Genomic DNA, 57,671 nt, shown 5'->3' on the forward strand with positions numbered 1-57,671 from the left:
CGTCCTAAGAAAGCTTAATTTTAGTTTTTAACTAAATTAGACTTTTNGTGTTTTAAAGAGAATAAATAATAGCACTTTCTCGGTCATAGCGGATTTTTATCGTGTAATAAGCTCTAATCCGTTCTAACTAATATTAACCATTAACAAATCTCTGCTCCTTTTAAATGCAATAAGCGCGATATATCGGCATCCCCCAAAGTTGTTTTTTAATCGGTACATACCTTTACTAAATGGTGAACAACGTCAATTATTATTGTATTAAACACAAGTAGCATCTGTTCGTGCGTCTCGTGCAATAGCTACTAGACTATCCGTGAAGACGATGTTTAAGGTTGTTATATGCTTACAAAGTTAAAGTTAGGTCAGCAATTATCGGTTTCATTTGGAATTATGATTGCTTTAATGATAATGCTCTCAGGCGTAGCTTACATAGGGCTAAATGGTGGCTTTAGTAATTTTGTAGAATATCGGAGCTTAGCCAGGGCAAGCAACCTTGCAAGTAGTCTGGAAGCAAACTTGTTGTCAACCAGAGTCAATGTTTTAAATTTTCTCAAACAGCAGTCCCAAGAAGATGTACGTCAATTTGAACAAAAGACAGAGCAATTACATAGAGATTTTCTTGAAGCTAGAAAGATCCTAGCTACGCCTGAGTTGGTGGCGCTAGTAGAAAAAAGCGAAGAGGCTTTAACCGAATATGAAGCAACCTTTAAACAGATCCTAACGCTTTACCATCGCAGAGATTCATTAGTTAACGATACGTTGGATCAAATAGGTCCTAAAATGCGCAAAAATGTTACTCAGTTAATGGATTTAAGTGTCGAACGCAATGATTTTCAAGGGCTAAATGTTGCTGCTCATATGCAAGAAAAACTGTTACTAGGGCGATTATTTGTTAGTAAATTCTTAGTGAGTAACCTGCCAGAAGATTATGAAAGAGCAATGAAAGAGCTTAAGCAAGAGAAGGACTTACTAAACCAATCTAAGTCGGAGTTTACGGAAGACACAGCCAAGCAACTTATTGCAAATACAGAGTCACTTGGGGAGCGTTACTCAGAAGGGGTAAACGAAGTTCAGCGAATTATCACTGAGAGGAACCAGTTAATAGCCGGCTCACTTAACAAAAATGGTCAAAGTATTGCGGGCTATTTAGCACGTATTAAAGCGTCGATAAAAGATAAACAAGACGAATTAGGGCCAGTTGCTCAAGCGCAAAGTGAAAACACAGTGAATACCATTATTGTTGTTGCATGTATTGTGATCCTGCTAGGCTGTTTTTTAAGCTGGTATATTACGCGTTTAATCAAAACCCCTATTGGTGGAGAGCCAAAAGAAATCGCGGAAGTGGCATCAAAGATTGCCAGTGGTGACCTCTCTATACAATTTGACAGGGGGGAATCGGTCAGCGGTATTTATTTGGCAATGCGTGATATGGCTGACAAACTAAAAGCCATCATTGCAGAAATTCAAAGCTCCACGCATGCATTATCTTCCTCGTCGGAAACACTTAGTGCTATCACTGCCCAGTCTAAACAGGGGGCGGACAACCAAATGGAGCAACTCAGTCATAGTGCTGTTTCGATGAATGAAATGGCTGCCACGATTGCTGAAATAACCCAAAGTGCTCAACTCGCAGCGGATGCTGCGACCGATGCGGATTCTCAATCTAATTCAGGTGTTCAAGTTGTTGTTGCAACACAGCAAGCAATGGAAGGTCTAGTTGGTAAAATAGAAAATGTTAGCAAAACCATTGAGAATCTTGAACAAGAAACAGAATCGGTTGGTTCTATTTTGGATGTTATCAGGGGGATAGCGGAGCAAACTAATTTGTTGGCGCTCAACGCAGCGATTGAAGCCGCAAGGGCTGGTGAACAAGGGCGAGGTTTTGCCGTAGTGGCTGGGGGGGGGGGNTCGTACCCAGAAGAGTACAGATGAAATTCAAGAGATGATCTCTAAATTGCAAAATGAAGCGAAGCGCTCCGTTGGCATGATGCGAGATAACGTTAAAGATGCTAAAGATACAGCAGACAAGTCAGCGAAAACGGATGAAGTGTTACAAGCGATTTCTTCATCTGTGAGTACGATTAAAGATATGAATCTACAAATAGCCAGTGCTTCTGAGGAGCAAAACACGGTTACACAGCAGCTTTCGCAAAGTGTGACAGAAATCAGCGAAACCGCGCAAGAGACAGCAACCGGAGCCGAGCGAGCATCAGATGAAGCATTGTCGCTGCTGTCTTTATCTCGTGTATTGGATAAGTCGGTGAGCAGTTTTAGATTATAAGTGATGATATTAAGCACTGAGGGATAGCACTAAAGTGCGCTGTCTTTTTACAGTACAGCCGTTATGCTAGAGCAAACAATAAAAAATCATCACAGTTATGTTTTCTATCGGGCTGATCAGTCTTATTGCGCTGCTTTATTTAGCGCTGTTATTTACCATTGCATGGGGCGCAGATAGGGCGAGTACGAAATTTAGATCTTATCGTGCCAAGCAAGTTACCTATGCCTTGTCACTAGGGGTGTATTGCACCTCTTGGGCGTTTTTTGGTACTACCGCGCAAGCTGCAAATAATGGCTGGTGGCTTGCTCCAACTTATGTTGGCACGATTTTACTGTTTATATTTGGTTGGCAAATCTACACACGAATTGCTGAAATATGTCGCCAGCAGCAGCTCACTTCCATGGCGGACTTTATTGCTACTCGTTACGGTAATTCTTCTAGTCTGTCTGGGCTCATTTCTCTGATCTCAGTCATTGCAGTTGTGCCCTATATTGCCCTTCAGCTTAATGCCACCAGCGCCAGTATCGGTATGCTAACAAGCGACACCCAGCGGGTGAGTGTCACGTTTTGGCAGGATAGTACTTTTTATATCACCTTGCTGTTAGCCCTGTTTGCCATTTTGTTTGGCACACGTAGGCTGAGACCGAGTGAGCATAACCCAGGGTTGATGACTGCAATCGCCTTTGAGTCATTAGTTAAGTTGCTGGCGTTTATTGCTGTCGGTGTGTATGTCTGTTTTGTGCTCTTTGAATCGCCCACTCACTTATTTAACCAGGCGGAGCAGCAGGGTATTACCAAGCAAATCGAGGCAACCGCTAGCCCAACCTATGTTTATCTAGTTCATGTTCTTTTAGGGGTATTAGCAACGCTGTGTTTGCCGAGGCAGTTTCATACCTCTTTTATTGAATATGATGAACAAAACCAATTTAAGACCGCACGCTGGTTGTTTCCAGTTTATTTGTTGCTGATTAATTTATTTATTTTGCCAATCGCCTATGCCGGGCTGGTGTATTTTAATGGTCAAGATGTTGGCTACGATACGTTTGTGCTTGCCTTACCACTGGGATCTGATGCACCTGTAGTCGCTTTGATAGCCTTTTTAGGAGGGTTCTCTGCGGCGACGAGCATGGTGATAGTCTCAGCCATCGTGCTATCTATTATGATCACCAATGACTTTATCAATCAATTTTTGTTGCGCCGCTCGCAGTTAAATTCGAGCCATCGGGGCTTATCTAAGTTTAATCTGCTCAATGCTCGACGGATGGTCATTGTTGGCATTTTATTACTGAGTTATGCCAGTCATCGCGTGCTGGCTGAGGGCAACACGTTGGCCAATATGGGGCTCATGTCATTTGCCTTGGTTGCGCAGTTTGCGCCCGCTATGGTGGTTGGTTTATGGTGGCGTGGGGCTTCATGCTTAGGCGCGCAATTGGGGATTGTGACGGGGTTTGCTATTTGGTTTTACACGCTGTTGTTACCGAGCCTCATTAGTGGCTTTAACTTCGAAAGTCACTGGTTGAGCGCGGGGCCTTTGAATATCACATGGTTAGCACCTTTAGACTTTTTGGGTCTGGGGTTAGACAGTACGAGCCAGTCCGTCCTTATCTCTTTAAGTGCAAATTTGTTGGTTTATTTGCTGGTGCCGTTTATTTCATCAGCACGTCTTGCTGAGCGCTTACAAAGCAATAAATTTGTAATGCCGTCCAAATCTGCACAGTCCGCTAACACGGTATTGAGTTACCAAGACTTGGCAACATTACTGCAGCGCTTTAGCGAGCAAGCGCGTGCGCAGCAGCTTGTTGAGCTTCATTTTCCTAAAGAACCTGCAAACTGGAAACTGCCAGCGCCATTGCAAGTTGAAAATATGATCGAACGGGAGATGTCGACGCTCGTTGGCGGGGCATCTGCGAAACTGATTTTAGATGTCGCCAAAGATGAAAAGCGCCAGCCTTTAGAGCAAGTTGCAGAATTTGTCGATGAAGCGTCACAGGTGCTACGTTTTAATCGCGACTTACTGCAGTCGACGATAGAAAACGTCAGTCAGGGGATAAGTGTAGTAGATAGCCAACTGCAATTGGTCGCTTGGAACCAGCGCTACGCAGAAATGTTTAATTATCCAGACAATGCGTTGTTTATCGGGCGTCCTGTGGCTGAGCTTATTCGTTACAATGCGCAGCGTGGGCTATTTGGTGATGCTGATGTCGAGCAGCAAGTAGAGAAGCGTCTATCACATTTACGACGAGGCAATGCATATCGCTACCGCCGCGAGCACCACGATGGCCGAGTGTTTGAAATGCAAGGTAATCCCCTACCTGGCGGTGGATTTGTAACGACCTATACGGATATCACTGAGTTTGTAAAACAACAATCCTTACTAGAGCAAGTTAATGTGAACCTAGAAGAAACTGTCGCGGCAAGGACTAAAGAGTTGATAGATGCCAACCGAGCTTTATCTTCTGCTAAACGCCAAGCAGAGCATGCAACGGAGAGTAAAACCCGCTTTTTCGCCGCAGCAAGTCATGATCTGTTACAGCCATTTAACGCAGCGAGCCTGTTTTGCTCATTGATGAGTGAAAAGGCCCAAGGAACCGACTTAGCTGAGCTTTCGCAAAGCATCAAAAGTTCATTGGCAAGTGCTGAAGAACTGTTATCGAGCATTCTTGAGCTCACAAAGTTAGAGGCTGGGGCGTTTAAGGTTAATCGCTCGCGCTTTGCATTGTCGTCACTGCTGGAACCATTGGAAAATGAATATGGGGCGGTTGCGAAAGACAAAGGATTAGCGTTTGCAGTGCGGGTTTGTGATGTCATGCTCTACACCGATAAAGCACTGCTAAAAAGGGTATTGGGAAACTTACTGAGTAACGCTATTCGTTACACTGAGTCTGGTACGGTGAGGCTTATCGCTGAATGTCAGGGGGAGAGCGTTTCTATCATTGTTGAAGACACAGGTGTGGGCATTGCAAAGCAAGATCAGGACGCCATATTTCAAGAGTTCAAACAGCTTCATAGTAAAGAGCTAGCGCAGGGGTTAGGACTCGGGCTTGCGATCAGCAAACGAATTTGCGAAGTGTTGGAAATTCCCATCACCCTTGGCTCACAACTTAATAAAGGCACACAATTTACCTTAACACTGCCAAGTTTTGGAATGCAGACGGATCAAAAGACCGAAGTAACCGCTGACAAACCCAGCGGTGATACACAATTATCGGGGCTATCTATTTGGTTGCTAGATAATGATGCCAACGCGCTTAATGCACTATCTCAAGTATTACTAAGTTGGGGGTGCCAGGTGGCCGTAGCGCGAGATGAAGCAGAGCTTAGCACCTTGCAAGCAATGAGTCGGGCAGATATGCTGATCGCGGATTATCAGCTTGATCATGGTGTCACTGGGCTTGAGATGATAGCTGCGCTTAAGCTTGATGATATGCCAATCATTATCAACACGGCTAACCATGACGAAGCCATCCGAGAGCGAGTGAGTGATGCAGGGATCCCATTACTGTATAAACCGCTTAAAACACCAGCCCTAAAGCGCATGATTAAGCGACTAATCTAGTTAGTTAAGCACTCGCTTCATCGTCGAGGTGTACATCTGTAGCCAGCTGATTAAAGAGGATCCCAGCTTGGGTGCGGTTATACACATTGAGCTTTTTTAAAATAGCTGAAACATGCTGTTTGATGGTGGTCTCTTGAATCGACATTGCATACGCAATCTGCTTATTCAAAAGGCCGTCGGCAATCATGGTTAATACTCGATATTGCTGGGGAGTTAGCTTTTCTAAATTACGCGCAAATTGCGCTTGTTCGCTGTCATTTTCAGGCGCGATATCCACGATTTCGGGTAACCAAGTTTCTCCTTCAATAACGAGCTTGATGGCATCACTGATCACCTCTAGTGAGGAAGACTTGGGAATATAAGCGCTTGCCCCGAGGGCAATGCATTGGCTAATAATGGCTGCCGATTCGTTGGCTGAAACCATGATCACTAATATGTCTGGATACTGATTTCTTAACCGGGCAAGACCTTCGAGACCTTTCGCGCCAGGAATAGATAAGTCCAAAAATACTAGCTCTGTTTCAGGATGCGCGAGCAACATCTCGAATAAGCTGTCTAAAGTACTGGCTTCTTTGATAGGGTCATGACCAATCGCTTGTGCAGCGGCTTGTTTGAGTGCGCTGCGAAATAATGGGTGGTCATCAGCGATAATTGCTTGCACCTGAGGCATCCTTAACTAACTCCTAGTATCCGTTGTTATAGGGTATTTCCAAAACTACATCAAGTGATTGAGATAGCGAGGCTCCCTTGCAGCCTCGCTTTCGGTGCTAAAAACGATAACCCACGGTAAGCGAAACGGTTCTTGGGTCGCCAAAGTAGCCTATCAAAGTATTATCACCACCAAGCCCCGGCGTGTACTTACTCACATTACTCGGATCGCTCGGGTCTGGTGTCACGAACTGATAGCCTCCTATCATATATTCTTTATCGGTCAGGTTTTTCCCATGAAGACCAACACGCCAATTGCCATCTGTGCTGTACCAATTAATACTCAGGTTGACTAAACCATAGCTATCCTGCGTCAGTAGGCTATCTTCCTCAAATAAGACATAATCACCACGATGGTAGTAGCTGGCATTGAATACCCAATCGCCAATATCACTGTAGAGTTTATATGTTGTCCCAAGGTTAAAAGTTAAATCAGGGGTGTTAGAAATACTAAAGCGGTCTGATTTGTCAAATGTCGCGCCCGTGTCTGGGTTAGTATCGAGTACCTCTTCGAAGTCGCTGTCTATATATCCTATTGCGGCGTCAAAACTCAGTGCCTCTGTAGCGACATAGCTCAGCTCTGCTTCTATACCGTTTGCTGTAGACTTACCGATGTTGCCAAGTCGTTGGTTTAGATCGGCAGAAGTTGCACCGGGCAATACGGAAATATATTGGCGGTCTTTGTGATCTAAGGTGAATAGCGTGATATTGGCTCTTAGATTGTCGTTCCATTCGCTTTTCATACCGATTTCGAATGAATCTACGATTTCAGGGTCTGCAGCAGGCTCCGCGGTGCTGGCTCTGGGGTTGAAGGTGCCGGATTTAAATCCTTGAGCATAGCTGGCAAAGAACATAATATCGCGGTTGTATTGATATTCCACTCCCACTCTTGGTGTAAACCGTGACCAATCTTCTTCATCATCAAGCACTGACGGTACGAGTTCACCAGCAGGGCGTGTATAACCTGGGATCCAATTTGATTCGGGATACACGACATCAAAGACCAAACCATTGCTGACTTGTGCCTCTTTGCTGTCTTTAGTATAACGAGCGCCCAATGTGAGCGACCACTGCTCTGCTAAATCAATGGTGCCTTGAATGTACGCGGCTTTACTATTTGAGTTGTTACAACCACTGACTTCTCGCGTAAGACCGGGAGCGCCTAAGCTTTGTCCTAACACTTCCAAAATTGCTTGGAATTGACCGCATGATTCGCCATCGTAATAATATAGACCTGAGACAAATTTATAGCCGCTGCCTGCATGGCTTAGCTGTATCTCATGCGTGGTTTGCTCGTCATCATAAATGGCGGGTACATCAAAGATCCGTAATGGCGTATTATCAAAGTCGATATTGGTCGGGGAGTAACTATCTCGGCTAGCACCGATGTATTTTATCGTGGTGGCGTCAGAAAGATCCCAGCGAGCGGTCAAACTATATCCCTCAAGCTCGACTTTATTCCAAGTTGGCATACTGGTGTAAGAATCAAATACGCTGTCGGGCACGGGGGCGTCAGTCAGTAAGCTCGGCAACAAGCGATAACCCCCTTTAGAGTTGGAGTCATCGTCGGTTTTATCCCATGCTAAACGGAAGAACAAATCATCGCTTGGACGATATTCTAAGGTTAACCGCGCAGCTTGAATTTCTTTATTGTAGTTTTCCTTGTCTTGGCCGGGTAGCGTTGAAACCTTGAACTCACCAAAGCCATCTCGATTCAAAGTGGCAAAGCCATAACCTAGATAGAGCGTGTCGTCCACGAGCGGCAGTTGACCTGTGATCTTAAGATCGCGTTGATTATAACTACCAACAGTCCCTTCCACGTTAAATGTCGCATCGCCAGACATTTCCTTAGTGACATATTTTATTGCGCCACCAATGGTATTTTTGCCATATAGCGTCCCTTGCGGTCCACGTAGTACTTCAATCTGTTGTACATCAAGGAGGTCGAGTACGGCCCCTTGTGGCCTTGCCAAATAAATGTCATCGACGTAAATGCCGACACCAGGTTCATAACCCCATAATGGGTCTTGTTGCCCGACACCACGAATAAAGGCAGTGAGGGTAGAGTTAGTGCCTCGGCTAGCTTGAAGTGTGGTATTGGGTGAAAACTGCTGGACTTCAGAGAGTACCGAAATGCCATTTTCGAGTAGATCGGTTTCACCGATAGAAGTCACTGCAACCGGAACGGTTTGAAGGTTTTCTACCGTCTTACGCGCCGTGACTTCAATGCGTTCTAGCTTGCCTTCTGATTGTGTTGCTTGTTCTGCTGCCGCTGGGCTGACTTGAGTTGCGAGTGTAATAGCCAACGCGATAGCTGAATATCTAGGTTGGTAACTGTTCATCCTGTGGTCCCTATTATTGTCATTTTGGGTGCTTGTTGTCACATCAAAGCATAGGGGAGTTGTAAAGTTTTTCTATTAGTACCTTAGTACTAATGCCTTGATACGCTAGGATTAACACGGGGTGTAGGGCTTCTATAACCTTAGTACTATGGTTTTTATTGTGCCTGCACGCCACACTGATATTCATCAACAGTATGCCCAACACATCAATTTATAACGGGCATTAATAACAATAAAAGGAAGCCCTTATGCTCAGTATGCTTGGATTGGCAGGAGGACTTGGCCTGCTTATTTGGCTAACTCTCCGTGGCGTAAACTTGTTTATCGCAGCTCCTCTGTGCGCTTTATTGGTCGCATTAACGAGTGGCGTTGCGCTATTTCCCACAGAAGCTGTAGAAAGCAGCTTTCTTACACTTTATATGGATGGCTTTGCTGGCTTTTTGAGTGCTTGGTTTTTCATGTTTTTGCTTGGCTCTTTGTTCGGTAAGTTCATGGAAGACAGCGGTGCTGCCGACAGCGTGGCACGTTATATTGTCGACAAGTTAGGTATGAAACATGCGGTATTAGCGGTGGTGATTGCCTGTGCGGTACTAACGTATGGCGGCGTCAGCGTTTTTATTGTGGCTTTCTCTGTCTACCCTATGGCGCTCAGCTTATTTAAAGATGCCAATTTACCAAGGCGCTTTATTCCCGCAACTTTGGCTTTCGGCTCAGTCACCTTCACCATGACTTCGGCAGGCTCCCCTGAAATTCAAAACTGGATCCCAATAAAATATTTAGGTACGTCGCCTTATGCGGCTTGGGAAGTCAGTCTAGTGGTTGCCACGTTTATGGCTATTACGGGCTATTGGTGGTTGAAAAAGATGATAGCCAAAGCGGTAGCAAATGGAGAGCACTTTGAGGCGAAAGAAGACGACCCTGAAATCCATGAACGTAACTACCCTCATCCAATCACTGGCGTACTACCTCTAATCGTGGTGTTGATCTTATCTTTTACACTTCATGATGTGTTGCAGCAAAGTGCACTCATTGTAGCTCTACTTGGTGGTGTACTCAGTATTGTCGCGATTAACTTTAAGCATTTTCACAACATGGGTGCTGCGATTAACTTAGGTACAACAGGTGCGCTAGTTGCTATCGGTAATACTAGTGCAGTGGTTGGTTTTGGTGCGGTAGCAAAAAACACCGAGGCATTTCAATTAGCGGTCGAGTTGATGACACAGATGCCCGGTAATGAGCTACTTGGCGCCGCTGTGGCGGTAAGTGTAATAGCCGGTTTAACCGGCTCTGCATCCGGTGGGCAAGCTATTGCGTTACCTTTAGTGGCACCGCACTACATTGATGCGGGTGTCAATCCAGAACAATTACATCGTGTTGTCGCTATTAGCTCAGGCGCTTTGGATACCTTACCGCACAACGGTTATGTGGTCACAACCATTCGCGCCATCTGTAAAGAAACACATCAACGAGCATATTGGTCCATGGCTGCGTTGACTGCGGTCGTGCCGCTGGTGGGCGTTGCCCTCGCATTAACCCTATTCATCTTATTTTAACGGAGTGATACAGCAATGAAGCGGATTTTCCTGTTACTTTTGTTCGTTGCCAGCAATATTGTCTATGGCAGTGAGACAAACAAATCTATGCTGGTTGAAAAGCGGGAATTTACACTCGCGCATTTTACTACGGAGTCTGGAGCCAGTATTCCTGACGTTAAGGTCGGCTGGGAAAGCTATGGCAAGTTAAATGCCGACAAAAGCAATGCAATTTTGATCACGCATTTCTTTTCTGGCACATCTCACGCTGCGGGTAAGTATCGAGAGTCTGACGTATTGGCGGGTTACTGGGATGCCATTATCGGCCCGGGTAAAGCGATAGATACTAACAAGTACTTTGTGATAAGCGCAGATACTTTGGTCAATGCAAACTGGCATAGTAAAGATGTTATCACGACGGGCCCAGCGTCTATTAATCCGAAAACGGGCAAACCTTACGGCTTGGATTTTCCCGTGGTGACCATCGGTGACTTTGTTGAAGTGCAAAAGCAACTATTGGATAGCTTAGGTATCGACAAACTACATGCGGTGATGGGCGCGTCTATGGGGTCTTTCCAAGCGTTAGAATGGTCGGTGCGCTACCCCGAAAAAGTGTCACGTTTAATTCATGTGATTGGCGCGGCAAAGATGGATGCTTGGACTGTTGCAGCGCTAGAGAAATGGGCTTTACCTATTCGACTTGATCCAAATTGGCAGGGCGGGGACTACTACGACGGGGAAAGGCCGCTTGCTGGACTCACGGCCACGATGCTTAATATTACTCAAGATGCGATGCACCCCGCTATTTACAACGCCAGTTTTCCAGACTTTATTGTGCTTGATCCCAAAGCAAAACAAGATATTCGTCAGCTTCCTAAACTCAGCCAAACGCTAGCCACGCGCGCACGAGCGAGGGCCGAAACGCAAGACGCGAATTCAATCTTGTACTTAGTCCGCGCCTCGCAACTATACACCGCAGGCATGCAAGGTAATTTTGATAGCGCTATTGATAAAATCACAGCAAAGGTTTTGTTGATGCCTGCAAGCAATGACTTGTTATTAAGGCCTGAGCCCATTCGTAAGTTAGCAGAAACCCTAAAAGCCAAGAATAAAGACGTGCAGATCACAGAGATAGAAGGCGTTTGGGGGCATTTAGACGGTATTTTTTCAATTCAATCACAGGCTGACACTATTGCTCAGTTCTTAGCAAAATAATCAAGGAGTGACGATGAAGACGGCGTTGATCACAGGGGCTGCAAGTGGCATTGGTCGCTATATCGCGATGGCCTTGAGCAAACAAGGTTACAGTTTATTGCTCGTAGATTTGAACTTAGCGCAAGCACAGACGGTGGCTGAGTCTATCGTCAGTGACGGAGGAAATGCTCAAGCGTTTGCGCTCAATATTGCTAGTAAGCAAGACATCGCTGACTTTGTCCGTCAGCACGATAACATTGATGTGCTTATCAATAACGCAGGTGTGCAACATGTTGAAGCACTGGAGCATTATCCAGAAGATAAATGGCAATTGCTGCAAGACGTGATGCTAACAGGCCCCGCCATGTTGTGTAAGGCAGTATTGCCGCATATGCGCAGAGGCGGCTTTGGCCGCATCGTCAATATTGGTTCTATCCACGCTCTAGTCGCTTCTAAGTATAAGTCTGCTTATGTCGCTGCAAAACATGGGTTGATGGGGTTTGGCAAAGTATTGGCGCTGGAAACCGCGGACTGCGATATCACCGTGAACACCATTTGCCCCGCTTATGTAAAAACCCCATTAGTAGAACAGCAAATTGCCGCGCAAGCGAAACAGCATGGGATCAGCGAAGATGAAGTGATAAACAATATTATGTTGGCACCAATGCCGAAAAAGGCCTTTATAGGGTTGGATGAGATTGCTCATGCTGTCAATTTTTTACTCGCAAATGAGTCACGCAACATTACTGGCCAAGCCATTGTGCTGGACGGCGGCTGGACAGTGCAATAGGAGGAATGATGGCTGGATTTGATAAGGTAGTCGTAAGCTACGAAGAAGCAATGACAGGACTGTGTGATGGCATGACCGTGATTGCGGGGGGCTTTGGTTTATGCGGGATCCCAGAAGGTTTGATAAGCCAAATACGCCACATGGGCACAAAGGACTTAACCGTGGTTTCTAATAACTGCGGAGTAGACGGGTTTGGTTTAGGGATTTTGCTTGAGGATAACCAGATCCGCAAAATGGTGGCTTCCTATGTGGGAGAAAACGCCTTGTTTGAGCAGCAGTTATTGAGCGGTGGATTGGAAGTTGAATTAACTCCACAAGGGACACTTGCAGAAAAGATGCGCGCAGGTGGAGCTGGGATCCCCGCTTTTTATACCGCAACAGGCGTTGGTACACCTGTCGCTGAGGGCAAAGAGGTAAAAACGTTTGGTAATAGAGAATATATTTTAGAGCCGAGTATTACGGGAGACTTTGCCATTGTAAAAGCGTGGAAAGCAGACCGTTTTGGCAACTGTATTTATCGCCACACCGCCATGAACTTTAACCCAATGGCCGCAACAGCTGGAAAAATTACCGTCGTTGAAGTGGAAGAAATAGTTGAGCCCGGCGAAATCGAACCGAGCCAAATTCATACCCCCGGAATTTATATCGACAGAGTGATTCTAGGACAGTTCGAAAAACGCATCGAAAAACGTACTGTGAAGGAGCAAGCATAATGGCATTAACCAGAGAGCAAATGGCCATGCGAGTGGCACAGGAATTAAGAGGTGGGTTTTATGTCAACCTTGGCATTGGGATCCCCACGCTGGTGGCCAATTATGTGCCGCAGGGTATGGATGTGATGCTGCAATCGGAAAACGGTTTATTAGGCATGGGCGCTTATCCAACTGAACAGAAAGTGGATGCGGATATGATCAATGCGGGTAAGGAAACCGTTACGGCCCGTACGGGAGCTGCCATTTTTAGTTCGGCAGAAAGCTTTGCAATGATCCGTGGCGGTCATGTGGACCTGACGGTGCTTGGCGCTTTTGAAGTAGATCAGCAAGGTAATCTTGCCAGCTGGATGATCCCAGGTAAGCTTATCAAGGGCATGGGTGGCGCGATGGACCTGGTCGCTGGGGCTAAAAATATAATTTGCACCATGACGCATGCGAATAAACAAGGCGAGTCCAAGCTGCTACAGCACTGCAGTTTACCGCTCACCGGCGTAAACTGTATCAATAAGATAGTAACCGATCTTGCGCTGCTTGAAGTCAAAGGTGGTGCGTTTCATTTACTTGAGCGAGCTCCAGGTGTTAGCGTCGCGGAAATTCAAGCGAAAACCGCAGGCATATTGATTTGCCCTGATGACGTACCGGAGATGGTATTTAGCTAGGGTTGAACTAAAGCTGAGTTTCCATGCTATGCACGCAGCTGGCTTTAACGCGAGCTGCGCTACATTTGTTATTCTGCGCCGCTTTCACAAAGTGGCTTGTAATCAACATACCTTCTCAGTTATCTAAAAGTCCTATTTTTCCCTTAATTATCCTTCCCCTGCTATAGCTTCTCATCGCAGTCATAAAATTGTAAAAAATAGTAAACACTTACCTATAAAGCCTCCCATATAAACCTGAAATTGGTACAATTGTTTATTACAATTTGCAAAGGACATTCAATGCAAGCTTCTTTTAGCGCACCAAAGGTGGGGCGGTGGTACCTTTTTATTACTGAGAGTTGGAAGATACTTTTATTATGGCTGAGTGGGGTATTTCTACTTATGTCATTTAGGCTATTTTATCTATTTCATTTCAGCGAGAACATTTCGTTAAATATCACGGCTAAGCAAATATTTGATGCCTTAGCCACTGGTTTTAAATTTGACTCCTCCGCTGCTGGAGTTTGTCTCGCTATTCCTTTTTTGCTGAATTGTTTCCTACAACCTTTGCGATTAGATAATTGGGTTAGACGAGTACGCAATATAATAGGGCTAATTTATCTGAGTGTTTTTGTATTATTAGGAATCTGCGGGATAACTTATATCAGTGAGTATGGAACTCAATACAATTATTTTATGCTGGAAGGGTTATATGATGATCAGCAGGCTATACTGAGCACGGTCATTCAGCAGTATAAGCCTTGGGGTAGTTTGTTGAGCATAGGTATACTGCTATCTTGCGTAGTCGTATGGACTCGTTTTGTGGATAAGAGAAGTTATCGCTTACTGATAAACATTTGTCCGAAGAGCAGAATCAAGCAAGCAATTATTTCGATATTGGTGTTCGTTATGTTTGTTTGCGCCGCTAGAGGCTCATTTGACTCTCGTCCTGCATCAAGAAAGTGGTCGGCCGTCACTACAGATCCATTTGTAAACAACTTAGTTATTAACCCGTTCCGTAGTTTTTTTTACGCGATACAAGACTATGGTGAATTAAATCAGCTCACCACGTTAAGTACTAATCCTTATTTGGCCGATAAGCATGAGATCGATGATGCGCTGCTAAATAATGAAACCCGTAGTATGGGGCCCTTAATTCAAAAACCTTCGCGCATTTTTTACATTGTAATGGAAAGCTTTGATTCTTGGCCTCTGCAGGATAAATATAGGGATTTAGCGCTAACAGAAAATTTTCATCGACTAAAAGCAAAGGGTATTTATGTTGAACAAGCGTTGCCTGCTGCTTCAAGTACAATGAACTCATTGTCCAGTCTAGTTTCAGGGATTCCATTTAGTGGTATTAACATGAGCCGTCTCACGAGTAAGGCTCAAACATACTCGTTAATCCATTTGATGGAGGGGCAAGGTTATATATCACAATTTTTTTATGGCGGCTTATTGTCTTGGCAAACAGTAGGTGATTTTATGAGTAGGCATGGCGTCGATCATATTTATTCGGCGGCAAATGCAGGAGGTAAGGGAAGTGCCGGTGTATGGGGGGTTGATGATGGGCAGCTATTTGATCTCGTTAGCCAGTCAGTGCCAGAAAATAGCTTTAATTTGATTATGACGACTAGCTATCACGGCCCATTTAATTTAGATTTTTCAGCTAGCGATTACCCTTGGAAAAATGGTGACTACCCAGCTCAGTTTCAGCGGATGGGTGATGAGGTGTTATCTGCTAACACTCTTGGACACTTATGGTATTCCGATCAAATGATGGGACAGTTTGTAGATAATATGCAACACAAATATCCTGACGCGCTATTTATCATTACGGGAGATCACTACAGCCGCCGCTATTTTCATGCTAAGCCTAACTTGTACGAACTCACCCATGTCCCAATCCTTATACTGGGGCAAGGGGTTTCACCTAAATTGAGTAACCGAACAATTGCTTCACATATGGATATCACAGCAACGATTATGGACTTGATAGCAAGGTCCAACACATCGTTTTCTAGTTTTTGCTATTCACTTGTTGGTTCTGAAGCTCCAGAAAATGTTTTTGGTTATAAAACAATTCGAGATACGGAGCGAGTTTGGAAACAAGGTGATGGTGAGCAGTTTTATAGCTATCAGGTTAACCCCAAACAGGGTGATAAAGGTGTTGAGCAGCCAGCACCAACCCTTGAATATCAAACTTATATGGCTGCTGCATGGCAATTACTAATGGGGAGTCCTACACCTCATTAAACTGCGACGTGGGCCAATATAGACTGTTAAACCCGAGGGCCATACTAATCTTTTGATTAGCATGGCCTGTAATCGTATTCTTATAAGTGCAAATCACTATAGCAGTGAGGTATGCTTTTTGGATGATACTATTTAGTCTTATTTATTAACTGTTAATGACTAAGATACTCACGCGCTACGTGCATTCATCTCAGCAATAAACTTGTTCGAATCTTCAATAGAGCGGTTCATATCAGCGATTAGGGCGCTAATATCACGCTTTAACCCCGTAAACTCACCTTTAATAGCGCTTACCGCTTGTGCATTTAGGTTATGTTTAAGATACAGCACATTATCTTGTAGCGAGTCGAGCACGGGCTGCATTTTGGCTTCACTGCTGCGCATTGAGCGAAGTAAGCGTTCAAATTGGCGCTGTGTTTGGCTTAATTGCTTAGCACTCTCGCGTTTTAGGTTTGCACTTGAATATTGCTCAAGTTCATCTTGCCACTCGTCAAATAGCGCATTGGCTACGTCTTCCACTTTGTCTATATTGCTACTTACTTCAGCTGCAGCGGCAAGGGATGACTGGTAGTCATCGTTAAGCAGGTTATAGGCTTCTTGTAATTCACCACCATCAAAGTTAATTAACGTGGTGAGTCTTTCCAACGCTGATTGAAACTCTTTTTGTGATTCCTCTTGGGACTCCTTTGTTTCTTCGACACGATCAACCAATATCTCGCGTTTATGCACACCAAACTTTTCCATAGTGGCGTAATAGGCACTCTGGCAGCCAGTAACGAGTAAAAGTAACACTGCGCTTAAGGTGAGTTTCTTCATTTGCACTCCCGGGCTCTAGAAGGTCAATAATTAGTAAGTGGCCACGTGACCGTCGTTATATATTACTATTTAGCGTTATAAATTATGGCGGGGATTGTTATGATGTGTAAAGTGATCCATGAATATTAACTTGATTATGATGCAAAGAATAACCGAAATAAAGGTCGTAGCACTGCGATTCTTACATTCTCAGCCTAGCTGGTGGCGCCGCTATAGTAAGCGTTGTATTGAGGACCAGATCACGGTCAACGCGGGCTATTTAGCGTATGTCACACTACTTTCGTTAGTCCCCTTAGTTGCGGTGGGTGTGGCAATTTTTTCGGCGTTTCCTGGATTTGAAGATACGCGTTTTGCTATTGAAAACTTTGTGTTCAATAACTTTGTGCCAACATCTACGGACACCATTAAAGAGCACATTAGTGCGTTTACTGGCAATGCGAATAAGATGACAGCTGTGGGGGTGAGCTTTTTGGCCGTTGTGGCTTTGTTACTTATTCGCAATGTTGACACCACACTCAACCGAATTTGGCGAGTGAAGCAGAAACGCCCGTTGATGATTTCGTTTGCGATTTATTGGATGGTGCTCACGCTTGGCCCTGTGCTATTGGGCGCGAGTATTGGTATGACATCTTATATCGTTTCTTTAGTGACATTTGCCGATCAAGGGATCCCTGGGTTTAGTGGTGCACTAATTAAGATGTTGCCCTATTTAATTTCTATGGTTGGCTTCATCATGCTCTATACTTTAGTACCAAATACCAGTGTGTCATTTCGAGCCGCGGTTCCGGGTGCTTTGTTTGCAGCTTTGTTATTCGAGCTAACGAAAAAAGGCTTTGCATTATACATTAGCCATTTTCCCTCATACGAAGTTATCTATGGAGCACTCGCAACAGTACCTATTCTTTTTGTTTGGGTATATTTATCTTGGATAGTGGTGTTGTTAGGTGCTGAGTTTACCGTGTGCTTAACCCAAGATATGGAAGCTGCAGGACTAGATGCAAGCTCGGAGTTTGACCCACCAGACGCGCAGGGACTTTAGCTTTTACCGATAACGGTTAGCTTAAGCCCCCAAGGGGGAGTTATGAGCTTATTGTATCAACATGGCGATGCATTGCGTCGCTTTCATCTCGCGGTAGGTGAAGGACATCAATTGGGCATAGAGGAATATGGCTGCAGTGATGGCACACCACTTATCATGCTGCATGGTGGCCCAGGTCAGGGCCATTCTCGTAATGTGCTCGGTTATTTCAATCCGCAAAAATACCGCATCATCCTGTTTAGTCAGCGAGGCTGTGGCAACTCAACGCCTGCTGACTTTGGTAATATAAATACCGCGAACCTGCTGAAAGATATTCACTCCATTCGTGCGCATTTGGGGCTGCAAAAGGTTGTACTCGCCGGGGAGTCTTTCGGTGCCATGCTGGCACTTCTTTATGCTGAGCAACATCGTGAAGATGTCTTGGGGATGGTGTTGTGGTCGAGTTTTTTGGGCAATGAGGCGGACCTTCATTGGCTTTATGGCAGCCAAGGTGCCCCCGCGCAAATTTATCCAGAGCAGTACCTTGCCTTTGCACAAGGTGCACAAACTGTGGAATCCTTGCTAGACCATTATCATTCGGCACTCTTTGGCGAGGATGAATTACTCAAAAGAAAAGCGGCGCAGCGATGGTGTGAGTGGGATAACCTGATCACAACGGATAGTGATACGCAAGGTATTAGGCTTTGCAAAGCAGACAAACAGCTCAGTAAAGCACAGCATATGGTACATTTTTTTAGTCACCAGTGCTTTATCAAAACACAGCAAATTACGGCGGATGCACATCAGCTCAATCACTTACCTATCTGGTTTATTCACAGTCGGCATGATTTAATGTGTCGATACGCACCGGTTCATCAGTTAGCACAAAGTATTAAGGCGCAGTTGCTGATTTTGAATGGGGTTGGGCATTGTTGTGCTAACCCCGTTTATGCAGAAGCAATAAGGCGGGCGGCTGATCTATTACTGTGCAAAATTCAGCATCATTAGCAGTCACAAGAGGTAGGTAGTGCAAGGACTAATTCAAAGGGTCAGAGAAGCAAAGGTAGAAGTAGAAGGTGAGATTGTAGGTCAAATCGATCAGGGGATATTGTTACTATTAGGCGTTGAAAAGTCGGATACCGAGCAAACGGCGGATAAGTTACTGCACAAGGTAAGTAACTACCGTATTTTTACTGACGACAAGGGAAAAATGAATTTAAGTTTAAAAGACATTGAAGGCGAACTATTGGTTGTATCGCAATTCACCTTGGCGGCAGACACTAAAAAAGGCATGAGGCCAAGTTTTTCGAGCGCAGGAACACCTGAGCAAGCGAATACACTCTACGAATACTTTGTGGCTCAAGCTAAGGTAGCAGGGTTGAAAGTCGCGACGGGACAATTTGCTGCGGATATGAAGGTAAGTTTACTGAATGACGGCCCTGTGACTTTTAATTTTAGTGTTGAATAGTGATTTGACTTAAAAACTAGGGCCAGCCAGTGTTAGCGTTTAACCTCGATAATTATATTGGCGTAGTCCGGCACCTTTTCGACAAAGGGCTTTTTACCAAAGTTGGTAATTAATAAGTGTTGAAGTTGCTTGAGCTGCGACTCATGTTCAGTTAAAAAGTTGATATACAGTCGGCCCCCATCATTAATAGCAGCTCTGAGTAGGCGATAAAACTGGTGCTGAAACAAGAAAATGGGAGGCTCGAGTTCGCTAAATAAATCGAGCACAATCCAATCGTAGCGTTTGCCTTGTTGCAACGCTTTAAATACATCAACACAATTAACATCGCACAAAGGGTCGCCACCAAAGTAGCGTTTGTAACAATGGATCACATCTGGGTTGTTATCTATGGTGGTAATGTGACAATTTGGATAAGTGGTATTGAGGTAATCACGGATTGCACCCGCGCCAAGACCCAGCTCTAGTACGCTGGTTGGCGGGGTGACTTGCTGCCAACGACTCGCGAATGCTTTTAAATGAGGAAATAACAAGTGTTCCGGGTGGTTTAACTCCACAACGGATTGTAATGTGTTGTTTATCAGAAGCCATCTTAACGATTTATCTTGCCGCACTTGGATGCTATTTCTGCCTTGTTTATGCCAATATAGCAAGTGTCCTAGCTGATGGCTCTGGTCCACAAAATCGTTGCTGATAGTGCCTGAATGCGTAATAAATTCTCCCATGATAACATCATCATAGACGAGGATTTTGTGAATGCCAGCTTGTCCATCAGTTTTTACACTAAAGGATAAGTGTTTTGGCGCATTTTATTCCCTACACTGAGCTTATCTTGTAGGGTGTATCCGTACTAGATTCAAAGTCGTTTAACAGGCTAATAACAAAACAGGAGTCAGTGATGTTTGAGGTAACTTCACCACAAAGCAGCGAAGATTGGCAAGCCTATTACCAGTTACGCTGGCAGGTGTTAAGAGCGCCATGGGATCAACCTCGTGGCAGCGAACAGGATGATTTAGAACAAGAAGCCGAGCATCGCTATATTAAGAATAATGATGGTGAAGTGCTAGGCGTAGCTAGACTCCATTTTAACAATCATAAGCAAGCTCAAGTACGTTATATGGCCGTTGCGGAAGGGCATCGAGGTCATCATTTAGGCAGCCGTTTGTTACACGAGCTTGAGGTTATTGCTTGGACGCAAAAAGCAGAAGAGCTGGTTTTGTATGCTCGCGAGCGCGCGTTGTCATTTTATGAACGCCATGGCTATGAAGTGATTGAAAAGGCACACTTAGCCTATGGCGATGTGCAGCACTGGAAAATGGTAAAACAACGTCCTACGGAACCGGGTTGGTTTAGGCAACCAAATTGGACTCATGTATTACAAAATACTTGGCGCGAGTCTATTCCAATCAGTGATGCGATGGGGATTAAAGTTGAAAGTTATACCGACTGGCAGTTTTCCACTAAGGCAGACTTAAAAGCGAACCTCAACTTACATAACTCGATGTTTGCTGGCTCTATATATAGTATGGCGACGCTAACGGGATGGGGGGCAACGTATTTAGCACTTAAGGAACTCGGGTTAGAGGGAGATATTGTGCTAGCTGACGCCAATATTAAATATTTAAAGCCTCTGACCACGGCACCAGCGGCAACGGTTATCATTGCGGACTGCGAAGGTGAATTGCAAGCGCTAGAGACGGCTGGCAAAGCAAAATATGTGGTGCCAGTGAATGTTTACGATGGCGACATGCTGGTTGCCAAATTTGAGGGGCAGTTTGTGGTGATTAAACCGCAATAAGCAGAGAATTATTTTCAGCTTACCAAGCGAAAAAGCTCTGAGTGTTCAGAGCTTTTTTTGTATTCGAATGTGCTTAAAGAATATCAGTGAGCAGCACACCGATGCCGAGTCTTTGGGTATGTGTGTTGTAGTCTATTAAGCTTTCGCCGTAGCCATTAAAGTATTGTGTATAACCACGCAGCCTTCCCCAAATCGGGAATGACCAATCTAGCTGAATTGCACCGCGATTATCGCTGCTTAAATTATTGCGCCACATAAAGCCAAATTCATGCTCCTCGTGACGATATACCCCACTAAACTCGAAGTGACCTAAGTACTCGTCGATGTCTGGGTTGTCGTCTCCGCGTGGATCCAAAGCATTCTCTTTGCCATCTTCAGGTAAGCGATACCAAGGCTTAAAGCTGAATACAAAGCCTCGGTTTTCCCAGATGAAATTTGCGTAGATACGATTCCAAGAGCGGGAGTTTGGTTGACTGCGTCCGTTAGATTGGTGGGAAATCCCAAGTACAAAGGCCATCTCATCGCCCCACAGAACATTATCATCATCTAAAAAGTTAACCCAAAAGATTTCTGGTTCATAGTTGGTTTCACGAAATGGCGAAGACACATCTTTGTTATACAGCTGCCAATACGATTGCAGCGTAAAAGCAAAATAGATTGCCTGATCTTTATCTGAAAAGTTTTTATAAATAGGTGCTTTTAACGAGATTTGGTATTTGGCTTCAAAGTTGTCGATAGGCTCGCCGTCTTCATCGTCAATGGCTTTTAGACCGTCGAATGGTCTGCTGTTGACGTTGGTCATATAGGACACCGGCAAAATATAATTGCGCTTATGTGGTGTCAATACGTTACGGTTTTTTTCCGTTACACGTTCACGTGCCATGCGTTTATCTAATTGGCTTAAGGTTTTATCAGCATCAGCCTCGGCACATTCGGTACGGACCTGCTCTATGGTTTTGTCTTTTTCTCCAGTTAATACCGCGTTTAGCACGCACTGTTTGACTAAATCGATTTCATCTTCCCGTTGGGCTTCTTGAGCGTAAAGTGGCAAGGTAAGGAAGGCCAAAGCTGGTATTGATAAGTGTGTAAGATTCATTCTATGTGCGCCGAGAGTTAAGTACAATTGATTACATTATTAACCAATGATAATGAAAGGGAAATGAATCTCGAAGGTCAAAAATGTCAGAAAGCGAAATACGTACGAATAAGAAAAAGGTGGCGGCTATCGCCGCCATACCTTAGTAAGCGTTAAGCTAAACAAGCTGAGCTTATTTGCTTTGACTTACTCTCACGCAATCAAAGTACTCAAGTTAAAGCGTTTCAACTTGAGTAAAAAACTTATAAAGCTCAGTGCCTTGGTTCACACTTGCAGAGGCAAAGTGCAAAATAGCAATGGCATCTTCGTCTAACTTGATCTCATTTAAGGGCGTTTCTGATAAATAGCGCTCCATTCTGAGAATTTTAGCAATGGTTTGACCCGCTTTAATATGCTCTCCAAGCTTTGCCGTATATTCCACCATACCACCCATTGGGGCATAAAAGGCGCGATAATTTTCTAGTCGACAGACGTAACGGGTGATGTCTTGCGGCATAAAGTGTGCATCTTGAAAGGCCTGTTTATGGTTCAGGTAGCTCAAAATGCTATTAGCGTCATTCAATGCTTCCGCTAAATCAATTTTTTCTTGAGAGCCAAGCTCAACCGTAAACGCTTCGGTTAATACTGGGATCTCTCGGCCTATAGCCTGATAGGCTTGCTGCAAGTTCCACCATGGACAAAAACTTGCTTCATCCATTGCTCCATCAAAGTCACTTGGAATAAGTAACACATGTGGAATATCAAAATATCGAGCGCTGTCTTTTGCATACTCAGGACAATACAGGTGTTTTGCTGAAATTGGTCCCGTATGAAGGTCCAAAACAATCTCAGCCTCATGAGCTAGACGCTGTAAATTCAAGGCGATGCGCTTACCTGTCGTCAACCTATCTAAGGGCCCATCAAGTAGTGCTTGGGTGCGCTCAACTAATCGTTGGCGAAATTGCTGAGCGATTTCTGTTATTGATAGCGTCGGGTTTTGCTCCACAAACTCGGCAACTAACGCGGAGTGGTTGATGTACATTCGATTCCAATTCGTGCCCGTAATTGGATCGAAACGTCCTAAGGTAAACTCACCAGATTTCTGATTACAACCAATCGGGTTTGCGTAAGGCACTAAGGTGATGTCCGCTTTTAATGACAACTGCTTCAACTGTTCCAGCAGTTGATAAATCACTGCATTACCTTGCACTTCAGCGCCATGCATATTCGCTTGAATATACACCTTAGGCCCACTGCCATCGCCTTTGATGCGATAGACTGGAATAGTCAAAGGCAGACCATTGGCAATTTCACCAACCTGAATATGTTGTTGTGTAATGGTATTCATGTTTACCTCAAATAACTTGAAGCGGGCTCTGCTTCACGGACACAGCTGATTTCTCCAGCTGAGATGATGTACTCTGCTGGGAGCTCATGACATAAAAAGAACGGCATACTTTCGGTGTAGCCGTAGGCGCCACATTGACTGAAAACAAGCCAATCGCCCTCGCTACTGTCGCTTGGTAAGGCTAGGGTTCCTAATTTATCCAATGCTGTACAAAGTGGGCCATGAATATGAAAGTCTGTGACCTCAGCTTGAGACTGGCGTAACAATTCAGCTGGGAACGCTTGTCTGGTAACGGCTGGACGCAGCAGGTGATTGACACCGCCAGCGACAATCAGTTGTTGTTCACCGTAGTTTTGCTTTTGTTCCACCACAGGGTTGAGATAAAAACCACATTCGCCAACCGCATAGCGGCCTAATTCCATCCATAATTCTTCCACTTGCGTGGCGGATTTTATTAATGCGAGCGCGCCTAATAATTTTCGCCAATCGAGGGAAGGGCTTTGCCTATCATAGGGAATGCCAAGGCCGCCACCTAAGTCGAGTACCTGTAGAGTAATCCCTAAATCAGCAGCGAGCTGAACTAAAGGTGCAACCATAGCCTGCCAAAGTTCAGCGAGTGTATCGCTGCAGAGCATATTGCCCCACTGGAAAATATGCAGTCCGACAAAGTCTAGGTGGGTGTAGTCACTTAAAGTTAGGGCTTGCCACTGCTCTGTGCCAAGACCAAAAGGAGTTAGCGTATTGCCACCAAGTGGATTGTGTTCTGCTTTATCAAAGCGTAACTGCACCCGCAGTAAAACTTCAAATTGAAGCTCAAACTCTTCGGCCACTTGATTTAACCAGCGTACTTGATTGTGACTTTCAGCCACGAAAATACGTACGCCTTGTGTGGCAAAATGACGGATCTGCTTTAGCGATTTGGCAGGACCTGTGTTGAGCACGCGTTCAGGTGCGATCCCTTGAGATAACACCTGATCAAGCTCGCCGCTAGATGCCACATCAAAGTTAAACCCAGCGTTATCTAGGGTTTGAATGATATGTGATAACGGATTCGCTTTTACGGCATACCAAAGCTTAACGATTTGCTGATCAACTAAGGGCTTAACATGCGCACTTAGCTTATCTAAATCGTAGCAAAAGAGAGGCGTGTCCTGTTGCTGGATCAATGCCTCAGCTGCGGTTCGCTGTGACGTGCTCAACCAAGTCATTAGCGTAGAACCTCTTCCAGCGCCAGTGATGCATCACTTTGTTCATCACGGTATTTTATGATAAGTGCGCATGACATACTTAGTCCTTGCTCTCGTGCCCACTCACTTGAGGCTGGACGGGAGCCTGGGATCACTATCGCGTTTTCAGGGATGGCTTCACCTTTGTCAAGCAAGCGCTCGTTTACGCAGTCATAGACAGGAATACTTGCTGAAAGGCGCACACCCGGTGCTAATACGGCACCGCGTTTAACAACAACCCCTTCAACCAATACACAGCCTGCACCAATAAAGGCATCGTCTTCAACAACAACAGGGCTTGCTCCAACTGGTTCTAATACGCCACCTACTTGCACCGCTGCGCTAAGGTGGACATTTTTACCAATTTGCGCGCAAGAACCAACCAACGCATGACTATCTACCATAGTACCTGAATCAATATAGGCACCAATGTTGACATAAGCCGGTGGCATAATGATTGTGCCCGCTGCAACGTAAGCGCCACGTCTTACACTGCTTCCGCCAGGAACCATACGAACACCATTTTGTGCAGCAAATCCGCGTGGTGCTAAGTTATCCTTATCAACAAATCCACCTGGGAATTCCGTATTTACGCCATTTCTAAATGCCTCAAGGATCCCTTGTTTTACTTCTACGTTAGCATGCCAATGGCCTTGCTCATCCTGTGTTGCAGCACGTACTGTGCCATTTTCTAAATCGTTTAGTAGGGTTAACCAGCTCATATTTACTGCCTTAGTTCCAAGATAAAATCGTTTCGTTCGCGCGAGTGATCGCATCGGTATGGGTGAGTTCCAAATGTGTCAGTGGCGGGCGCAAGTTAGGACTTGTGAGCTTGCCCTGTAAATGCATTAATATTTTGACCGGAATAGGGTTTGCCACTGCAAATAAGCTATTTGCAGCTTCTGACCAGATGGTAAATAAATTAGGAGAAGTGCCGTTTAACGAGCGCCTTACAAATTCCGCGGTTTGCTGCGGCCATGCGTTTGCTGCGACAGACACCAGACCCGTTGCACCTGCTTGTGCAAAGTAGGGCATTAAGCCATCGTCGCCGCTATAGATTGCGACATCAGGCGCTGCCTGACGAAATGCTTCAAAGGTGGCAATATCACCACTGGCTTCTTTTAGTGCCCACAGATTAGGGTGGCAAGCTAGCTCGCCGAGTAGTTCAGGAGCGATAGCAACGGCACTGCGACCAGGTACATTGTAGAGCATGCAAGGGTTGTGGCTCTCATCGAGTAGTGTACTAAACCAATGCGCCAGACCAACTTTGCCGGGCTTTGCGTAGATTGGTGAGCCAAGTAAGAGCGCATGAATGGGCTGCGTATTACAAAAGCGCACCCATTGCGATTGCTGCTCAAGATTACTGCCGCCAACGGCAATCATAAGTGGTACGCTTGGCGCGAGCTGACAAACAAACTCAACGATTTGTTGCTGCTCTTGATCGCGTACAAGTGCCGTTAATGCGTCAAAATCAACCTGATTTTCAGCATCAAAAGGTGTTACTAAGGCCGTCCACAATGGATAGTCAGATAAGTTGAATTGTGATTTCATCTCTACCGAACTTAAATCATGTTCGGAGTTAGGAGGGTGTCCAAACTTCGAACCGTTAAAATTCGAAGAGCAGTGGACTTAAAAAGGATAAGGCAGCCAATGGCCTTATTTTTCTAAGACCAGAAGCTCTCCACCAAGTATGTTGGTGACAGTCGCTGGGATTCAGCCCAGTCGCCCGAAACGAGTATTAGCAAACAATAACTCAATTTCTCGGCGTATATTCCCCTCACTAAGCTGCAACGGAGTTTGCTCTCCTTCACTTAGTTACCTGAATAACGCACCTCTTCCAGCCCTCAATTTGACGCCGTGGCATCAAACTATCTAAATAGGGTGAACGCGCATTGAAACATTTTGGCCGTCTAGGTGTCAAGTATTGGACTGTAAATAATACGATTGTTAACTACACTTAACACTGCAGCTGAGACAATGCTATGAGATGAAAAATAAAAATATGTCGTTAATAAATAAAGTTAAAAATCGTTATATCGGGGCATTACTTGCTATGGCTATATTGTTGTCGATGGCGATGGGGGTTATGCAATATCTACTGTATCAGCAGAGCCAAGATGCACACGTAATTAATATTGCGGGTATGCAGCGGATGTTGTCCCAACGTATCGCGCTATATGGTGCGCAAGGCAATCAACGAGATAGTGAGGCGCTACGTCAAGCCATTGATAAGTTTGAAAGTAATCATGAGTTTTTAACTAAAACAGAAAGTAGTGGGGAGGCTATTTATCTGAATGAGGCCCTTGAAGCGCTTTACTACCATGGAGCCGTGCCGTTGGATGTGCAGAGTAAAGCTTTTATTACCTTAACAAGGGCTCAATTACAGCAGCCAGCTCCCCAATTGTTGACACAAACTTTTACTGCATCTCAGCATTTACTTCCAAACCTTAATGAGGCCGCTTCACTATTCGAGCAACATGCGCGAAGTAACACAGAGATGGTGAGGAAAATAGAGTTGTTAATTTGGCTGCTTGGAGTGTTGTTACTGTTTATTGAAGCGAAATTTATATTTCACCCGATGGCACGAGAAATTGCTGAAGCATTCGACAAATTAGAGGCTGCAAGAAAGCTTGCCGACGATGCACTACACTCAAAATCACGATTTTTAGCGCGTGTCAGTCACGAGCTAAGAACGCCATTGCAGGCCATTCAGGGGTATTTAGATGAATATTTGAATAACAAAGACACCCAGCAATTACAGTATGTGAAAAGTTCAGTAAATCAATTAGATATATTACTTTATTCCGTTCAAGACTTTAATAACCTTTCCGAGCAAGAAGTGGTAATTGAGCGCCATCAAGTCGCGTTGCGAGAAGTAATAAAGTCGGCCTGTATTGCCTGTCAATTAACCGCACATAAGAAATCTCTCGCTTTTAATTTGGCGTTGAGTAATGAGTTAGATGTGACTTGTTATTGTGATAGTAAGCGAGTTGGTTGGTTGATCAGTGAATTAGTCAATAATGCAATTAAATTTACTGAGCGCGGTAGTATTCAAGTATTTGCAGATCTGGTTGTGGATGACGATGTGCCATATTTAGAATTTGTTGTTGAAGATACTGGGCCTGGGTTTGACTATCAGCAGTTACGAGAGGCTGTGCATAGCGAGCACTTTCAAGGCACACAGTTAGGGCTTAAGCGTTGCCAATTACTCACTTCAGCGCTTGGAGGGCGGTTAGATTTTATTGCAAGGGAACCTGCCGGTACAAGAGCAGTCCTGAGAATCCCTATTGAAATTGACAATCAACAGGTGCCAGCTCGTACAATGGAGCTGGTGTCGGCTCGCATTTTACTGGTGGAAGATAATTTACTAAATGCACGCGTGATTGAAAAAATGCTTCAGCCTATAGCCAAATTGGTAACGCATGTCGAACATGGTGAAAGTGCCCTTGAAGTATATGAAGAGGGGAAGTTTGACATCGTGCTAATGGATTTAAATATGCCAGTGATGGATGGATTTGAAGCTACTAAGCGTTTGAGAGCGCTAGATTCGGCTGTGCCTATTTTGGTCGTGACCGCAAATACGAGTGCGGAGGATTTGGATAAGGTCTATGCACTCGGTGCAACGGCTCATTTGTATAAGCCGTTGCAACCGGATGTGCTGCATAGCAAAGTGGCGCTATTGCTAGATGAATGTGGAGACTTAGTCTCGTCTTAAACGAATATTTCCAACCCCGACTTCTGCATCGATGGAATACTGGCCTTGACCACGATAGTCTGTTGTTGAGCCAACCATACTCTTCTCGGAAGTTTCTACGTTGCCAAAACCTGACATTGCCGTTTTACCAACACCTGAATCTAAAGACACCTTTTTGAAATCGGCGACGGTAGTCTCAATTTTAATTTTTCCTACGCCTACCTCTAAATCAGCAGAGTTATTAAGATCTTGAATATCAATTTTGCCAACGCCAACCTCAACATCTAAAGCCAAATTAACAGGCACCTTAACTTGCCAAGATAGTTCATAATCATCAGAATTGATCTCGAGTGATAACTTATCCCCTGATGTGTTGCTGTTTAGGGTAGCTTCACTCACATCGGGTTTACTAAACCAACTGTCTGACTCTTTCGGTTCAACCAAAATTTCGACCTCTATGGTGTCGCCGTTGTAAGTTTGTAGGTCGATTTTACCTACGGCAATATCCACTTCTAACTCGGCTAGGCTATTGCTTGGAAATGATGCTGAAATGGTTTTTGAATCTTTTGCTTGTGCAGTCATTGCCGCTGCACTTAATGCTAAAACTAACGCTAACTTTTTCATTATTCTTTACCTTCAACGAGAGTGTTTGAAAGGTAAGTCGCACATAAAAATGAAAAGGTTTAAAAAGATTATTATTTTTTTAGGGCGTGTTGATGGAAGTACCTGCTTTACACGCCCACAAAGTAAACGACTTACCTTTTTGCAAGATAGCGCTGAGTGTTATAGTCGGGTGACTGAATAGCCATTGTTTTTAAGCTGCTCAACAAGGCCATATTTCTCAACGAGATGCAATGCGCCAACGGCAATAAACATTGATTCATTAGGGAGTTGTTTTTTTAGCACTTCGATCCAGTTATTATTGCGTTCAATGATCATCAGTTGCTCGGCTAATTTGCCATATTTATCATCCGAAAAACTTACCTGATAGTAATGCGATAACTTCTCTAAATCGCCGCTTCGCCATGCGGAAACTAAATCCAAGAAGTAGGTATTCAAATCTGACATCTGTGCAAATGTTTCCTTGAGCATCGCATTACTATGAATACTAAGCTGACTGAACATTTCAAGCTGATATTCTAAGGTTTCAAATTCACCAATTGGGATCTTCTTGTCGTTTGCATAGGCAATTACTTGTTTATCGATGCCATTAGTATCGGTAAATCCGAGCTTTTGATATTCCAGTTGTAGCATAGTTACCATCACGGCCCATGGTGCGTAGCGTTCAAATAAGGCGATATCTATCTGCTTTTTGGAAAAATAATCTTGCAGCTTCTGATAGACTTCTGCAGAGAGCTGATCTTTTAGTGTTTGGTTGTTTTTTAACAGCATAAATGGCATGGAGCGCTGTTGGATCGCAAATGGAGAAAGCGCCTCTAAGTTCACTTCAACCATGACTCTATCACTGCTCGCAATGGCGCTTTTTACCTTGGTCGGTAAACCTTGCATTTGTTTGTCACCGACGTGCACGGTACCAAATAAGTACGACGTTTTGTTGTCCTTTTCTATTTTCCACAGGCCAACTTCTGCGTTGGCGAGATTACTGAAAAGGCTTAAGCAAAGATAAATAAATAACAATGGTGAAAATACTTTAACCATAGTAAGGATCCCTGTTGGTTTTAAAGGGTCAGTCTGCGATATTGAAATATGAATGTCACTAAAAAATGAAGTGCGTTGAGGCCGTAGAAAAAATTTCATATAGGCAAATCGAGAAAGTAAATTTTTCGTTATATCGAAACTGAACCAATAGAAAATTCGCATTTTAAAATTTGTAGTTGTTTTAATTCTTTTGTTTGTGTATTTGTGGTTTTTTTATGCATCAAGTTAAGGTTTTTAATTTTAAATAGCATAGTTTTTTGTGTTGACTTAAGTGTGCAAGGCGCGGTATTAATAGAAAAAGAGGCAGCACAGTGCTTACACTGGATGATTGCCAAGTTTAAATTTACGGAATTCAAGCAATGTTACTAATAGCAACTCTACTAGTCGTGATTATCAACGTGGTGATTATTATTACCGCGGGGGCTAGTTAGTGCTGTAAGAAAAGTATCAGCATAAACGCCCCCCGCACCAAAAGGTTCGGGGGGCGTTTTCGTTTTAGGGCATAAAAAGGCAACTGAGAGCAGATCATGAGCAATTCAACAACCGGTGCACAACTTGTTATCAAGGTGCTAGAAGAGCAAGGCGTTAAACATGTATTTGGTTACCCTGGTGGTGCCATCATGCCCATTTATGACGCTTTGTATGGCGCACCAGTTAAGCATTATTTGACTCGCCATGAGCAAGGTGCTGGTTTTGCTGCTGTTGGGTATGCTCGCAGTACAGGCAAACTTGGGGTTTGTTTCGCCACTTCTGGACCTGGCGCGACGAATCTTATCACCGCACTTGCTGATGCCATGATGGATTCTGTTCCGCTATTGGCTATCACTGGGCAAGTGCCGACCGCTGCTATCGGTTCGGATGCCTTTCAAGAGGTGGATGTACTGGGTATGTCTTTGTCATGTACCAAGCACAGCTACATGGTTGAGCGAACAGAAGACTTGGCTGAAGTATTACAAGAAGCCATGTACTTAGCGCAGTCTGGCCGGCCCGGTCCTGTGTTGGTCGATATTCCTAAAGATATTCAGTTAGCTAAAGTACCTTTTCATCCTTTTGCTGCGCCACAAGACGAACAGCCGAGGGTTTCGCAAACTGAAGTAGCAAAAGCCAATCAATTATTATGTGACGCTAAACGACCTGTTGCCTACATTGGCGGCGGCGTGCAGAGTGCCGATGCGCAGTCACAGCTGATGCAATTTTTAGAAAAGACCCATATGCCGGCAGTATCGACGCTAAAAGCCTTGGGCAGCGTAACGCCGGACTATGATTATGACTTAGGAATGCTCGGTATGCACGGTACTCAAGCGGCGAATCTGGCGGTTCAGCAATGCGACTTGTTGGTATGTATCGGGGCGCGGTTTGACGACCGTGTCACGGGAAACTTGGCAAAGTTTGCTGCAGGGGCAAAGGTGATCCATTTAGATATCGACCCTGCAGAAGTGGGTAAACGAAAACCCGCAGCCGCTTCGCTTATTGCAGACTTAAAACAGTCATTGCCGCAACTTGAGTGTGTGGTTACGAATAGNATAGCGAATGGCTAGAGACTATCGAAGTACTGCAACGTCAACATGCATGGCGTTATGACTATCCTGGCGAAAAAGTATTTGCACCGTATTTGTTAAATCAACTTAGCCAAAAGCTACCCAATACAGCAGTAGTGTGCTGCGATGTAGGCCAACATCAAATGTGGGTGGCGCAGCACATGAAATTCAGCCATCCAAGCAATCACCTAAGCAGTGGTGGCGCTGGTACGATGGGATTTGGTTTACCTGCTGCAATTGGTGCACAGATAGCACGTCCAGATAACACGGTGATCACGGTATCTGGCGACGGCTCCATCATGATGAATATTCAAGAGTTGGCAACCATCCGCCGTAATAACCTGCCAGTTAAAATATTGATATTAGACAACCAAAGGCTGGGTATGGTGAGACAGTGGCAGCAACTCTTTTTTGACGGTCGTTACAGTGAAACCGACCTGTCAGACAATCCAGACTTTGTCTCGTTGGCTGCCGTGTTCGGTATTCCAGGGCAGACAATTACCCATGCAAATCAAGTAGATGATGCCGTTGACGCCATAGTGAATGCGCAAGGGCCCTATATTTTACATGCTTGTATCGACGATAAAGAAAACGTATGGCCGCTTGTTCCACCTGGTGCTGCCAATGATGAAATGATGACGGAGAGCCTTTCATGAAACACCATTTAACCGTTGCAGTAAAACAACAGAGCATCGCAGTGGAGCGCTTTTTACGCGTAGCCAGACATCGCGGATTTCGCTTAACGAATTTGGAATTACAAGGTCAAGATGACTTATTCCACGTCAAAATGACCGTAGATAGTGATAAACCTATCTATTTATTAACCTCACAACTGAGTAAGCTAGTAGAAGTGCAAGCGGTTGACTTGCATACACTACAGAAACAGGCAATTTAGAAGAATTAAGGTAGTTAACAATGACACAAACATCAGAAGTAATTTGGCATAACGGTGAAATGGTTCCTTATTTTCAAGCGACCACCCATGTGCTTAGTCATGCTTTACATTATGGCAGCTCAGTTTTTGAAGGGATCCGTGCTTACGATACGCCAAATGGTCCAGCTGTTTTTCGCTTAACCGATCATATTCAGCGCCTCTTTGATTCTGCAAAGATCTACCGTATGGAAATTCCTTTTACCAAAGAGGAAGTAGTCGCAGCGTGTAAAGAGACTATCCGCGCAAATGACTTTACCAATGCTTACCTTCGCCCATTTGCATTTTTGGGTCATGTAGGCCTTGGTTTAAATCCGAAATCGCACCGTGCAGACATGACCGTTGCTGCGATGGAATGGGGTGCATACCTTGGTGAAGAAGGCTTAGCACAAGGTGTTGATGTGTGTGTTTCTTCTTGGAGTCGCCTCGCACCAAATACCATGCCTACTGCGGCTAAAGCGGGTGGTAACTACTTATCTTCACAGCTTATTTCAGGTGAGGCGAAGCGTAATGGTTATGTTGAAGGGATCGCACTTGATGTTAATGGTTACCTGAGCGAAGGCGCTGGTGAGAACTTATTTGTTGTGAAAAAAGGCGTGCTTTATACCCCGCCAACCACAGCTTGTATTCTACCTGGTCTCACGCGCGACACTATCATCCATTTGGCGAAAAAACGCGGTTATGAAGTACGTGAAGAGCCGATCGCTCGTGAAGCGCTTTATCTTGCTGATGAGTTCTTTATGGTTGGTACCGCAGCGGAAGTAGTACCTGTTCGCAGCGTAGACAAAATTACCGTGGGTAATGGTGGTAGAGGTCCAATTACGGAAGAGTTACAGCAGGCCTATTTCGCTTTGGTTAAAGGTCAAGCTGATGACGAAAATGGCTGGTTAGAGTACGTAAACGAATAATTTTATTGGTATCGGGGTCAAACGCCCCGAACAAAAGCGCATTGTAAATTGTGGGAATGAGGAACTCGGCATAGCCGAGAAAAAGGTGAAACATGGCTAAATTACGGAGCAAGACAACTACTGAGGGCAGACAACGCGCGGGTGCTCGTGCATTGTGGCGAGCAACGGGAATGACGGACAGTGATTTCCATAAACCGATCGTTGCGGTCGTGAATTCATATACCCAATTTGTTCCGGGTCATGTTCACCTCAATCAACTTAGCGCATTGATGGCTGATGCGATAACAGAAGCAGGCGGCGTACCTCGCGAATTTAATACCATTGCTATTGATGATGGTATCGCCATGGGTCACGGCGGCATGCTTTACTCGCTTCCGTCTCGAGACTTAATTGCAGATTCGGTAGAGTACATGGTTAATGCTCATTGTGCCGATGCTATGGTCTGCATTTCTAACTGCGACAAAATCACCCCTGGCATGCTACTTGCCGCACTGCGGTTGAATATTCCGGTGATCTTTGTTTCCGGCGGCCCGATGGAAGCGGGAAAAACTCGTTTAGCGGATATCGATCTAAAATTGGATCTTGTCGATGCCATGGTAAAAGGCGCAGATCCAACGGTGAGTGATGAAGACTCTGAGCAAGTTGAGCGCTCAGCTTGTCCTACTTGTGGTTCGTGTTCAGGCATGTTTACTGCCAACTCCATGAACTGTCTTTTAGAAGCGCTGGGCTTAGCGTTACCTGGTAATGGTACGACACTAGCGACACACAAAGACCGCCAACAGCTTTATTTGGGCGCAGCAAATCGCATCATGGCTTTGTGTGATGAATACTATGGTAAAGACAATGAGCAAGTGCTGCCACGCAACATTGCTAACCAAGCCGCATTTATGAACGCCATGACATTAGATATCGCGATGGGTGGTTCATCCAATACCGTGCTGCATTTATTGGCGGCAGCGCAAGAAGGCTTTGTCGATTTTGATATGAATGACATAGATCGCTTATCTCGTAGCACACCTTTTTTATGTAAAGTTGCTCCGGCAACACAACAGTATCACATTGAAGACGTTCATCGTGCTGGCGGCATTATGGCCATTCTCAACGAGCTGGCGAGTGGCGATAAATTGGACCTGTCGGTGGGGCATGTTGCTGGCGGAAATCTAGGTGAAGTTATTGCGCGTTGGAATGCCGCAGACAGTGATAACGAACGGGCACAAACTTTCTATCGCGCGGGACCTGCTGGGATCCGCACTACCCAAGCTATGAGCCAAGAGTATCGCTGGGATGAGCTTGATTTAGACCGTGAAGGCGGCTGTATTCGCTCTATCGAGCATGCCTTTAGGCAAGATGGCGGCCTTGCAGTATTGAAAGGTAACTTAGCGCCCGATGGTTGTATCGTGAAAAGTGCCGGGGTGGCCGATGAAATGCTGCGCTTTACGGGGCCCGCTGTAGTATTTGAATCTCAAGACGATGCCGTCGAGGGGATACTGGGTGGCCAAGTTAAGAAAGGCGATGTAGTGATCATTCGCTACGAAGGGCCTAAAGGTGGTCCGGGTATGCAAGAAATGCTGTATCCAACTAGCTATCTTAAATCGATGGGGCTAGATAAAGACTGCGCTTTACTTACCGATGGTCGTTTTTCCGGCGGTACTTCTGGACTTTCTATTGGCCATGCGTCTCCAGAGGCTGCCAGTGGTGGCAATTTGGCGCTGGTTGAAAACGGCGATGTTGTCGCCATCGACATCTATAACCGCAGCATTGACGTTAAATTGGACGACACCGAGTTGGCGCTGCGCCATGAAAAGCAACTCGCTCGTGGTAAAGAAGCGTACAAACCAGTTAACAGAGAACGTTATGTGAGTCCCGCACTAAAAGCCTATGCACTGTTAGCAACGAGTGCAGACAAAGGCGCGGTACGTGACTTACAAAAACTAGAGGAGTTAGGCTAGCGATGGTTTCCCAAGAGCTTGATTACTTTAGAGCCATTATTCAGGCGAATGTAGCACCGCTCGTTGAGGTAACGCAAGTGAATCAACTAGAGCAAATGTCCGCCCAGCTTGGTAACCAAATTTGGCTAAAAAGAGAGGACCAACAGCCGGTCTATTCTTTCAAATTGCGTGGTGCGTATAACAAGCTACGTCAGTTGCCGAAAGGATCGCGGGTGTATACCGCTTCTGCGGGTAATCATGCTCAAGGGGTTGCACTAAGTGCAACGCATCTAGGTCAGCACGCCACGATTGTTATGCCTGTGACTACGCCAGAGATCAAGGTCAACGCGGTTCGTAAGCTCGGTGGTGAAGTGATCTTACACGGCTATCACTTTGATGCGGCAAAGCAGTACGCGCTAGATCTTTGTGAAGCGCAAAATGGTGTTTTTGTCCCGCCATTTGATGATAAAGATGTGATCATCGGCCAAGGTACGGTGGCGCGAGAGTTAATTCAGCAACTTGATGAACTAGACGTCGTATTTATTCCCGTAGGAGGTGGGGGGTTGCTTGCGGGAATGGCAGTGTATTTGAAGTCACTTCGCCCTGATATCCGTATTATTGGGGTAGAAGCTGAGGACAGTGCATGCCTTAAAGCTGCACTTGAAGCGGGAGAACCTGTGGAGCTTGAGCGAGTCGGTGGCTTTGCGGACGGCGTGGCGGTAAAGCTTATTGGTACAGAAACTTTTCGATTAGCACAAAAGTTTTGTGATGAAGTCGTTACGGTTAATGCCGATGAAATTTGTGCGGCGGTTCAAGATATTTTTGTGGAGACGAGAGCAACTGCAGAGCCTTCTGGCGCGTTATCAACCGCGGGTTTGAAGAAGTGGCTCACGCAAACGGGCGAAAAGGGGCTGAGTGTTGCGGCTATCTTGTCAGGCGCTAATTTAAACTTCGATCGGTTGAGATATATCGCCGAAAGAACGGCGCTAGGTGCTAAACATGAAGCATTGCTCGGGGTGACGATTCCAGAGGAAAAAGGCAGCTTTAAGCGTTTTTGTCACTCTCTTGGTGGCCGAGCGATCACCGAGTTTAATTATCGCTATGCTGGCTGTGGCGAAGCGCAAATTTTTGTTGGTGTTGGGCTTAGAAATGGCCAACAAGAGCTAACCGAGTTAACTGCCTCGTTGCATCAAAATGGCTATCTGTTTGATGACTTATCAGATAACGAACTGGCAAAGTTACATGTGCGATATATGGTAGGCGGCAAACCGCCGAGCGTCATGAATGAACGTTTATTGCGGTTTGAATTTCCTGAATATCCGGGCGCATTAGCGCGCTTTTTAGACATGCTCGGCTGTAATTGGAATATTACTTTATTTCATTATCGCAATCACGGTGCGGCACAGGGGAATGTATTAGCCGCCTTTGAAGTAGAGCCCAGTGATTATGAGCGCTTTGATGAACATCTTGCAAAGTTAGCGTATCAGTTTCAAGAAGAAACAGATAACCCGTGTTTTACACGCTTTTTGCATGGCGAGCAGTTAGCAAAGCAAAAGGCTGGATAATAAGTACTGAATTAGGTACGTTGGTAATGAAAGTACCTAATTTTATCTGTGAATTACATGAATAAAAAAAGAAATAACAAAGACATCTTCATAACGTTAGTTGCTAGGCTTTTACTGCTTGCGGGCTTATATTTTGGTGCGAGCGCGCTTTGGCCTAATCTGATCGAACACACATTTTTCTTGCCAATTGCGTTTGCAATAACAGTGATATCGGTCGTATTCCAAGGTGATATCGGTACTAACAGACGCCTTGAGCAAATGTTATTAAAAGAGGGCGAGAAGTTAACTCTCATCTACGGGGCAAGTAAAATTATGATGCCAATAGCGCAAGTTGAGTCTGTCGCTATTGATGAGAATTACCTTGGGATCATTGAGAAGAATAATGGTAATGGCTATGACATTATCTGCAAAGCCAGCCAAGAGCAGATCTATCATCACCTTAAGAACATACTAGGTACACATATAGAGAATTGCAAAGTACAACTGCTTTGAACCCTAGTCAGTGAAAGTCGTACTTAACTCACTGCCATATTCAATACTTACCCAATCTTAATGGCAGCCTGAACGGTTTAAACTATAGTTAGCTATTATCAGCTAAAAAACGCAAGGATATGATGTTTCATTACTGTGCTGCGTTATCGCTTCTCTTATTTTGCATACCGGTTGCTGCACTTGAAAAAGTCACGTTACAGTTAAAGTGGACGCATCAATTTCAGTTTGCGGGTTATTATATGGCAAAAGAAAAGGGGTTTTATCAAGAAGCTGGATTAGACGTTCATATTCTCCCTGCCGATCCCAATAATCCTAACGTTGATTTTCGTGTGTTATATGGTCAAGCTCAGTTTGGTGTATTTCACTCAGGCCTTTTAAAACAAAGACTCAATGGTAAACCCTTTGTGGCACTTGCAGCCGTGCTACAGTCTTCTCCTTACTGCTGGATGGTGAGGGCTGACAGTGATATTTATGTTCCTCGAGATTTTCAGGGGAAACGTCTCAGTCATTTAGGTCACACTGAAAACGGCGAATTACTTATGATGTTGCAACGTGCTGGCGTCAATACACAAAATATGCGCTTGTATTCAGGCAGTGAGCCACTGAAAGACTTTATCGCGGGTAAATTTGATGCGATGCAAGTTTATAGCACCAATGAGCCCTATGCAGTACAGCAAAGCGGTCTATCAACCCGTGAAATTTGCCCTAAGCAATTTGGTTTAAACGTTTATGCTGACGTGCTCTTTACTACGGAAAGCGTACTAGAAAACCGTCCTGAGCTTGTTAAGCGTTTTCGTCGTGCGAGCCTCAAAGGTTGGCGATACGCTATGTTACATCTAGAAGAAACCTTAGCGATCACTAAGCAGCAGTACGCTACCCAAAAAACTTTAGAACAGCTCGCATTTGAGGCAGAGAAGTTAAGGGAATTCATAAAAGTGGCCAATATTCCAATTGGAACAATGTCGACGGCAAAATGGCAATGGATAGCACAGCTATACCACTTAGATGTGAGTCAATTTCATGAACACAAAGCGCGCTTTATTTATTCAGAAGTGAAGAATGAACAACCTAAGTTATCTTGGGTGTTGATTATTGCAGCGATTTTGACATTGGTTTGTATTCCCATGTATATCCACTTAATTTTTTCTCGTAAATATCACCAACAATTACGCTAGAATAAGGATATTGTTTTTCTGACAACTGTGGCCATTGTGGAACCGAGTAAACGTTTTCAACTTCTAGATAAATTATTATGCGATACCCGACAATATTGGCAGGTCGTTGCTTTTGAGCACCTCACTATTCCTTGGCCACAACTACAATCTGAATTACTGCGGTTAAGCGATGACGCAGTTTCAACATTAGATAATGACACTGATGCTCTTTTTACTTTTTTTAGTCGCTATATCCCCGAACTTGAACAACTTACGCTCTTAAGTGCTTTACCGCAAAAAATAGGCCGTAGAGATGAGTTACCATTTTGGCTGAGTAATGGCATAAAAGGACGTAAATTAGAGCAACTTCAAGACTTTGTTGCCGCAGTAAATGAAACCAAAGCATCGGTACTAGAGTGGTGCGCAGGTAAAGGTCATTTAGGTCGATTGCTTTCTTATCATGGCGCACCTGAGGTGAACAGTATTGAGCTTCAAGCGGATCTGTGTCGACAAGGAGAGGAAAGCGCGAAGCGACAAAATCTAAACTTACATTTTCATTGTGCCGACGTGCTGAAAGATGACATGCATCACCACTTCGTTGAAAACCGCCATGGTATTGCCCTGCATGCATGTGGTGAATTACATCGTGTTTTTATGCACCAAGCAGTGGCGAATGGCATGAAAAAGCTATCGCTCTCTCCGTGCTGCTATCACTTATTTACACCACCTGATTATCAAGCCATGAGCGTTGAAGCACAGCAGAGCCAACTCAATTTATCTCATCACGATATGAAGCTAGCGCTGCAAGAGACAGTTACAGCACCCGGGAGAGTGGCGCAAGTACGTAAAAAAGAGGTGAGTTGGCGCTTAGGATTTGATGCGCTGCGCAGAGAATTCACTGCTGATAAACATTACGTGAGTGTGCCTTCGGTCAATAAGGCTATTTTTTCGGGGTCGTTTAGTGAATTCTGTTATTGGGCAGCCGAACAGAAGCAGCTCGTCCTGCCTGATGGAATTGATTTTGACCAATATGAACGTATTGGGCGCGAACGAAAACAAGTAACGGACAGAATTGAGCTAGTACGACACGTGTTTCGTCGCGCGATTGAGATCTGGTTGGTCCTGGATAGGGTTTTATATCTGCAAGCAGCTGGGTATGATGTCACCCTTAGTACTTTTTGCGAAAAGTCACTCACCCCAAGGAATATTTTGATACAGGCTGAACGTCAGTCGGAGAACCATTAATGTGTAATACGAGCCCAAGTCCGCTGAGTCACTTACTCGATAATAATAAGCAGTGGGCAGATCGCACCAATGCCAGTGATCCTGAGTTTTTCAAAAAACTGTCGCAACAACAGAATCCAGATTATCTATGGATTGGCTGCTCTGACTCTCGTGTGCCTGCCAACGAGATTGTTGACTTAATGCCTGGAGAATTGTTTGTTCACCGCAATGTTGCCAATGTCGTGGTGCATACTGATCACAACTGTCTGTCGGTCATGCAGTATGCGGTTGAGGTGCTCAAAGTAGATCACATTATGGTGGTCGGTCACTACGGTTGCGGTGGAGTGCAAGCGGTGCTCGATAATGCTAAGTTTGGCCTTATCGATAACTGGCTGCGTCATGTCGCTGATGTGAAAGAGAAACACCAAGCCATTATTGAACAAGTGAGTAAAGAAAAGCAGTGTGCGGCACTTTGTGAGCTAAATGTGATTGAACAGGTGCGTAATGTGTGTCAGAGCAATATCGTTCAAGATGCTTGGCAGCGAGATCAAGCTTTGACGGTACACGGGTGGGTTTATGGCCTTGCTGATGGCCTCTTAAATGAGGTGGTGAACGCCGTAGAAAATATGGAGCAACTGTCGCTTTGCTATGAAAAGTCTCTGCTTGGTGTGAACCAACGCTATTGCTAGGGTCAACAGAGTTTAGAGATTGCGTGCGCCACAAGCGCACGCTTTACTATCCGAAGCTGTGGTTGCTTATTCCGGCGAGTCGGATGCTTGGCTGGCAAGTTGTGCTTCTAACTGCGCCACTTTTTCTTCAAGTTCAACCAATTTTTCACGTGTGCGGATCAGCACTTTGCTTTGAATATCAAACTCTTCTCTGCTAACAAAATCCATTTCTGATAATTTGTTCTGGATCGCCTGTTTCGTTCTTGCTTCAAATGTTTCAGCAAGATTCTTTACGCCCTGTGGCATGTTACTGGAAATTTGCTTAGCAATTTCTTCAATTTTGGCTGGATTAATCATCTTCTTACCTTAGCTTGCGAGTCAGTATACAAAGTCCATCTTACCTTATGCGTCGCAGACGGAAAAGGTTCGCTTCATAGTTTTACATGGATACGGTAAACTAGGGCCTGTTTATAAGAATTCCTCAACCCCTCTGCACTGACAGTTGTTGCCAACATTGTGCCAAGCGAGAAGATAACCGGATTAGTTGCATGAAGCTCAACCCAAAACAAGACGAAGCGGTAAAATATATCAGTGGTCCATGCCTTGTATTGGCAGGGGCGGGCTCAGGTAAAACCCGGGTTATTACCAATAAAATTGCCTACCTAGTGCAGCAGTGTGAATACAAAGCAAAGAATATCGCTGCGGTCACCTTTACCAACAAAGCGGCGAAAGAAATGCGTGAACGTGTGGCACAAACTTTGGGTAAGCAAGAAGCTAAGGGTTTGTGGGTGTCGACATTCCATACATTAGGACTGGAAATCATTAAAAAAGAGGTCAAGACCTTAGGGTATAAACCTGGCTTTTCCTTGTTTGATGATCAAGACACGAATCAGTTGTTAAGTGAACTCACTGAAAAAGAGCTCGAGCGTGATAAAGACTTACTCAACTTGCTGAAGATGCAAATTGGTAACTGGAAGAATGAGCTTATTTTGCCAGAGCGTGCTATTCGAGAAGCGCGAGAGCCACAAAAAGCGCTATTCGCTCAGCTTTATGCGCGTTATCAAACACAGCTGCGTGCTTACAATGCCTTAGACTTTGATGACCTTATTATGATCCCAACGCTGCTTTTGAATCAGTCAGTTGATGTGAGAGAGCGCTGGCAGCAACGTTTCCGCTATTTGCTGGTGGATGAGTATCAAGATACCAATACCAGCCAGTACCAGTTAGTGAAACTATTAGTTGGCGAGCGCGCACGTTTTACTGTGGTTGGTGACGATGATCAGTCTATCTATTCTTGGCGTGGTGCTAAACCGCAAAACTTAGTGCTGTTGAGCAAAGACTTTCCGGGCCTAAGACTTATCAAGTTGGAGCAAAACTACCGCAGTGCTGGGCGGATCCTAAAAGCCGCGAATATCCTTATCGCTAACAATCCCCATGAATTTGATAAACAGCTGTTTAGTGAACTGGGGTATGGCGACCCGATCCGTGTGATAGCGACTCGTGACGAAGAACATGAAGCGGAGCGTGTGGTCGCGGAGATCATTTCACACAAGTTTATGACACGTACCAGCTATCGCGATTATGCATTGCTCTATCGCGGTAATCACCAAGCTAGAGTGTTTGAAAAGGCACTCATGACCAACCGCATTCCATACAAAATTAGTGGCGGTATGTCGTTCTTTGCACGCAGTGAAATTAAAGACATCATGGCTTATTTACGGTTCTTAGTGAATCAAGATGATGACAACGCATTTTTACGGATCGTCAATACCCCACGACGCGAGATTGGTCCGGTGACATTAGAAAAGTTAGGAAGCTTTGCCAACGAGCGTCATATTAGTCTATTTGCAGCGTGTTTTGAGTCAGAGCTCGCGGATCGCTTAGCGGGTCGTGGCTTAAATGCATTGATGGGATTTGCACGCTGGGTGGTTGAGCTTTCCGATCGAGCAACCCGGGGAGATACCTTGGAAGCGGTAAAAGATATGATCCGTGAAATTAATTACGAAGCTTATCTTTACGAGTCATCTCCCAGCGCTAAAGCGGCGGAAATGCGGATGAAAAACGTATCAGAACTATACCGTTGGATAAGTGATATGCTCACTGGAGATGCAGATAACCCTGCTATGACACTGCCAGAAGTGGTAAGCAAACTCACGTTAAGAGATATGCTTGAGCGCAATGAAGAGGAAGATGACTCAGATGCAGTGCAGTTGTTAACGCTGCATGCGTCCAAAGGTCTCGAGTATCCACACGTATTTATGGTGGGGATGGAAGAAGGCTTGTTACCCCATCAAACGAGTATTGACGAAGACAATGTCGAAGAAGAAAGGCGTTTGGCTTACGTTGGCATAACTCGCGCTCAGCAAACTTTAACTTTGACCTATACCAAGAGTCGTCGTCAATTTGGTGAGCAGATCACCCCAGAGCTGAGTCGCTTTGTACAAGAATTGCCGCAAGATGATTTACAAATTGAAGGGAAAAAGCCTGTGGCGACACAGGCAGAACGAATGGAAAAAGGTAAGTCGAACGTTGCAAATTTACGGGCAATGCTAAGACGGGACTGATTCGTTATCAAAACTCTGGATAAAGGCTACACGTTCGTTGCCCTTATCCAGCATTTGCTGTTTGCCAAAGAACAGCTGCAAGCCATGCTTTTCCAGTAAGCTTCTAAAGTTTAAAATTGCAGGACCTCGGGCGATGACCTTAATATTCTTCACCTTAGTAACGGCTAAAATACCTTGCAATTGAACCTCATAACTTGTTTGCTGTAGGACGCGTTTACTAAACGTCGAGCTTAATAAGACATAGGTAAAGTCAACTTGGCTGATTAGGGTGAGATCGCAGCGATCTTTACCAAAATTATTCAGCCCAATTGGGATCCCCATATCGGCCAAGGTCCTGAGATTTAATACCTGCTGGCTAGACGCAAAGCGAATTTCGCTTTCTTCGAAGAGCAAACAAAGTGTTTTGTCTTGCCGCTTAAGTTGCTGCTTTAGCGCGTCAAAATGTGCGCTTTCTAGTAACATTGCTGAACAACCAAATAGCATATCTTTATCGCGGCTACGGGCTATTTCTTGCGCTTTGTTAAGTAGGTGCAATTCAATTTCAAGCAGTTGAGATTTTTCTGCGGCAAACTTTTTCAGAATATCAAAACTGGTGCTGCCTAACACTGGATGCTCGCCAAAGGCTTCCAAAAAGCCAATTGGTTGGGCGTTATCTGACCAGTTCACGACTTCCGTACAGCGGAAGTGGGTAGGGAGCTTATCTAAGTGATGCTGCTCTTGCTGCTTTTGAGCACTTGAGCTTGCGGTTAGTAATGGGTGATAAAACTCATAGCGACCACGGCCAGCATTTTTAGCATAGTACATTGCTGCATCGGCATCTCTGATAATTTCATCGGTGTTACGGTATAGTTTATTACTATAGGTGATACCTATGCTGGCACCGCTTTGCATGCATACCCCCTTCAAACAGAAAGGTTGCTGCATGACTTTGATAATACGCTTTGCGACATCTTCCGCTTGCTGACGATCGGTTAGGTGATCAAGTAAGATCACGAATTCATCACCAGCAAGTCGAGCTAATAAATCGTGTTCACGAATACACTCTAAGAATGACTGAGCCACCCACACCAAAAACTGATCACCAGCTTGGTGACCTAATTCATCATTAATGTCTTTAAACTTATCTAAGTCGATAAAGAGAACGGCAAAATTATCTTCAGGATAACGATGATGTTTTTGCAGCGTCTTTTCGAGCTGAGTTAAAAACAAACTACGGTTTGGTAGACCCGTGAGTGAGTCATGATGGGCATCATGATAAAGCTGTTGCTCAATTTTTTTGCGCTCTTCCATCTGCATTTGTAGATGTAAATTGGCTTGCTGTAGCTCTTTGGTCTTTTCCGCAACTCGATGTTCTAACTGCTGGTGACTGATCTTTAGTGCTTGGTTCGCTAGGTGCGTTTGTAGTACAGAGGCAATCTGATTAGATACAAAAGAGATCAGTTCGACATCATCATAATTAAATTCGTGTTTGTGCTCATACGCCTGACATGCGATCAGGCCGATGACGCCAGTAGCGGTTTTTAACGGTGCACCAAGCCAACTAGTTGCAGCAAGCTTGTGGTTATAGCCAGCAGGGCGCTCTACTGTGCCCTCAAGTGCTAAGGCCTTGGCACGGGTACTGTCTATTAACTGGCTTTGCTCAGTACGAATGACCAGCTCACTATACCCTTTTGCAAATGGGCGAGGGTTATAACTGGTTTTTTCATCAACGCTATACGGGAAGGTAAGCCAATTCGTCTCTTTATCGTAAAGCGCTATGTAGAGGTTGTCGGCAAAAGTAATAGAACGAATAATATCGTGAACTTGTTGGTAAACATCGTCAATATCGGAGAACTGGGTTGCTAGTTCTGAGATTTTAAATAAGATTTGCTGCCTTTCTAGCGCGCGTTTGCGGTTTTCTATTTCTTTATTAAGTGCTTCATTACTTTGCATTAGTGCCCGCGTGCGGATTTTCACTTCAGACTCTAGTAACTCACGCTTTTTAACGCGTTCAATTGCAGTGGCCAAATATAATGACATGACTTCAAGCAATTCAACTTGATGATCGCTATAGGATTGTTCCGCTTCGTAGCTTTGTGACACCATAACGCCAATAATTGCGCCATCGCGATAGATAGGTACACCCACCCAATGCTCTGCTTGACTGCCCATTATCTTAAAATCGCCAGCATTGGCTCGCGATAGCATGTCGTCTTTGGTGAGATAAACGGTTTCACCGATTTTAAATACAAACCCAGTTACACCATCGTTGAAGTGATGTGCTTCATGAAGGGGGACAGAAATACCGTCTTTCTCATCAACAAAATACGATAGCTCTAGCGCTTGAGTAAAACGGTTTTGCAGGACAACATAAAAGCTTCTGCTAGGTAAATACTGAGACAGAATATTATGGATTGCTGGATACAACAGGGTAAGCTCAGCAACAGTGCTCGCCTGTTCTGATAACTGAATTAATGTGTATTGAAGTTGAGACTTTCTTTTATACTTTTTGAGTAAAGACTCTAATCTGGCGGTTCGCCGAGATAGTCTCCTAACCTGCTGTTGTGGCTCTTCCAATGACGAAACCAGTTCTTATTGTTGTTTAATTATTGAGCTTAATAGTTTCACTTTTAGCCGAGGTGGTCAAGTGTAAATTTCTCATTCCTGCTCGCTTTATAAAATGACATCAAGCCAGCGTTAATCACAGCTTCTATGACACTATATTGAGACGAAAATGCAGCGATAAACGCTGCACTCTCCAATAAGTCTTTCTGCCCTAAATAGAGAAGTTGAAATACTTATTTACTTGTCATGAAATCGATTGCGGCTGCAATCTCATCATCCGAGCAGTTCATACAAGTACCACGAGGAGGCATTGCATTGAAGCCATTGATCGCATGGTCTAGTAATACGTCTTTACCTTTGGCAATGCGAGGTGCCCAATCGTCAGCTGTTTTTGGTGCACCTAGTGCGCCTGTGCCGTGGCAAGCGAAACATGCCGCTTGATATACCTGCTCACCTGAACGAGGTCCTGATGGCTCGGCTTCTGCAGCACTTTCAGCACCAGCTAAATATACTGAGCCGATAGGCTGAAGACGTTTCTTAATCGCTTCTTCAGTTAAAGAATTGTCGTATGGTTGCGCAACTGCGGCTGTTGATAGCAATAAAAGTGCTGCTGAAAGTTTTTTCATTTACCTTGCTCACTTCGTTTGAACGTGTTCAATCACGATAATGGATGACGGAATTATTGGGATTATAACGTCACCTGTTCATTTATAAAACGTAAACTTGAGTATAAATGGTTAAAACCATTAATTTATTGCGTTAGGGCAAGCTTTTCTGCCTAAATTTGCAATCACTCAAGGCCGAAATACGAATTGTTCGGCCTTGGCACTTTCTTTTTCTATTACGAATGGATGGGGGAAACGATCGCTTCTATGCCATTTCGATTAGTTTAGTCACCGCCTTTTCGATGCCTGTCGCGGCTTCAAGGATGGATGACGCCAGCATATATGCCGGTGTACTAATCACTTTTTCATTGTCATCAACGACGATCTCGGTCACTTCACAATCCACGTGCTTTGCACCAAGCGTATTAATTGTCGTTGCGGTATCAACATCATTACCTATGGTCGTGAGTGTACCTGGTGTATGGATATGGGCGATAAGTGCTGGCGCAATACATAAATAAGCAATAGGCTTTTGCTGGTGATTAAACTCACGACATACGCGCTTTACGCTTTCAAGAATCGTGGAGTCTGCGCCTTTAAAAGCAAAGTCGGAAAGGTTCTTTGCTACACCAAAACCTCCTGGTAATACCAAAGCATCGAATTCGTCTGCACTTAATGTTTCCAGATCTGCAATTTCTCCGCGAGCAATGCGGGCGGCTTCAACAAGAACATTACGACGTTCATCTTGTTCTTCACCGGTGATGTGATTGATCACATGGAATTGATCAATATTAGGTGCAAAACACTGATAGCTTGCCCCTGCTTTTTCAAGATTGAGTAGTGTTAATACTGACTCGTGGATCTCGGCACCGTCGAATACTCCACAGCCACTTAAAATTACCGCTACTTTTTTCATTCATTTCTCCCTTCAATGTCACATCATGCGCGCTATATGCATAAAAAGAATTATGCACGAATTAAAAAATTATAAAGGATCTTCTATGATCTTTGATCAATTGTGTTAGTATATTCCTCCGCTTGAGAAAATCAGGCTATTTTTTACTCACCCAGTTTGTTAAGCGTGACTAAAAAAATTCTTTATCCACAAAGCGGTAAAGATAATAACAATAAAAAAGGCACAAAAAACGCAAATAAATCAAAGTTTTAATTTGCACTCTGACTTTTAAAACAAAGTTCCGGAGCGATTTTTCGTGTTTGTCTACAAAGTTATCCACAGGTGAAGCACGATTTATCTAAATGATGAGATAACGCGAAACTCGTTTTATCTTGTGCCTTGTGGCATCCTTACATTCTACTCTACAAAAGACTAATTTAGGATCCAATATTTATGTCTCAGATCCCTCAAAATCCGTTGATCTTGGTTGATGGTTCTTCCTATTTATTTCGTGCTTATCATGCGCCACCACATTTAACAAACTCAAAAGGTGAAGCAACTGGTGCGATCTACGGTGTGATCAATATGCTTAAGAGTTTGCTTAAGCAATATCAACCAAGTCATATGGTAGTAGTCTTTGACGCTAAAGGGCCAACTTTCCGCAACGAAATGTATAGCGAGTATAAAGCGCATCGCCCACCTATGCCGGATGATCTGAGAACGCAAATTGAGCCGATCCACGAAATCATTAAAGCAATGGGCCTGCCACTGGTAAGTATAAGTGGTGTCGAGGCCGATGACGTGATCGGTACATTCTCTAAAATAGCGTCGGAGGAGAGTCGCCATGTGCTAATCAGCACTGGGGATAAGGATATGGCGCAATTGGTCAATGAACATGTCACGTTGATCAATACAATGACGAATACGATCTTAGACCCTGAAGGGGTAGTGGATAAGTTTGGTATTGGTCCTGATTTGATCATCGACTATCTCGCGTTAATGGGAGATAAGGTCGATAACATTCCGGGTGTACCTGGCGTTGGTGAAAAAACGGCATTGGCGATGCTTCAGGGGTTAGGCTCAATTGATTCGCTTTACGAAAACTTAGACAAAATTGCTGACTTAGGTTTTCGTGGTTCAAAAACCATGGCGAAAAAATTAGAGGAACACCAAGAGCAGCTAAGGCTGTCGTACGAATTAGCCACCATTAAGCTGGATTGTGAAGTAGAGCAAGACTTAGAGCAATTTAAGATAGCTGAGATGGATAAAGATCGCTTAATCGAGCTATATGGTCAGTGTGAATTTAAGCGTTGGTTAGCTGAATTGCTGGATGGTCAGTCACAAGCTGATATCGTTGATGTGGAGGCTGAAGGGTCGGCGCCTGCGGCGGCGCAGGTCGACACCCAGTACGAGACCATTTTGACAAAAGCACAGCTTGATGACTGGGTAACTAAGTTAAAAGCAGCCCAGCTCATTGCTTTTGATACTGAAACCACCAGTGTTAACTATATGCAGGCGGATCTAGTTGGAATGAGCTTTGCAGTTGCACCGGGCGAAGCGGCTTACTTACCAATCAATCACGATTATGTGGGAGCGCCCGAGCAGCTTTCTCAAGATATAGTGTTCGAGATCATGGCACCACTACTTGCAGATCCTCAGATCAAAAAAGTGGGTCAAAACTTAAAATATGATCAAAGTGTGCTTGCTCGTGCCGGGCTTGAACTGCAGGGGATCGCTTTTGATACCATGTTGGAGTCTTACGTATTTAACAGCGTAGGAACTCGCCACGATATGGACTCCTTGGCGCTAAAATATTTAGGCCATAAAACCATTAGCTTTGAAGACATCGCAGGCAAAGGTAAGAACCAACTGACCTTTAACCAAATTGAGCTAGAAAAGGCGGCACCTTATGCAGCGGAAGACGCAGACATTACGCTGAGATTGCATCAACATCTCTGGCCGTTAATTGAAAAAGAAAATCGCCTTAAGCAGGTATTTACAGAGATTGAATTACCGCTGCTGAGCGTACTTTCTCGCATTGAACGCACTGGTGTGCACATTGATGGCGATATGCTAGCGAAGCAAAGTATCGAGATTGAAAACCGCTTAGGTGAGCTTGAACAACAAGCTTTTGAAATTGCAGGTGAGGAGTTCAACCTGAGTTCAACAAAGCAACTACAAGCGATATTGTTCGACAAACTTGAGCTGCCAGTGATTAAGAAAACGCCAAAAGGCGCGCCTTCAACGGCTGAAGAAGTGCTACAAGAGTTGGCACATGATTATCCACTGCCAAAACTTATTATTGAACACCGTGGCTTGGCTAAGCTGAAATCAACCTATACCGACAAATTACCAAAATTGGTTAATGCGGATACCGGTCGTGTGCACACTTCTTATCATCAAGCCGTCACCGCAACGGGCCGTCTAAGCTCAAGCGATCCTAACTTGCAAAATATTCCAATCCGTAATGAAGCAGGGCGTCGTATTCGTCAGGCATTTGTTGCTGACAATAATAAACAAATCGTCGCGGCGGATTACAGCCAAATCGAGCTTAGGATCATGGCACACTTGTCACAAGATAAAGGGTTGTTGAGTGCCTTTGCTGAAGGTAAAGATGTACACAGTGCAACGGCATCTGAAGTGTTTTCCGTGCCGCTTGAGGAAGTGACTTCTGATATGCGCCGCAAAGCCAAAGCGGTTAACTTTGGCTTGATCTATGGCATGAGTGCGTTTGGTCTGTCACGTCAGTTAGATATTCCAAGAAATGAAGCGCAACATTATATGGATATGTACTTTGAACGCTTCCCTGGTGTATTAGAGTATATGGAGCGCACGCGTGAAGAGGCTGCTGATAAAGGGTATGTAGAAACCTTATTCGGTCGCCGCTTGTATCTACCAGATATCAATGCGCGTAATGGCGCTCGCAGAAAAGCAGCTGAACGTGCAGCCATCAACGCTCCGATGCAGGGTACTGCGGCGGATATCATCAAAAAAGCGATGATTAAAGTAGATGAATGGCTACAAAGCTGTGATAGCAATGATATCCAGTTGCTCATGCAAGTGCACGATGAATTGGTGTTTGAAGTACACAGTGATAAAGTTGCCGAGTACAGTGAAAAGATCTGTGAGTTGATGAGCGCTGCGGCAGTACTTGATGTACCGTTATTAGTTGAAGCTGACAGTGGTGACAACTGGGAACAAGCGCACTAGTCGATATTAAAATCTACCTGAGTTGCACTATTCGATTAGACTAGTGCAACTTCATTCATTTTTGTTTGCAAGTATACACTAGCAGCATAGCGTCTTGATTTTGTAGCTCCTGTTAATCCCTAGTAACAAAAAAAAAANTTAACGTTGAAAGTTTATCAAATTGGCTCAAGTTTTGCTTTTTGGTGTTTATTTCTGGATGNTCTATTTGTTATTGTTCGCGCCGTCCTCATCCTGTAGGACATCCTGTTGATGATGTATCTCTCGAAAGAGGATACAGTGTATTGATAGCTTCTCCCCAGATTGCTATAGCGGCTCGTAATTTTTACGGGCCGTCTTTTTCTTCTTTTATCAAAGATGATACCAATTGGTGTAACTCCCCAATCAATGTGAAGGGAAACCCCTGTTAGCTTCGTTAAAAATCTTTCGTTTAGGAAAACTAAATCACAAAATTTTTGCTTGGCTACTAAAGCTATTTTCTCGCTGTAAAATGAATACCATGAGCGTAAAAGTATTCCAACATAACAACGAGTTTATGATTAAAGGTTTATTTAATTTGCACTGCGTTTTACACTGAGCGCTCAAATGCAATTCACTCTCATTTCATAAGGAAGTCGTCATGCTAAAGTACCTTCTTTTAGGTAGTGCACTTATTTCTTCTCAGGCGTTCGCTGCTTGGCAATTTAATCAACAGCAAAGCGATGTTAGTTTTGTGTCTGTGAAACAGACTAGCGTTGCAGAAGTACATCATTTTAAAACGATAGATAGTACATTATCTGCTAAAGGCGAGCTTGAGGTTAATATTGACTTGGCAAGCGTCGAAACGATGATCCCGATCCGTAATGAACGCATGCAAAAGATGCTGTTTAATGTAGCGCAACACCCAAAGGCGAAAGTTAACGCTGATGTTTCTGAAGTGCTTGCTAAACTTAAAGCTGGTACACAAAAAATCAATGATGTGACAGCAACACTGACACTGCATGGTCAGATCCAAAAGATCAGCCTAGACTTATTGATAACGAAAAGTGCTAATGGCTTGGTGGTTACACCGGTACATGCATTTATTCTCGATTCTAAGCAGTTTGGGTTAGATAAAGGAATTGAAGCGCTACGAGAAATTGCGGGTCTGAAGACTATCGCGACTAGCGTGCCTGTTAGCTTCAATTTGGTTTTTGATGAGCAAAATTGATACGTTAATCAAACAGTATGTTACGACTCATGCGCCGACCGAAAATTGGTCGGCGCCGTCGTGCGGTTTTTCTGACATCAAAATTGCGGCGGATGGTCGTTGGTTTCATCAAGGGCGTGAAATTAAACGGCAATCACTTGTTGCCTTGTTTGCTAGTGTTTTAACCTTTGATGGTCAACAGTATTGGTTAAAAACACCAGCTGAAAGTTGTGAGATAGAGGTGCTTGCTCATCCGTTTATTATCGAGCAATGGCGTTATTGTGATGAAGCATCGGCTGTGGAGTTATCACCTTGTATTATCGCGATAGATAATTTAGGCCGTAAATGGCCCATTTGTGATGTGTTTCCATTAGCGCTTGAGCATGTTAATGGGGGAGATATTCCATTTCTCACACTCAATTATGGTTTAACCGCTAGAATTTCACGAAATGTCTATTATCAGTGGGCTGAATTGCTCGAGGAAGATGAAAAAGGTCTTTATCTGATGTCGGCAAAGACGCGCTTTTATCTTAGCTAAGCGCGCCCTACGTTTGATTATTCGCTCGTTTCTTCTTGAGCTTCTTTGACAAACGGACCTAAGTACCAATCATCCAGTTTCCACGCCAATTCGTTTAATCCGATGCCTTTCAAAGAAGAGAACGCGTGAACGGTGATATCACCGTTTATTTCAGATAGCGCACGACGTACTTGTAGCACTTCTGCTTTGCGCTTACCTTGTTTTAGCTTATCGGCTTTAGTCAACAACGCCAATACTGGTATATTGCTGCCAGTCGCCCAGTGGATGAGATCCATATCGAGATCTTTAAGAGGGTGACGAATATCCATTAATACCACAATCCCTTTAAGACATTTACGGCGTTGCAAATATTCACCTAATGCTTTTTGCCATTTCTTCTTCATCTCTAACGGGACTTTTGCAAAGCCATAACCAGGTAAATCGATCAAACGCTGATCTTCACCTAGAGAAAAAGTATTAATCAGTTGAGTCCGACCAGGTGTTTTACTGGTGCGCGCCAGTTTTTGGTCTGTAAGCGTATTGAGCGCGCTCGACTTACCAGCGTTAGAACGACCCGCAAAAGCAACTTCAATTCCAGTGTCTGGTGGCAGTTTACTGATATCTGGGGCACTTGTGATAAATTGTGCCTGATTGTATTTAACGCGAGATTTTAGCACGCTGACTCCTAACTGATTAAACTTTCGCGGATGGAATTGCGTATTTTATAACAGTATGACGGAAACCAAAAGCATTGTGAGGTTGGTTCTAAATGCCGCTTTTGTTGCAAATTGGCTGAAGCGTCGTCCCAATATTAATTAATCTAGGTCAAGTCCCTATAAATTATAAGCTTAATATGGGCAGAAAACGTGCCAGAGAAAGTAATATCGTGTAGAATGTAGAAATTGCAATGTCAATCTAAAGTGTATACCTATCAGTAGTCACTGCTGAGCAAGGCGTATTTAGATGGATCGGTGCTGTTTGGCGTTATATTTGCTAAGTTTGCATGCATGATTCATCTGATTAACATAACAACCTAATTAGTACTGATTGGTATTATTTGCCCGAGCAATAAAGAGAGCGACTTTGTTCGCGAGGGTACAAATTACAGGGTCGGAAACAGAGAATTTACCATGAAAAAAATAGCATTAACTTTAACAATGTTGCTTGGTACGTTGTCAGCAAGCAACGCATCGGCATTCGATGGTGACGCGGAAGCAGGTAAAGCAAAGTCTGCAACGTGTGCAGCATGTCACGGTCCAGATGGCAATGCCCCTGTGACTATGTATCCTAAGATCGCAGGTCAGCACGCAGATTATATATATAAGCAGCTACAAGAGTTTAAGCTAGGTATGACGTCTGGTGGTAAAGAAGGGCGTATGGATCCTGTGATGAGTGGTATGGCTATGCCGCTGGCAGATCAAGATATGAAAGATTTAGCCGCATATTTCTCTTCTTTATCTATGTCTGCTGGTTCAACGCCGGAAGATGTTGTTGCTGTAGGTCAGCAGCTTTATAAAGCAGGTGATGCTGAGCGTGGTATTCCAGCTTGCGCAGCGTGTCACGGTCCTCGTGGTAACGGTACTTCTTTAGCTAAGTTCCCTAAAGTGTCGTTCCAGCACCCTGAGTACATCAAATCACAGCTTGAGAAGTTCCGCGATGGTACTCGTAACAACGACATGAATGGTATGATGCGTGATATCGCGCAGAAGCTTACAGACAAAGACATCGAAGTATTATCTAAGTACTTAGGCGGTCTACACTAAAGTCGTATAGTGAGTTTACCTCTCTCAGTGTAAACTCTTACTATTGAAAAAAGGGCAGCATAGGCTGCCTTTTTTTGTTTTTGAGATTGTGAGATATATCTCACTTTTGATGTGAGATATTTACTTGTGCAGCATGTGAGTTTTAGCTTATTTTTAAGCTCTTGTTCAGTGTAAGTTTATGTAATTCATCTTTTTTCTGTTTAATTAAAAAAATTAAGGTAAGAAATTTGTTATTAAACAGTTGTAACTCAAGCTCAGGAGCGTAGATTATTCGTTGTCGCCAAGCAATACAAAAAAAGGGACAATTCGATACGGAAGCGTAGGTGGCAAAGTTATGTATCTAGTTGGATACGAAGGACTATCAAGAAAGCGTCAGGAAGGCCGAGAATAAGAAAATCACGGAAGTCTCATAATAAAAACAATATGGAAAGTGTCACGGAAGTCTAAATAAAAACAATACGGACGACAATAAAATAAAAAGAATAATAATAAGACTTAAAAGTCGAAGGGAGAAGTGTCCAGTTGTGACGCTCAGATTAGTAGGCGGTAGAGAGTGATCTCTGCCGCCTTTTTATTTGGTTGCCTCTATTATACCTGATACAATAGCCGCCTTATTAAGCAATCACTGTTGACCATTGCAAGATTCAACTCTATTCAGTTGTGGCCTGTGCCAAGGTAATCAGCTTGAAGCCTACCATCAAGACAAGTATCGACTGTACTGGCAATGTCAAACCTGCCAGTTGGTGATGGTTGATCCCAAGTCGAGATTAACACCAGCTCAAGAAAAGGCCATTTATAATAGCCATGAAAACGATCTGGCTGATGAAGGCTATCGACGCTTTCTAGCACGAGTGGCGGATCCACTGTTGGCACGTTTGGTGATACCAAGCCAAGGCTTAGATTTTGGCTGTGGGCCTGGCCCGCTGCTTGCGAAAATGCTTGAAGAAGCAGGGCATCAGGTGGCTTTGTTTGACCTGTACTATGCTAATGATGCCAGTGTACTGACTCGTCAGTACGACTTTATCGTCAGTACAGAAGTGGTGGAGCATTTAGCAGAACCTGCAAAAGTATTAACGCAATTGTTAGCATGTTTAAAAGTGGGAAAGCCGCTAGCCTTGATGACCAAGCTCGTCATTGATAAAGCACGCTTTGCGAATTGGCACTATAAAAATGACCTGACGCATATTTCATTTTTTAGCCAAGAAAGCTTTGCGTATTTTGCCGCGCAGCAGGATTGTGAATTAGAATTTATTGGGAATGATGTCATCATTCTCACCAAGCGTAGTTAACGCGAGAATTTTGGATAACCAATTATGACTAGAAAGAAAAAGACACGTAAAGTTGCAGCCAATGGAACACCAAGGCTGAGTAAAGAAAAGCTCCAAGCGTTACGTGCACTAAAAGAGCAGCGTAGCAAAAAAACTAAAGGTAAAAAGCCGGGTTCTAGAAATGCACCAGAGATCCTAGTGAAAGAGCAATCAAACACGACGACCAATAAAGATCCGCGTGTTGGTAGCAAAAAGCCCATTTCTTTGGTCGCAGAGCCACAACCGACTAAGTCGAATGCACAGCCAGAGATGAAGCGCCATCTACAGCCGCAAGTTAAGTTAACTACAGCGGTAGAGACGTTAACGCCAGAGCAAGAGCTAGAGCAGTTAGAAAATGACGAACGCTTGATGGCGCTACTTGAACGCCATGAACGCGGTGAACTGCTAACAGGTAAAGATGCGAAATACTTCAATCGCGGCATTGCACGTCATCAGGAACTATGTGAGATCTTAGGAATTGATGATGAGTTTGAAGAAGGCGATATGCTAGAAGATGATCCAATGGATCAGTTTATGAGTAATGATCTAGCAAATGAATGGCTAGACGACGACTTTGAGGAAGATGATAAGTAATGAATACTGCATGGATCATCGCAATCATTATTGGTGCCCTGATTATTGCTGGACTGGCGTTTTACGCGGGTAAATTACTATGGCAACTGAAGGTGCAAAAAGAGCAGATTGCCAAACATCGCGAGCAAAAGGCTGCTGAGCTTGAAAAGTCACGGCAGCAGCGCAATGGAAAAATTGCGGATAGCGTTAACTTGATCGCGCGTGCGATGAAGGAAAAACAGTGTGAATATTCTGAAGGGTGTTTACGAGTTTGGGTACTCATCTCGCAATATAGCTTTGATGAGGAAGTTGACTTACAACAGAGTTATCCTGGTGTTTATCAGATGTATGATGAAGTCAAAGAAATGCCAACTCATGACGCGCGTAAGAAGTATTCTAAAAAAGAGATTTTCAAAATGGATAGCCAGCGTTGGCGTGCTGAAGAGCGCCTAGAAGCGGAGATCTTACAGGACTGTGAAAAGCTGATAGCGCGCTTTAAAGCGGCCTCTGGCAGTGAAAATGTTGTGTTCCAGTAAGTTGGTTTTTGGTAAATGGCTGAGTGAATTTTGATCCAAACTTCAGATTAAACGCCCCTAGTGGGCGTTTTCAGTTCTAAATGAGAAATTTTTAACGCAGCTAGGGTTAGGTTTACTCTTTCAACAAGTTGAGTAAGTATTAAGTCAAATAGATATGACTTTACTGTGTGATGTATTCACACTCGGTTAGCACTAAGGCGTCTTTGCATTGGTAATATACTTCCACTTGTTGTCCTTTGCTTAAATCCTTGTGTAGTGTTTCCATCAAAGTGAAACTAAGTTTCTTGTCATCAAACTGAGTCAGCTGGACAGCATCAAAACCAAAGAACTTTTGCACCGTGCTATAAAGTGCTTTAAATATGCTCTCTTTGGCCGAGAAAATAACCGTCAACGGGCAGTGCACTTGCTCACCAAAAAGCGCAAAAATTTCAGCTTCTTCAGGATGTAAGATTTGCCGTTGTAGTTCGAGTTCCTGTTTCGGTTTCATATCTCTTTCGATATCAATGCCTAAGCCTTTCACGGCGATATCATCAGTAGCAATTGCAGCCGCGATCCCTCGAGTATGCGTGATACTGGCAACAATATTAGCAGGCCAGATAGGCGCCCGATCGGAGCCGTTAAGCAGCGTAAAGTCACCTTGTCCAAATTGCGCTAGGCAAGTTTTGGCACATATTCGTCCCGCTAAAAACTCGGCTCGCCTTTTCGCTACCGCTTTATCAAGTGAAGCGGGCAGAAGTATATTTTGCTGTTCAAAGGAAAGCGCGTCAAAGCTGTCAGGATCAAACTGAATGCAATGAAAGTGGTGTGAGAGATAGGGGGTAAATAGGTGACTCTGAGTGCTCTGCAAAGCTGACTCCCGTTATTCGTATCCATTATTACAAGGCTGATATTGCGCCTCTAATTCGCTTTGGACGCTTAGTGTGCATGAGCTAAGCGTCCATAGCAAGATATGAACGAGAGATTGAAAGTTATTTTAACTTACTTGCAACTGACACTAGTTGCAGCGCGAGGCTTGATACTTTTTCAGCAAGTTCTGGGTCTTTAATTTTACCTCGGTCATCAAATACATTAAATGCGCTAGGTACGGCCAATTGGTCTGCGAGGACTAAACTGCCAATGCCAGACAACACATCGCGGACATGGTTTAGGCCGCGTAATCCACCTAAGCCGCCTGGTGAGGCTGCATAGAGTGCCACTACTTTGTTTCTAAATGCTGGCACTGCACCTTGTTCTGTTCTGGATGCCCAATCTATTGCGTTCTTGAGCACTGCGGTGAAGGAGCCGTTGTATTCTGGGCTTGCTAACAGAATACCATCGGCATCGCGTAGCTTGTCTTTTAAAAGTTGAACACCTTTTGGTGTGCCTTGTGCTTCAAGATCTTCGTCGAACATTGGAATATCTAAATCTTGTAACTTGATCACTTCTACTTCTGCGCCACTTTCTAGTGCAAAGTTTGCCGCGGCTTGGATGAGTAA

The 57,671-nt window shown here is 44.3% G+C and carries 48 protein-coding genes, 2 pseudogenes and 1 riboswitch (2 of these 51 cut by a window edge); of the genes and pseudogenes, 32 read left to right on the plus strand and 18 right to left on the minus strand.

The genetic code is table 11. The features are described from left to right. The 4 genes and pseudogenes from rpsQ to CKO50_RS16190 form a co-directional block, all read left to right on the plus strand. Positions 1-18, plus strand: a pseudogene (gene rpsQ / locus CKO50_RS16180) (30S ribosomal protein S17) (its annotated part extends 163 nt beyond the left edge of the window); the annotation flags it as partial. A gap of 321 nt (positions 19-339) precedes the next feature. Further along, positions 340-1,932: a methyl-accepting chemotaxis protein gene (locus tag CKO50_RS16185; protein ID WP_255230094.1), complete on the plus strand. Its 1,593-nt coding sequence runs from the start codon at positions 340-342 to the stop codon at positions 1,930-1,932. Positions 1,933-1,942: 10 nt separating this feature from the next. Then, positions 1,943-2,281 (plus strand): hypothetical protein, encoded by a 339-nt coding sequence (locus tag CKO50_RS24790; RefSeq protein WP_255230097.1) that lies wholly within the window; start codon positions 1,943-1,945, stop codon positions 2,279-2,281. Between the two features lie 97 nt (positions 2,282-2,378). Next, a complete protein-coding gene (locus CKO50_RS16190) occupies positions 2,379-5,837 on the plus strand; it encodes a PAS-domain containing protein (protein WP_095728990.1) in 3,459 nt (1,152 codons plus the stop codon). 4 nt (positions 5,838-5,841) lie between these two features. Here CKO50_RS16190 and CKO50_RS16195 read toward each other — a convergent pair whose 3' ends face one another. After that, positions 5,842-6,507: a response regulator transcription factor gene (locus CKO50_RS16195; protein ID WP_010607743.1), complete on the minus strand. Its 666-nt coding sequence runs from the start codon at positions 6,505-6,507 to the stop codon at positions 5,842-5,844. A 97-nt stretch (positions 6,508-6,604) separates the two neighbouring features. Beyond that, positions 6,605-8,887, minus strand: a complete 2,283-nt coding sequence (locus tag CKO50_RS16200; RefSeq protein ID WP_095728991.1) for a TonB-dependent receptor — start codon at positions 8,885-8,887, stop codon at positions 6,605-6,607. A 248-nt stretch (positions 8,888-9,135) separates the two neighbouring features. On the opposite strand from CKO50_RS16200, the gene CKO50_RS16205 reads away from it, so the two are divergent. The 6 genes from CKO50_RS16205 (at position 9,136) to CKO50_RS16230 (ending at position 16,010) form a co-directional block, all read left to right on the plus strand. Beyond that, positions 9,136-10,440: a GntP family permease gene (locus CKO50_RS16205; RefSeq protein ID WP_095728992.1), complete on the plus strand. Its 1,305-nt coding sequence runs from the start codon at positions 9,136-9,138 to the stop codon at positions 10,438-10,440. A 15-nt stretch (positions 10,441-10,455) separates the two neighbouring features. Then, a complete protein-coding gene (locus tag CKO50_RS16210; protein WP_095728993.1) occupies positions 10,456-11,634 on the plus strand; it encodes a homoserine O-acetyltransferase in 1,179 nt (392 codons plus the stop codon). 13 nt (positions 11,635-11,647) lie between these two features. Beyond that, on the plus strand, positions 11,648-12,403 hold the full coding sequence (locus CKO50_RS16215; protein WP_095728994.1) for a 3-hydroxybutyrate dehydrogenase: 756 nt from the start codon (positions 11,648-11,650) through the stop codon (positions 12,401-12,403). Positions 12,404-12,411: 8 nt separating this feature from the next. After that, the gene (locus CKO50_RS16220; RefSeq protein ID WP_095728995.1) at positions 12,412-13,116 is read left to right on the plus strand and encodes a CoA transferase subunit A; all 705 of its coding nucleotides are present in this window, start codon (positions 12,412-12,414) and stop codon (positions 13,114-13,116) included. Then, on the plus strand, positions 13,116-13,775 hold the full coding sequence (locus tag CKO50_RS16225) for a 3-oxoacid CoA-transferase subunit B (protein ID WP_095728996.1): 660 nt from the start codon (positions 13,116-13,118) through the stop codon (positions 13,773-13,775). Before CKO50_RS16220 ends, CKO50_RS16225 begins: the two co-directional genes overlap by 1 nt. Before the next feature lie 249 nt (positions 13,776-14,024). Continuing rightward, entirely contained in the window at positions 14,025-16,010 is a 1,986-nt protein-coding gene (locus CKO50_RS16230; protein WP_255230106.1) for an LTA synthase family protein, read from the plus strand. A gap of 168 nt (positions 16,011-16,178) precedes the next feature. On the opposite strand, the gene CKO50_RS16235 is transcribed toward CKO50_RS16230, so the two are convergent. Then, positions 16,179-16,826: a DUF2959 domain-containing protein gene (locus tag CKO50_RS16235; protein WP_095728998.1), complete on the minus strand. Its 648-nt coding sequence runs from the start codon at positions 16,824-16,826 to the stop codon at positions 16,179-16,181. Positions 16,827-16,962: 136 nt separating this feature from the next. On the opposite strand from CKO50_RS16235, the gene CKO50_RS16240 reads away from it, so the two are divergent. From CKO50_RS16240 to dtd, 3 genes are read left to right on the plus strand one after another with little or no spacing between them, the layout of a single operon-like run. After that, on the plus strand, positions 16,963-17,865 hold the full coding sequence (locus tag CKO50_RS16240; protein ID WP_217989658.1) for a virulence factor BrkB family protein: 903 nt from the start codon (positions 16,963-16,965) through the stop codon (positions 17,863-17,865). 42 nt (positions 17,866-17,907) lie between these two features. Continuing rightward, a complete protein-coding gene (locus tag CKO50_RS16245; protein WP_095729000.1) occupies positions 17,908-18,852 on the plus strand; it encodes an alpha/beta fold hydrolase in 945 nt (314 codons plus the stop codon). 19 nt (positions 18,853-18,871) lie between these two features. After that, positions 18,872-19,312, plus strand: coding sequence for a D-aminoacyl-tRNA deacylase (dtd, locus tag CKO50_RS16250; RefSeq protein ID WP_095729001.1), 441 nt, complete (start codon positions 18,872-18,874; stop codon positions 19,310-19,312). A 32-nt stretch (positions 19,313-19,344) separates the two neighbouring features. On the opposite strand, the gene CKO50_RS16255 is transcribed toward dtd, so the two are convergent. Next, positions 19,345-20,034: a spermidine synthase gene (locus CKO50_RS16255; protein ID WP_095729002.1), complete on the minus strand. Its 690-nt coding sequence runs from the start codon at positions 20,032-20,034 to the stop codon at positions 19,345-19,347. Between the two features lie 173 nt (positions 20,035-20,207). Between CKO50_RS16255 and CKO50_RS16260 the strand changes: the two genes are divergently transcribed. After that, the gene (locus tag CKO50_RS16260) at positions 20,208-21,107 is read left to right on the plus strand and encodes a bifunctional GNAT family N-acetyltransferase/hotdog fold thioesterase (RefSeq protein WP_095729003.1); all 900 of its coding nucleotides are present in this window, start codon (positions 20,208-20,210) and stop codon (positions 21,105-21,107) included. Positions 21,108-21,180: 73 nt separating this feature from the next. On the opposite strand, the gene CKO50_RS16265 is transcribed toward CKO50_RS16260, so the two are convergent. The 5 genes from CKO50_RS16265 to CKO50_RS16285 all read right to left on the minus strand — a co-directional run bounded on the left by CKO50_RS16265 (position 21,181) and on the right by CKO50_RS16285 (position 26,307). Continuing rightward, positions 21,181-22,203, minus strand: a complete 1,023-nt coding sequence (locus tag CKO50_RS16265) for a phospholipase A (RefSeq protein WP_095729004.1) — start codon at positions 22,201-22,203, stop codon at positions 21,181-21,183. A 214-nt stretch (positions 22,204-22,417) separates the two neighbouring features. Beyond that, positions 22,418-23,530 carry a succinylglutamate desuccinylase/aspartoacylase family protein gene (locus tag CKO50_RS16270; RefSeq protein WP_095729005.1) on the minus strand — a complete coding sequence of 371 codons (1,113 nt, stop codon included), beginning with the start codon at positions 23,528-23,530 and terminating at the stop codon, positions 22,418-22,420. Positions 23,531-23,532: 2 nt separating this feature from the next. Next, positions 23,533-24,738, minus strand: coding sequence for a PLP-dependent decarboxylase (locus CKO50_RS16275; RefSeq protein ID WP_095729006.1), 1,206 nt, complete (start codon positions 24,736-24,738; stop codon positions 23,533-23,535). Continuing rightward, positions 24,738-25,478, minus strand: coding sequence for a 2,3,4,5-tetrahydropyridine-2,6-dicarboxylate N-succinyltransferase (locus tag CKO50_RS16280; RefSeq protein WP_095729007.1), 741 nt, complete (start codon positions 25,476-25,478; stop codon positions 24,738-24,740). Before CKO50_RS16280 ends, CKO50_RS16275 begins: the two co-directional genes overlap by 1 nt. Positions 25,479-25,488: 10 nt before the next feature. Next, positions 25,489-26,307, minus strand: a complete 819-nt coding sequence (locus CKO50_RS16285) for a dihydrodipicolinate synthase family protein (RefSeq protein ID WP_095729008.1) — start codon at positions 26,305-26,307, stop codon at positions 25,489-25,491. Positions 26,308-26,422: 115 nt separating this feature from the next. After that, a riboswitch (Lysine riboswitch) is annotated at positions 26,423-26,601 on the minus strand. A 142-nt stretch (positions 26,602-26,743) separates the two neighbouring features. Here CKO50_RS16285 and CKO50_RS16290 point away from each other — a divergent pair. Then, complete coding sequence (locus CKO50_RS16290) at positions 26,744-28,471, plus strand: response regulator (RefSeq protein WP_095729009.1); 1,728 nt, start codon at positions 26,744-26,746, stop codon at positions 28,469-28,471. Here the strand turns inward: CKO50_RS16290 and CKO50_RS16295 are convergent. Beyond that, positions 28,457-29,074, minus strand: a complete 618-nt coding sequence (locus tag CKO50_RS16295) for a hypothetical protein (protein ID WP_095729010.1) — start codon at positions 29,072-29,074, stop codon at positions 28,457-28,459. The two genes, CKO50_RS16290 and CKO50_RS16295, sit on opposite strands and share 15 nt — an antisense overlap. Positions 29,075-29,233: 159 nt before the next feature. Continuing rightward, complete coding sequence (locus CKO50_RS16300) at positions 29,234-30,109, minus strand: TraB/GumN family protein (protein WP_095729011.1); 876 nt, start codon at positions 30,107-30,109, stop codon at positions 29,234-29,236. Positions 30,110-30,636: 527 nt separating this feature from the next. Between CKO50_RS16300 and ilvG the strand changes: the two are divergent. The 9 genes and pseudogenes from ilvG (at position 30,637) to can (ending at position 40,538) form a co-directional block, all read left to right on the plus strand. Next, positions 30,637-32,303 (plus strand): annotated as a pseudogene (gene ilvG / locus CKO50_RS16310) (acetolactate synthase 2 catalytic subunit). Beyond that, positions 32,300-32,542, plus strand: coding sequence for an acetolactate synthase 2 small subunit (gene ilvM / locus CKO50_RS16315; protein ID WP_010376329.1), 243 nt, complete (start codon positions 32,300-32,302; stop codon positions 32,540-32,542). Before ilvG ends, ilvM begins: the two are co-directional and overlap by 4 nt. 20 nt (positions 32,543-32,562) lie before the next feature. Then, on the plus strand, positions 32,563-33,486 hold the full coding sequence (locus CKO50_RS16320; RefSeq protein WP_095729013.1) for a branched-chain amino acid transaminase: 924 nt from the start codon (positions 32,563-32,565) through the stop codon (positions 33,484-33,486). A 92-nt stretch (positions 33,487-33,578) separates the two neighbouring features. Further along, positions 33,579-35,435 (plus strand): dihydroxy-acid dehydratase, encoded by a 1,857-nt coding sequence (ilvD, locus tag CKO50_RS16325; protein WP_095729014.1) that lies wholly within the window; start codon positions 33,579-33,581, stop codon positions 35,433-35,435. A gap of 2 nt (positions 35,436-35,437) precedes the next feature. After that, positions 35,438-36,979, plus strand: coding sequence for a threonine ammonia-lyase, biosynthetic (ilvA, locus tag CKO50_RS16330; RefSeq protein WP_095729015.1), 1,542 nt, complete (start codon positions 35,438-35,440; stop codon positions 36,977-36,979). Between the two features lie 57 nt (positions 36,980-37,036). Further along, entirely contained in the window at positions 37,037-37,471 is a 435-nt protein-coding gene (locus tag CKO50_RS16335; RefSeq protein WP_095729016.1) for a hypothetical protein, read from the plus strand. 122 nt (positions 37,472-37,593) lie between these two features. Further along, positions 37,594-38,646, plus strand: coding sequence for an ABC transporter substrate-binding protein (locus CKO50_RS16340; RefSeq protein WP_095729017.1), 1,053 nt, complete (start codon positions 37,594-37,596; stop codon positions 38,644-38,646). A gap of 27 nt (positions 38,647-38,673) precedes the next feature. Continuing rightward, on the plus strand, positions 38,674-39,870 hold the full coding sequence (locus CKO50_RS16345) for a methyltransferase (RefSeq protein WP_095729018.1): 1,197 nt from the start codon (positions 38,674-38,676) through the stop codon (positions 39,868-39,870). Continuing rightward, complete coding sequence (gene can / locus CKO50_RS16350; RefSeq protein ID WP_095729019.1) at positions 39,870-40,538, plus strand: carbonate dehydratase; 669 nt, start codon at positions 39,870-39,872, stop codon at positions 40,536-40,538. The genes CKO50_RS16345 and can overlap by 1 nt, the downstream gene beginning before the upstream one ends. Positions 40,539-40,604: 66 nt before the next feature. On the opposite strand, the gene CKO50_RS16355 is transcribed toward can, so the two are convergent. Continuing rightward, positions 40,605-40,874: an accessory factor UbiK family protein gene (locus tag CKO50_RS16355; RefSeq protein WP_095729020.1), complete on the minus strand. Its 270-nt coding sequence runs from the start codon at positions 40,872-40,874 to the stop codon at positions 40,605-40,607. 191 nt (positions 40,875-41,065) lie between these two features. On the opposite strand from CKO50_RS16355, the gene rep reads away from it, so the two are divergent. Next, the gene (rep, locus tag CKO50_RS16360) at positions 41,066-43,081 is read left to right on the plus strand and encodes a DNA helicase Rep (RefSeq protein WP_095729021.1); all 2,016 of its coding nucleotides are present in this window, start codon (positions 41,066-41,068) and stop codon (positions 43,079-43,081) included. On the opposite strand, the gene CKO50_RS16365 is transcribed toward rep, so the two are convergent. The 3 genes from CKO50_RS16365 to elbB form a co-directional block, all read right to left on the minus strand. Then, the gene (locus tag CKO50_RS16365) at positions 43,067-45,637 is read right to left on the minus strand and encodes a diguanylate cyclase (protein WP_095729022.1); all 2,571 of its coding nucleotides are present in this window, start codon (positions 45,635-45,637) and stop codon (positions 43,067-43,069) included. The two genes, rep and CKO50_RS16365, sit on opposite strands and share 15 nt — an antisense overlap. 221 nt (positions 45,638-45,858) lie before the next feature. After that, positions 45,859-46,251 (minus strand): cytochrome c5 family protein, encoded by a 393-nt coding sequence (locus CKO50_RS16370; protein WP_010607776.1) that lies wholly within the window; start codon positions 46,249-46,251, stop codon positions 45,859-45,861. A 244-nt stretch (positions 46,252-46,495) separates the two neighbouring features. After that, entirely contained in the window at positions 46,496-47,146 is a 651-nt protein-coding gene (elbB, locus tag CKO50_RS16375; protein WP_095729023.1) for an isoprenoid biosynthesis glyoxalase ElbB, read from the minus strand. 432 nt (positions 47,147-47,578) lie between these two features. On the opposite strand from elbB, the gene polA reads away from it, so the two are divergent. The 3 genes from polA to CKO50_RS16390 all read left to right on the plus strand — a co-directional run bounded on the left by polA (position 47,579) and on the right by CKO50_RS16390 (position 52,038). After that, positions 47,579-50,335 (plus strand): DNA polymerase I, encoded by a 2,757-nt coding sequence (gene polA / locus CKO50_RS16380; RefSeq protein ID WP_095729024.1) that lies wholly within the window; start codon positions 47,579-47,581, stop codon positions 50,333-50,335. Between the two features lie 616 nt (positions 50,336-50,951). After that, a complete protein-coding gene (locus tag CKO50_RS16385) occupies positions 50,952-51,521 on the plus strand; it encodes a YceI family protein (protein ID WP_095729025.1) in 570 nt (189 codons plus the stop codon). After that, positions 51,508-52,038, plus strand: a complete 531-nt coding sequence (locus tag CKO50_RS16390; protein WP_095729026.1) for a DUF1285 domain-containing protein — start codon at positions 51,508-51,510, stop codon at positions 52,036-52,038. The genes CKO50_RS16385 and CKO50_RS16390 overlap by 14 nt, the downstream gene beginning before the upstream one ends. Positions 52,039-52,055: 17 nt before the next feature. On the opposite strand, the gene yihA is transcribed toward CKO50_RS16390, so the two are convergent. Continuing rightward, positions 52,056-52,694 (minus strand): ribosome biogenesis GTP-binding protein YihA/YsxC, encoded by a 639-nt coding sequence (gene yihA / locus CKO50_RS16395; RefSeq protein WP_095729027.1) that lies wholly within the window; start codon positions 52,692-52,694, stop codon positions 52,056-52,058. 453 nt (positions 52,695-53,147) lie between these two features. Here yihA and CKO50_RS16400 point away from each other — a divergent pair, with 453 nt between their 5' ends. From CKO50_RS16400 to CKO50_RS16415, 4 genes are all read left to right on the plus strand, one after another. Continuing rightward, the gene (locus CKO50_RS16400) at positions 53,148-53,780 is read left to right on the plus strand and encodes a cytochrome c (RefSeq protein ID WP_095729028.1); all 633 of its coding nucleotides are present in this window, start codon (positions 53,148-53,150) and stop codon (positions 53,778-53,780) included. 635 nt (positions 53,781-54,415) lie between these two features. Beyond that, positions 54,416-55,069, plus strand: a complete 654-nt coding sequence (locus tag CKO50_RS16405; protein ID WP_095729029.1) for a class I SAM-dependent methyltransferase — start codon at positions 54,416-54,418, stop codon at positions 55,067-55,069. 24 nt (positions 55,070-55,093) lie between these two features. Then, positions 55,094-55,681, plus strand: a complete 588-nt coding sequence (yihI, locus tag CKO50_RS16410; RefSeq protein ID WP_095729030.1) for a Der GTPase-activating protein YihI — start codon at positions 55,094-55,096, stop codon at positions 55,679-55,681. Beyond that, positions 55,681-56,196, plus strand: a complete 516-nt coding sequence (locus tag CKO50_RS16415; RefSeq protein ID WP_095729031.1) for a DUF2489 domain-containing protein — start codon at positions 55,681-55,683, stop codon at positions 56,194-56,196. Before yihI ends, CKO50_RS16415 begins: the two co-directional genes overlap by 1 nt. A 160-nt stretch (positions 56,197-56,356) precedes the next feature. On the opposite strand, the gene CKO50_RS16420 is transcribed toward CKO50_RS16415, so the two are convergent. Beyond that, positions 56,357-57,043, minus strand: coding sequence for a 4'-phosphopantetheinyl transferase (locus tag CKO50_RS16420; RefSeq protein WP_095729032.1), 687 nt, complete (start codon positions 57,041-57,043; stop codon positions 56,357-56,359). Positions 57,044-57,164: 121 nt separating this feature from the next. Further along, positions 57,165-57,671 carry the 3' portion of an NADPH-dependent FMN reductase gene (locus CKO50_RS16425; RefSeq protein ID WP_095729033.1) on the minus strand. 60 nt of this gene lie beyond the right edge of the window, so the window shows 507 of its 567 coding nt (coding positions 61-567); its start codon lies off the right edge, out of view; the stop codon is at positions 57,165-57,167.

The organism is Pseudoalteromonas sp. HM-SA03, from assembly GCF_002289345.1.
Taxonomy (GTDB): domain Bacteria; phylum Pseudomonadota; class Gammaproteobacteria; order Enterobacterales; family Alteromonadaceae; genus Pseudoalteromonas.

Coding starts and splice junctions, on each gene's coding strand:
- CKO50_RS16320 (WP_095729013.1), top strand. CDS start 32,563: ATGACACAAACATCAGAAGTAATTTGGCATAACGGTGAAATGGTTCCT.
- rep (WP_095729021.1), top strand. CDS start 41,066: ATGAAGCTCAACCCAAAACAAGACGAAGCGGTAAAATATATCAGTGGT.
- CKO50_RS16255 (WP_095729002.1), bottom strand. CDS start 20,034: ATGGGAGAATTTATTACGCATTCAGGCACTATCAGCAACGATTTTGTG.
- CKO50_RS16220 (WP_095728995.1), top strand. CDS start 12,412: ATGGCTGGATTTGATAAGGTAGTCGTAAGCTACGAAGAAGCAATGACA.
- CKO50_RS16215 (WP_095728994.1), top strand. CDS start 11,648: ATGAAGACGGCGTTGATCACAGGGGCTGCAAGTGGCATTGGTCGCTAT.
- CKO50_RS16200 (WP_095728991.1), bottom strand. CDS start 8,887: ATGAACAGTTACCAACCTAGATATTCAGCTATCGCGTTGGCTATTACA.
- can (WP_095729019.1), top strand. CDS start 39,870: ATGTGTAATACGAGCCCAAGTCCGCTGAGTCACTTACTCGATAATAAT.
- ilvA (WP_095729015.1), top strand. CDS start 35,438: ATGGTTTCCCAAGAGCTTGATTACTTTAGAGCCATTATTCAGGCGAAT.
- CKO50_RS16285 (WP_095729008.1), bottom strand. CDS start 26,307: ATGAAATCACAATTCAACTTATCTGACTATCCATTGTGGACGGCCTTA.
- CKO50_RS16280 (WP_095729007.1), bottom strand. CDS start 25,478: ATGAGCTGGTTAACCCTACTAAACGATTTAGAAAATGGCACAGTACGT.
- CKO50_RS16370 (WP_010607776.1), bottom strand. CDS start 46,251: ATGAAAAAACTTTCAGCAGCACTTTTATTGCTATCAACAGCCGCAGTT.
- CKO50_RS16225 (WP_095728996.1), top strand. CDS start 13,116: ATGGCATTAACCAGAGAGCAAATGGCCATGCGAGTGGCACAGGAATTA.
- CKO50_RS16295 (WP_095729010.1), bottom strand. CDS start 29,074: ATGAAAAAGTTAGCGTTAGTTTTAGCATTAAGTGCAGCGGCAATGACT.
- CKO50_RS16195 (WP_010607743.1), bottom strand. CDS start 6,507: ATGCCTCAGGTGCAAGCAATTATCGCTGATGACCACCCATTATTTCGC.
- CKO50_RS16260 (WP_095729003.1), top strand. CDS start 20,208: ATGTTTGAGGTAACTTCACCACAAAGCAGCGAAGATTGGCAAGCCTAT.
- CKO50_RS16290 (WP_095729009.1), top strand. CDS start 26,744: ATGAAAAATAAAAATATGTCGTTAATAAATAAAGTTAAAAATCGTTAT.
- ilvM (WP_010376329.1), top strand. CDS start 32,300: ATGAAACACCATTTAACCGTTGCAGTAAAACAACAGAGCATCGCAGTG.
- CKO50_RS16235 (WP_095728998.1), bottom strand. CDS start 16,826: ATGAAGAAACTCACCTTAAGCGCAGTGTTACTTTTACTCGTTACTGGC.
- CKO50_RS16210 (WP_095728993.1), top strand. CDS start 10,456: ATGAAGCGGATTTTCCTGTTACTTTTGTTCGTTGCCAGCAATATTGTC.
- CKO50_RS16390 (WP_095729026.1), top strand. CDS start 51,508: ATGAGCAAAATTGATACGTTAATCAAACAGTATGTTACGACTCATGCG.
- CKO50_RS16265 (WP_095729004.1), bottom strand. CDS start 22,203: ATGAATCTTACACACTTATCAATACCAGCTTTGGCCTTCCTTACCTTG.
- CKO50_RS16245 (WP_095729000.1), top strand. CDS start 17,908: ATGAGCTTATTGTATCAACATGGCGATGCATTGCGTCGCTTTCATCTC.
- CKO50_RS16190 (WP_095728990.1), top strand. CDS start 2,379: ATGTTTTCTATCGGGCTGATCAGTCTTATTGCGCTGCTTTATTTAGCG.
- CKO50_RS16340 (WP_095729017.1), top strand. CDS start 37,594: ATGTTTCATTACTGTGCTGCGTTATCGCTTCTCTTATTTTGCATACCG.
- CKO50_RS16355 (WP_095729020.1), bottom strand. CDS start 40,874: ATGATTAATCCAGCCAAAATTGAAGAAATTGCTAAGCAAATTTCCAGT.
- polA (WP_095729024.1), top strand. CDS start 47,579: ATGTCTCAGATCCCTCAAAATCCGTTGATCTTGGTTGATGGTTCTTCC.
- CKO50_RS16415 (WP_095729031.1), top strand. CDS start 55,681: ATGAATACTGCATGGATCATCGCAATCATTATTGGTGCCCTGATTATT.
- elbB (WP_095729023.1), bottom strand. CDS start 47,146: ATGAAAAAAGTAGCGGTAATTTTAAGTGGCTGTGGAGTATTCGACGGT.
- CKO50_RS16385 (WP_095729025.1), top strand. CDS start 50,952: ATGCTAAAGTACCTTCTTTTAGGTAGTGCACTTATTTCTTCTCAGGCG.
- yihI (WP_095729030.1), top strand. CDS start 55,094: ATGACTAGAAAGAAAAAGACACGTAAAGTTGCAGCCAATGGAACACCA.
- CKO50_RS24790 (WP_255230097.1), top strand. CDS start 1,943: ATGATCTCTAAATTGCAAAATGAAGCGAAGCGCTCCGTTGGCATGATG.
- CKO50_RS16240 (WP_217989658.1), top strand. CDS start 16,963: ATGATGCAAAGAATAACCGAAATAAAGGTCGTAGCACTGCGATTCTTA.
- CKO50_RS16400 (WP_095729028.1), top strand. CDS start 53,148: ATGAAAAAAATAGCATTAACTTTAACAATGTTGCTTGGTACGTTGTCA.
- ilvD (WP_095729014.1), top strand. CDS start 33,579: ATGGCTAAATTACGGAGCAAGACAACTACTGAGGGCAGACAACGCGCG.
- CKO50_RS16275 (WP_095729006.1), bottom strand. CDS start 24,738: ATGACTTGGTTGAGCACGTCACAGCGAACCGCAGCTGAGGCATTGATC.
- CKO50_RS16300 (WP_095729011.1), bottom strand. CDS start 30,109: ATGGTTAAAGTATTTTCACCATTGTTATTTATTTATCTTTGCTTAAGC.
- CKO50_RS16270 (WP_095729005.1), bottom strand. CDS start 23,530: ATGAATACCATTACACAACAACATATTCAGGTTGGTGAAATTGCCAAT.
- CKO50_RS16205 (WP_095728992.1), top strand. CDS start 9,136: ATGCTCAGTATGCTTGGATTGGCAGGAGGACTTGGCCTGCTTATTTGG.
- CKO50_RS16335 (WP_095729016.1), top strand. CDS start 37,037: ATGAATAAAAAAAGAAATAACAAAGACATCTTCATAACGTTAGTTGCT.